Source organism: Kitasatospora sp. NPDC017646 (assembly GCF_044329365.1).
In the GTDB taxonomy this organism is placed as follows: Bacteria; Actinomycetota; Actinomycetes; order Streptomycetales; family Streptomycetaceae; genus Kitasatospora.
Genome location: NZ_JBIRJC010000032.1, coordinates 1 through 55,984, shown reverse-complemented (window position 1 = coordinate 55,984; position 55,984 = coordinate 1). Strand labels below are relative to the sequence as shown.

Sequence of the window (55,984 nt, the reverse complement as noted above, 5' to 3'; positions counted from 1 at the left end):
CACCACCCCATGCTATCGCGAAACTCTTGCGTTAGGCCGGCGGCAGGTCTACGTTAAACGCGAATCCTTCGCATCAGTGAAGCGAGGGACACCCGAAGACCGAAGCGGAACCGGAGGACCTCATGGCACACGTACTCGTCGTCGGCGGCGGCATCGCGGGCGACACCCTCGCGCTGCTCATGGAACGGGACGGCTGGACGGTCACCGTCGCGGAGATCGCGCCGGCCCTGCGCACCGGCGGCCAGACCGTCGACCTGCGCGGCGACAGCCGGGAGGTCCTGGAACGCGCCGGCCTGCTTCAGCAGGCCCTGGCCCGCCTGGTGCCCCAGCGCGGCGTGGCCTGGATCGATGCCCGGGAACGGCGCCTCGCCGAGATGCCGGTGGAGGCGTTCGACGGACGCGGCTTAGTCTCCCGCGAGGAACTGCTGCGCACCGACCTCGCCCGGATCATCCACGAGGCGACCGGACCTGGCGTGACGCACCGCTTCGGCGAGACGGTCGAAACGCTGGAGGACACCGGCACGGGCGTGCTCGCCCGCTTCCGCAGCGGCACGCAGGAGGAGTTCGACCTGGTGGTCGGCGCCGACGGCGCCCACTCACGGGTCCGCGCCCTGCGGTTCGGGCCGGAGGAGGCCTACCGCAAGCCCCTCGGCCTGGCGCACGCCTGGTTCACCCTCACCGAGCAGCCCACGACGCCGCCGCTGGACGGCTGGTTCCTCATCCACAACGCGCCCGGCCGCCGAGGCGTGGAAGCCCGCCCCGGCCACCCCGGCGAGCAGGAGATCGGCCTGACCTTCGCCGCCGACACCCTGCCCCCGCGGCGCGACCGCGACGCCCAGTTCGCCCTGCTGGAAAGGACGTTCGCCGACATCGGCTGGCGCGCCGCCGAGTTCCTGGCCGCCGCCCGGCAGGCCGACGACTTCGCCCTGGACACCTACGACCAGGTGCACGTGCCCCGTTGGCACACCGGCCGGACCGTCCTGCTCGGCGACAGCGCCTGGTGCGCCAGCCCGCTCAGCGGCCTGGGCACCGCCCTCGCCCTGCGCGGCGCCGCCGAGTTGGCGGCCGCGCTCCACGCCGCCGGCGCACCCGGCGACACCGCCCGGGTGCCCGCCGCACTGGCCGCCTTCGAACAGACGATGCGGCCCAGGACCGCCTCGGCGCAGCAACTCCCGCCCGGCCGGGTGGTGTCCGCGGCCCCGAAGTCCACCCTGGGAATCCGGGCCAACGCGCTGATGATGCGCGCACTCCAGTCGAAGGCCGCGCGCCCGCTGGTCAAGCGGGCCTTCGCCGCCTCCGAGCACGGCCGCACCGCCACCCCCACGGGAGCACCGCGGCCCACCCCCGGCCCCTGACCCGGCAGGGCCCCGCCGGACACTCCCGACCCTCTCCTTCGGATCTTGCCGGCGCACGACGCCGGGCGCACCCGCCAGCCGCGTCCCCAACCTCTCGGGTCGGAACATCTGGCAAACCCCTGTGCTGAAGCAGCCAACCCTGATGGACAACGCGACGTAATCTCGGGGGTGGTGTCGAGTACTGACACGCGATCTCTCGACCAATCGCTGCTGTCACCCGTGGCCTACTTGATCAAGTACTTCCGCGGGCGAGTGGGTGCAGAGAAGGCCGGTGTCCGGGCCGTACGGGTGGGTGCCGCAGGGCGTCGAGGAGAGCGTGGGCCACGACCGTTCATGATCGCGGTTCTGGTGACGCTCCCGTGGCTCTGGCACGGAAAGTGATCCAGAACCACGGTTCAGCCGGCGCCGGCAGAGGGGACGAGACCCTTTGAGTGAAGAACCGGGGCAAGGCCGCCTGATTGGCGGTTCGCTGGCTGCCGGGGAGTTTTCCAGACCATACGTTCAACTCCGGCGCTCACGGCGGCGGCACTCGTGCGCAGAGTCCGTCCGCACCTGCCACAGACCACGAAGCCAGGAGGAACAGTCATGCGCCTGACCCGCTGCGCTCTCGCCGCCGCATCGGTGGCGGCTTCCGTCTCGGCCTTCGGCCTGCCCCTCTTCCTCATGGACCGGACGTCCCACGGTTCCGATGCCACGCGGGTCCGCATGGTCGGAACCTCCGGCACGTCGCTGAGCGCGGCCGAATCGTCCGGGCCACTCTCCACGAATCCGGGCCCGCAGGAATCAGTGCGCCCCTGTCACAGCTACGGCGGCCCCTACTGCGGTTGGGTGGGAGCATACTGGGGTGGCTGTGACAGGGAGTGGGGCCTGAGCTACGGGATCAAGAACCCCAACTGGATCTGCCCCCACGACCCCCGTCCGAGCTCCTCGGCCACGTCGTCCCCCTCCGCAAGCAGCAGTTCCTCCTGACCGGTTCCGCCGGGAGGCCGGCCGTTCGCTATCGCTACGGCTGGGTCGGCGGCACATCGGGCTCCTGATCCGATGTGCCGCCAGGGGTCGAAGGTGCTTCCGTTCGCTGTTCCGGCCGAGTGGCACGCTGCCGACGGCGTCGGCGAAGCCAGGCCGCAGCCAGCGCTCCCAGAACCGTCAGCAAGCCGCCGGCCGCGATCCCGATGCGCTTCGCGCCCAGGCGGCCAACGCTCCCACCTACAGCCACGCCATCGGGCGGAGGAGCGAGGCTGGTGCCGCCGTTGGCGAGAGCCTCCGGCGCGGGCTGACCGTTCTGCGAGTGGTCCCCTCCCTGGGGCGACGGGGCGTCGGACGGGCCACCCCCGTCGGCAGCCGCACCATCGTGCGGACGGGCGTGGTCATCGCGGTCACCGTCGTCGTGGTGGCGGTGGTCGTCGTCGTAGTAGTCGTCGACGCAGCGGGCGGCTGCGAAGGGAAAGACTCGCTCGTGGCGATCGAAGGCCTTCACCACGAAGACCGGGTGTTCCCTGAAGAAGCCACGGATCTGAAACTCATACTGGTTGCTGGTCTGGGTGGGGTAATTCACGTTCAAATACGTTGAGACGGAAAAGCTGTCCCATGGTGCCTCCGGCGACGCGGACGAGGACGACGGAGTCCCCTGGAGAACGAGAGCCTCCGGCCCACGCCGACTGTTGGTCAGAATCGCCCTGAGGGTTCTGTCGATGAGCACGACGCGGCGGGGGCTGAAGCAGTGGCGCCAGGGACTGTACTGATGGCGGTACCCCTCCCCATCCCCTTCTCCTGCCCCTTCCCCGTCCTCTTCCTGGGGCCACGGGGAGCCGGGCGCGTGCAGTGTGGACACCTGCGCGGCGACGCCTGCAGGCACAGGAGCAAGAGCGATGGCCGCACCGGCCAGGGATGCTGCAACCCAGGGTCGAAGATTCATCAGATGACCTCCATAGGTGGCGGACGCGGGCAACCGCCTGCTGGGCGAAACAGTCGAGTGTCAGAAGAAGTTAAGAGGGCTCGACTCGTCACATCGTGAACATTTTCGGGGAGCCGCACCCTTGTCACTCAGCCGCAGCAGTTTCGCGCCCGCCCGGCCGGAGCTCTCCTCCAGACTGCGGAAAACCCCACTGCTTCTCATGCCATCCGCTGATTCTCGATCGACCACAAACACGCAGGCCACACAGTCCGTATACACCGTGCCACCGACACCGCCGGCACCGGCACCGGCGCCCACCCCACACACGAGCCCAACGTCGCTGCTCCCAGGCGTCCCTGCTCGTCGTCGGCCATCGCGGCCTCGGCGGCTTCGAAGGCGCCCTGCTGGGCTCCGTCGGGCAGTACTGCGTGCAGCACGGGCGGTGGGCACGATGGCGCATTCGTACATCGAGGCGTTCGGCGACGAAGCGACCGCGTTTCCGTGCGTTCGCGCGCGCCCATCCCGGCCCGGTGACCTTTCTGGTGGACACCTACGACACCGAGGTCGGCGTCGCGGTCGCGGCCCGGGTGTTGCGCGAACTGGGCCTGCACGAGGGCTGCGCGGTACGTCTCGACAGCGGGGACCTCGGCGCGCTCGCCGTCCTGGCCCGGCGGATCCTGGACGCCGCCGGGCTGCCCCGGCTGAGGATCACTGTGAGCGGTGGGCTGGACGAGTACGCGGTGGAGGAGCTCGTGTGCACGGGCGCGCCGATCGATCTGTTCGCCGTCGGCACGCTGGTCGGGGTCGCGGCGGACGCCCCGTACCCGGACTCGGCCTACAAGCTCGTCGCCTACGACGGCCGGCCGATGATGAAACTCTCCACCGGCAAAGTGACCGCGCCGGGGGCCAAGCAGATCCACCGAGCGCCCGGATTCGCCGACACCGTCGCACTGGCCGACGAGCCCGCACCGGCCGGCCCCGTCCGCAGGGGCACGGTGGAGCCGTGTCGGTTGGGCGCGACGAGCCCGACCTCGACGTCCACCACGCCGGGGACGGCACGCACCAGCGGTTCCATCACCGGCAGTGCCGAAGCGGCGGGCAGCGCCCCGCTCAGCGTGATCCGGCCCTCGCCGACGCCCGCGGCGACCGCCGACACCCAGCCGGTGATGGACCGTGCCGGGCGGCTGGTGCCGGTGACGGCTGCACCCGGGGGCCGCGAAAGGGGAGGGGAAGAGCCCGGCCGGGGCACCACCGGCACCGCTGCTTTCACAGAGATCTCACAAGAATGCCTCGTACCGTGCCCGGACCTGCTGGCGTGAGAGGGCGGCGCTCACGTCTCGACACGAGTGAGGACAGGTGCGATGGAACCAGGGCACGTCCTGGGCGGGCGGTACACGGTCTTGGCGCTCTTGGGGCGCGGGGGCATGGCAGAGGTGCACCTGGCTCGGGACCAGCGTCTTGACCGCCTGGTGGCGGTGAAGGCCCTCCGACCGGGCCTGGCCGCCGACCCCACCTCGCTGCTCCGGTTCCGGCGGGAGGCCCTCTCCACGGCTTCGCTCAACCACTCCTCGATCGTCGCGGTCTTCGACAGCGGTGAGGAGGCGCTGGGCGAGGGGGTGCTGCCATACCTGGTGATGGAGTACGTCCAGGGATGCGCCCTTGACGAGATGCTGCGCCAGGGCCCGTCCTTGTCGCCCGCGCGGGCCCTGGAACTGACGCTCGGCGTGCTGGAGGCCCTGGAACGCGCCCATGCCCAAGGCATCGTGCACCGTGACGTCAAACCCGCCAACGTGATGGTGACCCGGGACGGGCGGACCAAGGTCATGGACTTCGGCATCGCCCAAATCCTTGCGATGGACGCGACGGCCCTGACGCACGGCTCCGTGGTCATCGGAACGGCGGCGTACCTGTCGCCCGAGCAGGCGCGCGGCGAGTCGGTGGACGTGCGCTCGGACCTGTACTCAGCGGGCTGCCTCCTCTACGAGCTGCTGACCGGGAGGCCGCCGTTCACCGGCGAAACACCCATCGCGGTGGCATGGCAGCACGTCAACGAGGAGCCGCCACCGCCCTCGGCGTACGCGCCGGAGCTGCCGGAGGTGTGCGACGGTCTCGTGCTGTCGGCTCTGGCGAAGGACCGCCACCAGCGCTACCAGACGGCCGCCGAGATGCGCATCGCCGTGGCCCGCGCGCTGGCCGCCGTCGTCGCCCGTACGCACGCGAGCGACGTGCTCACGACCTGTCGCACTCCGCCTGCCTCGGACCATGTCTCGGCACCGGTCGGACCCGAGCCCGGCCGGGTCCAGCGCACCCGCGGTCCGCGGCGTGGCAGACGGGCGAGACGCGGCGTCCTTGCCGTGGTGCTGTGCGCAGCCGCGTGCGCGGCCGCCGCAGCGTACTCGGCGGACGGCTCGCCACCCGCGGGGCGAGCCATCCGAATGCCGGATCTGGCAGGCAAGAGTGTCGCCGACGCCAGACTGAGCGTGCAGAGCTCCGGACTGCGGGTGTCCAGGGTGGTGGAGGGCGCCTGCCCCACACCGGGACTGCCCGTTCATCGCGTGTGTGGCCAACTGCCCGCCTCCGGCGACGCGGTCACCCGGGGCAGCGCCGTCGTGATCGACGTTCCGGCGCCGTCGAGCCCCGCCGCGCAACGGTGAACCGGTCAGGGCGTCGCCCGGGTGGGCATTCGACGTAGGAGCGGCAGGCCGGGCGGCCGACACACGACATGGAACCCAACCACCGCGAAGGAAGAAGCACCCAACGATGCCGACGCACACCTTTCGGAGGCGGATCGCAGTCCGCGAGCGGGCTGTCCGGCGCTGGCTGCCGATGGCGTTCCGTACGGCGGGCTTCCTGCTGATGCCATGGATCGTCGTACTCGCGATGTCGGTGAAGGGGCGCTTCGGCGCACGAAACCTCTCCAACTCCTGGGTGTGGCTGGACGTCATGGAGGTGGCGGCGCTGTTCCTGCTGGCCCGACTGGTGCGTCGCCGCCACCCGGCCACCAGTCCGACGGCCTCGGCCACCGCCGTCCTGCTGGGCCTGGACGCGTTCTTCGACCTGTGGTCGGCACATCGAGGCTCCGACTACCAGCTCGCGCAACTGCTCGCCTACGTAGCCGAGTTGCCGAGTGCAGCCATTCTCGCCACGCTCTCCTGGTATGCGCTGCCGTGGGCCGCGTCCGCCGCGCCGACCGCAGGCCCCGAGGTTCCGGCGCCGCCGCCCCGGCGTGCTGTGGTGTGGTGACATGCACGGCGCCGAGGGTCGCGGTCGCAACCGGCAGCACCGCAGCCGGCGCCGCACTGCGATCGGCTGCGCCACCGCGTGGGACGTGGTGATGAGTCGGCCAGGCTGAAACGCCCCGCCGAAGGTCAGCGCCAGTGCTACACCGATCGCATCCGCGCGACCGCCCGGCGCCGTGCCGCCCGGTCCCCTGGCGCCACCCCGCGCACGGGTCCCGACTCCGATGAGAAAGCTCTCATCGGCCCGTGCCATCGTGGGGCCCGGCAAACGGCGGGGAGGCAGCGAGGAGAGAACCCATGGCGGTCGGTGACAGTACCGGGACGGTGCTGGTGGTGGACGACGACGACACGATCCGCCGGTCGCTGGAGCGCGGCCTGCGGCTGAGCGGGTTCACCGTGCGGACGGCGGACGGCGGGCTGCCGGCGCTGGAGCTGGTGACCACCGAGCCGCCGGACGTGCTGGTGCTCGACGTCTCGATGCCCGACCTGACCGGCACCGAGGTCTGCCGCCGGCTGCGCGACCAGGGCGTCGACACGCCCGTGCTGATGCTCTCCGCACTGGACGAGCTGGCCGACCGGGTGGCCGGCCTGCAGGCGGGCGCGGACGACTACCTGATCAAGCCGTTCGCACTGGAGGAGCTGGTGCTGCGGCTGCACGCCCTGCTGCGCCGCCGCCCGCCGGCCGGCGCGGGTGCGGGCGGCCGGCTCGACGGACCGGGCGGCGAACTGCTTCGGGTCGGACCGCTGGAGATCGAGCCCGCCACCCGCCAGGTGCGCCGGGACGGTCGGCCGGTGCGGCTGACCCGGCGCGAGTTCGAGCTGCTGGAGTACCTAGCCCGCAACGCCGGCCTGGTACTGACCCGCGACCAGTTGCTGGACCGGGTCTGGGGCTACGACTTCGAGGTCCGCACCGATGCCGTCGACACCTTCGTCAGCTACCTGCGCCGCAAGCTGGAGGAGGGCGGCCGCCCCCGACTGATCCACACCGTGCGCGGCGTCGGCTTCGTGCTGCGGATGCGGGAGGCGGACCAGTGACCGGCGCCACCCCCGCCCCGCGCTCGATGAGCCTTGCCACCCGGATCGCGATCGGCGCCGCGCTGCTCGTCCCGCTGCTGGTGCTGGGCACGGGCGCGCTGCTGCTCGGCCTGGTCACCCACGACCTGCGCGCCCAGCAGGACACCAAGCTGCGCGACCGCGCCGACGCCGTGCTGCCCGCCTCCCGGGCGCTGCTGAACGCGACGCAACAGGGCCGGCTCCGGGTCGAACAGAACCAGCGCCGCAACCTGCTGGACGACGCGCTGGACGTCGGCATCCGGGTGGCGGACGCGAACGGCGGCCAGGTCACCCAGGGCGGTCCGATGCCGGGCCCCGCCTCGGCGCTGCCGCAACCCGCCCACGGGAACACCGGCGGCCCGGTCACCGTGCACGTGCAGGGCCGCGCCTGGCGGGTGCTGGTCCGGCAGGTAACCGGCGCCGACCCCGGGACGCTCTGGGTCGCGGCGCCGGTGTCCGCGACGGACCCGCAAGTCGACGCGGTACGCGGACGGATCCTGTGGGCCGCCGTGCTGGCCGCACCGGTCTCCGGCCTGCTCGCCTACGCCCTGGCCCGGCGCGCCACCGCCCCGCTCAGCCGGCTCGGCCGCCGGGCAGCCGCCCTGGACCCACGCGCCGGCGCCGCCGACTTCGGGCACCGGCGCAGCGGAATCCGCGAGGTGGACGAGCTCGCGGTCGCGCTGGAGAGCGCACTGTCCCGCTACGACGAGCAGGTCGCCCGCACCCGACAGGCGCTGGAGACCGCCCGCTCGTTCTCCGCCGCCGCCTCGCACGAGCTGCGCACCCCGCTGATGGGCCTGCAGACCAACCTGGACGTGCTCAGCGCGCACCCCGACCTGCCGCCGGGTGACCGCACGGAGATCACCGCCGACCTGCGCAAGGACCACCGGCGGCTGCTCGACCTGCTGACCGCGCTGCGCACACTGGCCCGCGGCGACCTGGTCGAGGAGGAGGCGTTCGGACCGCTGGACCTGGCCGAGCCGGCCGCGGCTGCGGTCGCCGAGCTCCGCAGGCGGCGCCCGGAGCTGACGGTCACAGCCCTGACCGCTCCCGACGTCACCGAGCCGGACGGCGGCGGGCTGCGGGTGCACGGCTGGGAGGCCGGGCTGCGGATCGTCTGCGACAACCTGCTGGCCAACGCGGCCGTGCACGGCCACCGACCCGGGTTGCCGGCCCGGATCGTGCTCGGACTGCACCGGGAGGCCGGGCAGGCGGTCCTGACCGTGGACGACGACGGGCCGGGCATCCCGGTCGAGGACCGCGCGGCGGTCTTCGACCGGTTCCACCGCCGCCGGGACAGCCCCGGCTCGGGCCTGGGGCTGACCCTGGTCGCCCAGCAGGTGGCCCTGCACCGGGGCACGGTCACGGTCACCGAGCCACCGAGCGGTAGCGGCTGCCGCATCGAGATCCGCCTGCCCCTGGCCGCCCCGGACGCCCCGACCCTGCCCCTGCCGACCCGCCGCCACTGGATCAGTTCCACGGGGGCGAGCGGCTGAGCGGGCCGCGGAGGCTCGCGGCCCCGGCGACTCACGAGGAGTCCACGGCTCACAAGGAATCCACAAAGAGGCCCTCTACCGTCCTGCTCAGCCGGGCCGCCCGACGGTCCGGCCGGATCTGCCACCCCTGGCAACTGGAGGACTCACCATGCGCTCCTACCGCAAGGCCGCCGCCGCGGCCGGTGCTCTCGCCCTCGGCGGCACCCTGTTCGCGTTCGCCGGTCCCGCCCAGGCGGCGGTCACCGACGCCACCCCGGTGGCCACGGTGACCCCGAAGACCTTGCCCGCGCCCAAGGGCGACGGCGCGAAGGAGATCTGCAAGCGCCTGCCCAAGACCGAGCAGCGGATCCAGAACGCGCTGAACCGCCTGAACGGCCCGAACACCGAGGTCGGCTCGGTCGCCCGTCTGGAGCAGCGGGTGGACAACGCCAAGGCCGCCGGGCACACCGCCGTCTACAGCTACCTCAACGACCGCCTGACCTACCGCAAGAGCCTGGTGCCCACGCTCACGCAGCGGCAGAACGACCTGAAGGACGTGGCCACCTGGTGCTCCTCGCAGGGCCTCGGCACCTCGACCGCGCAGTGACCGCCCGCACCGTGACCGCCCGCACCGTGACCGCCCGCGCGGCGGCCGGACATCCGGCCGCCGCTCGCCCGCTGTGGCGGGCCGCCGGTCTCATCGCCGCGCTCCTGCTCGCCTCGCCGGCCCTGACGGCATGCGGCGGGGGCGGCAGCGGGAACACGGGAGGGACGGGCACCGCCTCCCGGCCGGCCGCCGCGCCCGCCACCACCGCACCCGCCCCCGGCGGAGCGGCCACAACGGCGGCTGCCGGCGGCGGTGACCAGCTCGACAAGATGAAGCAGAAGGTGGACGCCGCCGACAGTGCGGCCACTGCCGCCGAGTCGGACGCCGCCCAGGACCCCTCGGACACCCCCTCGCCCTGAACCTCGCAGGACCCGACCGAGTATCCGATCCCCCTCCGCCACGCGCCGCCGGGCGCACCCGGCCCGACACCGGACCTGGGGCGGAGGGGGATCGCTCGGGTCGGACCCCGGCCACCCCTTTCCGTCTCAGCCGGTGAATCCGGCCACGGTCTCCTTCGTGACCACCTTCACCGGTGGAGTTCCGCAGCTGGTCGGCCTGCTGCGAGGGCGTCCCGCTCGTACCCGTCGGCGGCCTGCGGCTGCGCGGCGGAGAGACTCGTGTCCGATGTCCGGCCGGGCCCCTGCGACGGCGCATCCGGGCGGGCCTGGCCGGCTCTGGATGATCGATTCCAAGGGGTCGGTCGCTTGAGTCCAGTGCCCTCATTGGGCTGTCTGGCCCACATTCCGTTTGGCAAGAGCACGGCGAACGCGGCACGTGGTCGGTCAGTGCGGTCGGAGTCCGTCGAAGACCACACTGAAGATTCGTTGCCGGGACGCCGGGTCTGCTCCGAGGTGGTCCATCGTCGTGCTGGTGCCGGCCAGCAGGGCGAACAGTTCCGGCAGGCCGAGGTCCGGGCGGACGGCTCCGGCCTGCTGTGCCGCGTCCAGAAGAGCGGCGAGCTGGGCCCGGATCACCTCGCTGGACTCCCGTAGGGCTGCATGCGCGTCCACGCCCGCTGCGGCGAGTGCCTGGGCGAATTCGTTCTTGCCCGCGGACTGTTCGACAACCAGGCGGAAGCAGGCGAAGAAGGCGTCGGCGGGCTGCATTTCGGCGGCCAAGCGCGCGGTCTGGTCTGCGATCGCCCCCAGCCTGCGCACCATCACGGCTTCCAGCAGCGCTTCCTTGGTCGGGAAGTGCCGGAAGAGAGTGCCGACTCCGACCCCGGCGGTCCGGGCGATCTCCTCGGTCGGCACGCCGACGCCACGGGTGGTGAACACCTCCGTGGCGACATCGAGCAGCCTGGCACGGTTACGGGCCGCGTCCGCCCGCAGCGGGCGCTCCTTGGCACCACTCATCCCCTACAACCTTCCTCGCCGGGCCGCTGAGCTTCTCGACAAACGGAGTATCTAGTCCGTATCGTCAAAGCGGACTCGCTAGTCCGATTCTAGCGACGGATTCCGACGGAGCTGACCATGCCCGAAACGCTGTCACCGCGCGAGGTCTTCACGAAGCTGCTCGATGGCATCGCCGCAGGCCATTACCGCGACCTGGCCGGGCTCTACGCCGAGGACGCTGTGGTGGAGACCGTCTTTGAGCCCGTCGGCCCGCGCCGCACCCAGGGGCGGGCCGCACTCGAGGAGCGGTTCGCGCAGGTCGCCGCATGCACTCCGGTGGAGCTGACGCCGGCGAACGTGGTGATCCGGGAGACCGATGATCCGGAGGTGATCGTCGCCGAGTGGGACTACCAGGTCCACCACCGGCCCACTGGGAAGACCTTCGAGTCCGCCAACATCCAGGTACTGAGGGTCCGCGACGGCGTGATCGTCCGTAGCAGGGACTTCCACGACCACTTGGCCCTCATCGCGGCCACCGGCGCCCTGCCGCAGCTGGTGGCGGCACTGGGCGGCAAGTAACGCAGTCAGTGATCGTAGGCGGTCAGTGAGCGCATGACGGGCCGTCCGGTGTGGTGGCAGTGCGTTGTGCCCAGGCCCGCTCGGCCTCGCCCTTGCGGGCCGGACGCAGTAGTTCGACGCCCAGCTCGGCCAGTTGCGTCTCGAACTCAGCGCCGAAGTAGTTCTTGTCACCGATCAGTGTCTGTCCGGGCCGTTCGGCCACGAGCGTCGGCTCAGTGGCGAGGATGTCGAGCAGGGTCTCGCGCTCGTCGGCTTCCGCCCCGGTCAGCGCGAAGACGATCGGCAGCCCGCCGAGGGTGCGTACCAGTTGCGGCCTCAGTCCCCGGAAGTAGCGCGAACGGCCGGCGCAGTAGCCGTACTGGGCCCAGCCCGCCAGGTCGGACCGTCTAGAGCCCCTGGGCGAGCAGGAGTTCGTGGGCGAGGCGGGCGGCGCGTGCCGGATGTTGAAGGTCGGGCTCCTGGTCGGGGAGCTCCTCGTTGCCCTGGATGAGGGCGCGCAGGGCCTGGCCGAGGGCCTGGACCTGGGCCTCCAGCATCTCCACGCGTTCGACGGTGCTTTCGAGGTCACGGCCGGGAGGGTGGAGGCCGGTGGTCGGGGGCTGAGGTGAGGAGTACTGGGCCATGATCGGGCTCCTGTGGGTGGGAATCATGCGGCGGGGAGGTGATCGGGCCGCAGTGGCCGTCGTAGCGGCGGTAGAGGATGTCGCCACGGCCCGTGGATGCGTCGGTGTAAGGACGAACAGCTGGTCGAAGGCGTCCATGCGCCGTCGCGCGACCGCAGGATCCAGCCGGGGCGCGGGGGGCGGGGCGGACGGGCAACGGCACCGTGACGGGGCCGAGTCGGTCGGGGTGCAGTTGGACCCGGGCGCGCCGGTAGCCGGTGGTCTCGTTGCGGTGGAGGGGACCGGACAGGACCGGCTCGCGGATCTTGTCGAGGAGGGTGGGCACCCGGTTGCGGGCGAGGTCCGCCGCACCTGGCGGCAGGTCGCCCTGGGCTTCGATCTCGACTTCGGGTGTCCGGCCGGCCACGGGTGGGGTTGCCCATCGGAGTTCCTCCGTCGGTGGCCTTGGACGTACGCGCGTCAGGCCCACCGCAGCGCCGGCCGGGAGACCGCCTGACCGTCCGCCCCACCACGGCGCGGCGCACCCTCCGGTTCTCACCGGCCGTGGTGAACCTCGTTCTCTTGCCACGACACCACCGTGCCCGGCCCGTCCGCCCGGTCCAAGGTCCGATCGTCTCGCAGGGGTGGGCCACCCGGCCCTGCCGCGCGGGAGGAGATCTCCAGAGGAACCCGACACACGACCGGTGCTCCGGCCAGTCGCGGTCGGCCATGCCGTTCCCCGAGTTCGCGGGCCGGTCGACCCGGTCCCACGCTCGGTTGGGAAGCCGCTCGGACCAACGCGACTCCAGCCGGGTGGCGACAGCGTTCGCACGGTCGGCGGCGAAGAGGTGCTCCAGGACGTTGGGGTCTTGGACGACCTGCTGCTCGTGGAACTGGTACGCCTGGGCGATCTGCCCGCCGTAGCGCCGCACGGCGGCGAGGACGGGCCGGGGACCCACGAGGGTGTCGTGGCGGCTGGCCGCGCGGACCCTGTGCACGGTCGTGCCGATGTGTCCACGGCGGTGCGCCTCCTTCGTCCGCCGGGTCTGGGGGGGTGTGCCGGTGACCGGAGGGTTACTCGTGGATCCAGCGCGGACTTCGAGGTTCTGGATGTCGGCGTCTCCGACGGCGCGGCCGGTCTCCAGCAGCCAGGCCCGCACCACCCCGGCGCGTCGCCGTGGTGGTCGGCGAAGCGCCGGGACCACTCGGCGGCGTCGAACCCGCCCGTGGGGTAGCTGCGGATCGCGCACACGGGTCCGGCTCCAGCAGGATGGAGAGGAGGGTTCGTTTCGAGTGAGGAGGACGACGATGTCCGGCGAAATGCTGCGCAGGCGTGCGCACTCGTGGCCCCCGTTCCCGGACCTGTTCGAGGATTTTCCCGTCGGTGTGCGCCCATCACCGGATGAGCACGTCATCCGCGTCGAGGAGAGCGTGGAGGGCGGCGCCTATGTCATCAGGGCCGAGCTTCCGGGCGTGGACCCCGACAAGGACGTCGAGGTCACGGTCGAAGGCGGTGTGCTCACCGTTCGGGCCGAGCGCAGGGAGGAGAAGAAGGACAAGCAGCGCTCCGAGTTCCGCTACGGCTCCTTCATCCGTCGTGTCCGGCTCCCGGAGGGGTGCGAGGAAGGGGACATCACCGCCGCATACGACAAGGGCGTGCTGACCGTGAAAGCCCCCTTGCCCACCACTGAGAAGAAAGAGCCGCACCGCGTCGAGATCACTCGCGGCAGCTGACGCCCACGCCGCCTGCGGGTGAGCGTGACGTACGAGCGGTGCTCACCCGCAGGACCGGCTCACCTGAAAGAGGTGATCCCGGGGCCCGGCCGCCGGGCGCCGACGAAGGGCCCGTCAGGGGAAGCGGTCGATGTTCTGCTCGACCCAGCTGCGCAGGTGCGCCAACGGGACGCACGCCTCCGTCCCCAGCGCGGTGAGGCTGTACTCGACGCGGGGCGGGACCTCGGCGTGGACCTCGCGGAGGACCAGGCCGTGTTCCTCCAGCCGCCGCAGGGTCTGGGTGAGCATCTTGGGGCTGATGCCCTGCAGGCGGGCGCGCAGTTCACCGAACCGCCGCGGCCCGCTCTCGAGCGCGCCCAGTGCCAGCGCGCTCCACTTGTTGGCGAGCAGGTCGAGCATGTCGCGGCAGGGGCAGGCGGCGGCGTACACGGACGCTGCGTCGACACAGTCTCCGGCGTGGCCGGCGGTCTTGGTCACCGGCCAATAGTACCCAATGGGTAGCAATGGTCCTTGCGGGTAACCACTACCTTTCCCATACCGTCCGTCGTGCCCAACACGCCGGAGCGGCCCAGGCCGGCCGGCCAGTCCGTGGAAGGAGCTCTCGCCATGTCCGGCCGAACCCGGCTGCATCCCTTGACCGTCGGCACGATCGCCCTGTCGTTCCACCGGGGCACCGCGGCAGTCGTCCGTCGGGTCCTGGAAGCGTGCGGACACCCGGTCTCCGTGGTGGAGGCCCCCCACGAGGAGCTCTTCCGCCGTCAGGCCACCGGGGAGATCGACCTGCTGGTGTCCGCCTGGCTGCCGTCGAGCCACGAGAAGTACCTCACGGGACACAGGGACGAGGTCACCGTGCTCGCCCCGCACTACGAGCCGTACTGCGTCTGGACGGTACCCCCCTACGTCCCCGCCACCGAGGTCGCAGCGGTCAGCGACCTCGCCCGCCCCGACGTGGCCGAGCGGATGACACACGTGATCGACGGCATCAACCCTGGAGCCGGCATCAGCCGCTTCTCGGCCCGCGTGGTGGCGGACTACGGCCTCGACCGGGTCGGTTACCGCTTCGCACCCGGTGACGAAGCCGGGTTCATCGCCCGGGTCGAACGCGGAGTCGCCCGGCGCGAATGGTTCGTCATCCCGCTCTGGCGGCCCCAGTACCTCAACCGCCGCCACGGGCTGCGGCCGCTGGCGGAGCCGAAGGGCCTGCTGGGCACCGTCGACGCGGCCGGTCCGGTGGTCCGCCGCGATGTGATCGAGCGGATCCACCCCGAGGCGCTCGCCCGGCTCGCGGCACTCAAGCCTGGCAACGAAGGCGTCGAAGACCTGGACGTCCTGATCAACGTCGACGGTCTCACACCGCTGCAAGCGGCCGACCGCTACCTCGCGGCCCGCCCGCACCTGCTTCCCCGTACCCACCCGAGCAACTGACCACCGAGGACGATCCCATGACACGCACCATGCCCGCCGTCGCCTACCGCGCGAGCCTGCCGATCGACGACCCGCAGAGCCTCGTCGACATCGAACTGCCGGTGCCGGAACCCGGTCCGCGCGACCTGCTGGTGCAGGTCGAGGCGGTGGCACTCAACCCGGTCGACTACAAGATCCGCCAGAACGCCGACCCGGCCGGCGAACCCAGAGTCCTCGGCTGGGACGCGGCCGGTACCGTGGTGGCGGTCGGATCCGAGGTGGAGCTGTTCACCGCGGGAGACGCGGTCTATTACGCCGGAGCGCTGGACCGGCCCGGGGCGAACTCCCGTTACCACGTCGTCGACGAGCGCCTGGCCGGCCGCAAGCCCGCCTCCCTCTCGTTCGCCGAGGCCGCCGCGCTGCCGTTGACCTCGCTCACTGCCTGGGAGGGCCTGTTCGAACGGCTCGGCCTGCGCAGCGGTGCCCCGGAGCAGACCGGTACGTTGCTGGTGACGGCGGCCGCCGGGGGCGTCGGCTCCATGGTGACGCAACTGGCCCGCGCGCTCACCGGTCTCACGGTCATCGGCACCGCCTCCCGCCCGGAGACGGCCGCCTTCGCCCGGACCATGGGCGCCGACCACGTCGTCGACCACTCGGAGCCGCTCGTCCCCCAACTGGCCGAGGTGGCACCGCACGGCGTGGACTTCGTGTTCGGCACCACCGCCACCGACCGCAACCTCCCCGTCTACGCCGAGGTGCTCAACCCCTTCGGTCGGATCGTGGCGATCGACGACTTCGACAGCGTGCCGATCGGGCTGCTCAAGGCGAAGAGCATCTCCTTCCACTGGGAGTTCATGTTCACCCGCTCCATGTTCCGCACCGCCGACCAGAATGTTCAGCACGGCATCCTCACCCAGGTGGCACGGCTGGTGGACGCCGGCACCATCACCACCACTGCCACCAAGGACCTCGGACCCATCAACGCCGCCAACCTCCGAGAGGCCCACCGCCTGCAGGAGTCCGGCACCGTCATCGGCAAAACCACGCTCGCCGGCTTCTGACGGGGCGCATCCCGCTCTCCGCGCCCCGTCCTGAGGGCGCCATGTCGGACACCCATCCTCGGGCCCGGGGGCAAATCCCGGTCCCGCAGCACACTTGGAGACACCCGTGACCCGGCGAACCAGGCAGATCGACGCTCTGATAGCGGCAGGAGCAGGAGCGCTGTCAGCCACCGTCGCCCGGACGTGCCTCAGCGGCGTCTACAGCGATCACGCGGACCAGTACTCGGTCCTGCAATGGCTCGACATCGCCGTACTCGCCGTCGGCGTCGCGACGGCCGTGCTGGTGTACCGGAACCTGCGGGACCGACAACAGCCCGGCGCCTGATCCTCACCGGCTTCGCACCTCGCCGACGAACGCCGCCAACCGCCACTGGGCGTTTCAGGACGGCCGCCAACAGCAGTTCCAGAACGACCTGGGCTCGGGCCAGCCCACGGGGCGCTCCTGGTCAGGGCAACTGGGTGGTGCCGTAAGTCTGGGCGACGAAGTTGAAGCGCAGCCTGAACTGGGTGCCCCAGTTCTCGCCCCACTGGGCGGACAGCGGCTGCCGCCACCACTTCATCCGCGTCTGGGGGAAGCGCTCCCGTTCGGTCGGCTGCGGATCGCCGAGGTAGAGCGCGTGGGCGTTCCAGCCGAGCCCGCGCGCTCCCTCCACCCGCTCGTTCACATCGTTGGAGGACATCATGGTCAGGGCGGTCACCACGTGGTTGAAGGGCATTCCCCGCCCCTGCAACGACGGGATGATCCCAGCCGCGTGAGCCAAGCTCTCGATGAGCTCGATGTGCGCCTGCCCGTCCTCGGCCATCCGGATCACCAGGGTGAAGCCGTGGCCCGCGTACTCGATGCGGAACACCGACTGCAGACCTTGCGTCCAGGCCTCGGTGATCGAGTCTGTCAGTGTGCGCACCGCCGCCTGGAACTCGTGGATGTCGGCGGCCTTTTCGGGGTTGGGGCCCTGGGCAGGCGGGTTCGTGGCGGGATCGGACAGCACCGGGAACAGGGCGTGCGCGGTGGGGAAGCACGCCGCGTACTCGATCGGGTCCTTGAGGTTGCTGTCCAGGATCTGCGGCGCGATCTCGTGCGCCCCCATCGGGTCGTAGGCGGGGTCGAGCAGGGCGTTGAGAACGTTTTCGGGCGTGGTGCCGACGGCGGCGGCCAGCTCCGTGATCTGTGGTTCGAACTGCTGGATCGACTGCGAGATGGTGCTGCCCAGGGTCTGCTCAGGCGCCCGCTGCACGGTCCCGGCGCCCGTCGAGGGAGAGTACTCGCGTGCCGCTTGCTCCCGTTCGCCCTCCTCTGCCGTCTGCCGCGGCGCCGGAGCCCGCATGACGCGCTGGGCGTTGGCTTCGGCAGCCCGCTCGAAGCGGTCACCCGGATCGGAGACCCTCAGCCCGGATCCGTTGGCGGTGCCGGCCACGGGACCCTGGCGTTGCTGGATGACATGCGTGAGTTCGTGGGCAAGGGTGTGCTTGTCCGCTCCGCCGTCGCCGATGACGACGTGGCTGCCGCTGGTGTAGGCGCGGGCGCCGACTTCGGCGGCCGACGCCTTGGCGGCGGCGTCGTTGTGGATCCGGACGTCGGAGAAGTCCGCGCCGAGCCGTGCCTCCATGTCAGCCCGGGTTGCGTCGTCCAGAGGGCGGCCCGGGCTGCGGAGTACGGCGTGGACGGCGGACCGCTGCAGCGCGGGTGCGGCCTGCTCGTTCTGCTGATGCCCGCAGTCGGCCGAGTGCCGGTGCCGGTCCTCATGCCGGCCCTGGGTCCGGGGATGGCGGGCCTGACGAAGCATCTGCACGACTGCCGCGTTGCCCACGGCGGCCTGGAGCGCGAGCAGGCTGGGCGCTGTGCTCGCTGGGCCTGGTGCCCGGGTCGGGACGCGCCCCGGCTCCCGCTGACGTCCTCGGTCGGCTGAGGTGCGATCTGGTTCGTGGGCGCGCATCGTGGCCTTCCGGGACGGGACTTGGAGGTCATCACCTTGATACGCCAAGGCCGCCCGAAGGATCCAGGTCGCTGAGGGCACGATTTCCTGCCCTGTCGGACACTTACCGGGCCGCATGGCGGCGAAATGGAGCAGCCCGGGCACGGACATCCACGTGGGCGTCCGGCCCGCTCCTCCTACCGCCAGTTGACCCACGAGCGCCCCAGGGTGATCTTGGAGGAGCGTTCCTCGCTCAGCAGGTCGAAGAAGGAGCGCAGCGTCTCTTCGTCCCGCCCGGCGGCAGCCCACACCAGGCCGCCGCTGTCGTGGTCCACGAAGTTCCCCTGCACCAGGCACCGCCACCAGGTCTGCCGACCCATCAGCCTCACCGGAGACTGGGCACCGCACTTCGTCCCCGGCCCACGTCGGTTTCCGGCCGGGAGCCGCCGCCTTGATCGCCGAGCCGGTCTGACGCGACCGGTCGGCGCTCACCGGCGGCGGCCCGCTGGGCCGTCCGCCCGCTGCCGCGGCCGGTGACGTCAGGGCTTCCCCTTGGAGACGAAGAGAGTGACGGCGGTGCCCGGGGGGACGACGGTGCCGGGCCTGGGGTCGCTGCTGATCACCGCGCCAGCGGGGGTCTTCCAGTCGGTGAAGTCCTGGATGTGGTCGATCTTCAGTCCGACTTCCGTGAGGAGCTTCTCGGCCTGGCCCTGGGGCATGCCGAGGACCGCGGGGACGGTGACGGAGAGGTCGCCGGGCGCCGGCTCGGTGCGGGTGCCGGGAGAAGGCATGGCGCTTCCCGTCGGAGACTCGGGGGAAACGGTGTCGGGGGCGGGGGAAGCGGTGGAGGTCGGCTCCGGCGGCGCGGGAGAGGGTGTCCCGGAGGCTACGGGCGGGGCGGAGGCAGGTCGGACCGGGGACTGGTCGGAGCCGTGCAGGGCGAAGGCGGTGCCCGCGGTCAGGACGATGGCGGCCGCCGAGGCCGTGACCGCGAGCAGTGCGCGCCGACGGCGGGTGCGGCGCAGGATGGCGGTGCCGTCGAACGTGGGGGGATGTGTGTCGTTCGCGAAGTTGTCCATGGCCTGGATCAGTGCCTCTCTCAGGTCGGGGTCCGGGGTGGAGCCGAAGTGGCCGTCGGGCGGGAAGGAGGTCATCACGCACCTTCGAACTGGGGCAGAGAAGTGGGCCGGTCGTCGTCCGGTACGGGCGCGGGCGGTGCGGACCGCGGTGCCGCGGCGCGCAGTTTGGCCAGACCGCGGGCGAGTTGCGAGCGCACGGCGGAGGGTGAGATCCGGAGTGTCTCGGCGATCTCCTGGTCGCCCATGTCATGCAGGTAGTGCAGCACCACGACGGTGCGCATCCCGATCGGCAGGGCGTGGAGCGCCTGTACGAGTTCATCGCGAAGGTCCACGAGCCGGTACGGGTCGTGGGGGTCTGCATGGTCCGCGCGGTCCGGTCGCTCACCGGCCCGTCGGAGTCTGCGCCACCGGTCGTTGGCCAGGTTGACCACGATCCGGCGTACGTAGGCCTCCGGCGAATCCGCGACGGTCACCCGGTTCCAGTGCCGGCATGCCTTCTCCAGCGCCTCCTGCAGCAGGTCCTCCGCACTGTCCTGACTTCCGGTCAGGATGTAGGCGGTCCGGAACAGTGCCGCGGAGCGCTGCTGGACGAACTCGACGAAGTCGATCCACCGGGTGTCCCTGCCGCGCCTGCCCAGCCTCACCAGCTACCCGCCGATGCACTCATGTTCTCCTCCTTCAGCGTTCCCGCACCCATGACGGCCCTTCACCGCGCCCTGCTGCACCGAACCTCCCGGAGTGACACACATCACCTCGGCCAGCGGCCCGGAACGCCCGACGCCCCCACCGGCAGCCGGTCAGGACCGATGGGGGGCATCGAGTTGCCACAGTGTGGACGCCCGGCGGACCGGGCTCTAGGCCCGACCGCCCGTGGCTGCCCGTGCACCCGCCGCGGCCCGGCCAGGCCCGGGGCTACCAGTGCGCTGTCCGCTCCCGGCCGGGCCAGGGCGGGTGACGGGTGCAGCCGGGCGTGCCGGTGCGGGTTGGGCCCGTGCCGAAAGCATCGCCCGAGGTCGGGGACTGTACCGGGCGACGTCGACGACGAACTCGATGAGCGGTGCGGGATGGCCCAGCCCGGTCTGTGCGAAGCAGACGGGGTGGTGGGGGGTGGAGCACCACGGTGGCGCGGCGCCGGTCGAGCTCCGCCAGGATCGGTTCGAGAGCGGGCTCGCCGGGATGGCCGCCGTCGTTGGTCGCCAGGATGACACCGTCGAGTGCCAGCACGTCCAGGGCGTGGGTGATCTCTGTCAGGGCCGCGTCCACGTCGAGCAGCGGCAGGTGCGCCAGGGCTCCGAAGCGGCTCGGGTGCCGCTCGATGATCTGGGCGGCCGCGTCGTTGAGACGACGGGCCAGAGCCGGTGCTCCGGTGGTTCCGGCGATGCGGCGGCGGTGGGTGAAGCGACCGAGAGCACCTGCGCGGTGATGTCCTGACGGCCCATGAACTCCATTGCCGCGTCCGGGCTCCAGGTGGGAATGCCGCCGTCGAAGCTGGCCATCTGCACGCCCGACTGGCCGAGTCACCCACAGTCGCTGCCTGTCTTCACCTTGGCGCACCTGCTGGGCTTCGACCTGATGCCCAGGATCAGGAACTGGAAGGGCCCGGTCTTCTACCGGCCGTCCGCCGACTCCGTCCGCAAGGGCGTCATCTCCTCGTCCACGCTGCTCAAGCGCCTGCGCTCCGGCTCCCACAAGACCGCCACCTACGCCGCGTTCCGCGAGGTCGGCCGTGTGATCCGTACCGTGCAGCTACTTCGGTACCTGACGGACGAGACCACGTGGGCCACGGCCCCGAGCCGGACCGTGATCAACGCTCGGCCCGGCGTGGGTCCGTCCTCGCCATGGAATGAACCGTCAGGATCATCAGTTACACGAGGAACAACCGACAGCATGTCGTTCCTCTCGGCTTGGAGGAGCTTTCCATGACTGCAGAACTGGACGGATCCACCGCTCTTGTCACCGGCGCCACCGCTGGCATCGGCCGGGCCGTTGCCCTTCGCCTGGCAGCTTTGGGGGCCTCGGTCATCGTCCACGGGCGGGACGAGCAGCGAGGTGCCGAGACCGTCAAGGAGATCGCTGCCGCAGGCGGGAAGGCCCGGTTCGTTGCTGCCGATCTGAGCAGCTCCGAAGATGTCCTGCGTCTTGCCGCCGAAGCGGGTGAGGTGGACATTTTGATCAACAACGCCGGCATCTACCGGTTCGCCAGTACGCCGGACACCACCGCCGAGATGTTCGACGCTCAGATGGCCGTCAACTCACGCGCGCCGATGCTCCTGGTCGGTGCCCTCGCCCCGGGAATGGCTGCGCGGGGGCGTGGCGCCATCGTGAGTGTGAGCACGGCGGCGGCTACCACGCCGGTGCGGGGCACGGGCGCTTACGGGGCCTCCAAAGCTGCACTCGAACTGCTCACACGAGTATGGGCTGACGAGTTCGGCGGCCAGGGCGTCCGCGTGAACGCCGTGGCCCCGGGCCCTGTCCATACCCCCGGGACGGAGGAGATGGGAGGTGAAGCCCTCCAGGTGATCGGGCGAACCACCGTACTGGGGCGGGTCGCAGGCCCTGAAGAAATCGCGGAAGCGGTTGTGTTCCTCGCCTCCCCCCGCGCCAGCTACATCACCGGCGCGGTTCTCGAGGCGCGCGGCGGACAGCTCGCGATTGGCTGACTCCGGGCTGGGCCGCGATGGGCATGCCCTCGTCGGAACGTGGACCGGCGTCGGCGGCAGGGTGCTGGAGCTGCAACCGGACGGCCGATACCGCACCAACTTCATCGGCGAGGACCCTTACCGGATCTGGGAGACACGGCCGCCCGTCTACCTGTCGGGACACTGGACGCGCACCGGGACGTCCGGCCACGGCCAGGGGCAGAGCATCGTCCTGAACGACTCCGAGACCATGGACGTGTACGGGGCCTCGTCCCCGAGCATGCTGTGCGAGCCCGAAGAACAGGACCCTTGCTACTTCTCCATCCAACGGAAGTAACGCGCCTGGACGAGAATTGACAGTTTGTCACCCGCGACCACTGGGTTCTCTGGTACGTCTGGCCGAAACGGTCGAATCCTGACAGGGCACACATGCCCCACGCCGCCGAATTCCGGATCGAGACGTATTGCGTTAGAGCGCACTCCAACTCCTAGTGTCGGAAGCATGCGATACATCAAACTCGGAACGACCGGACTGGAAGTCTCCGCCATCACCCTCGGCTGCATGAGCTTCGGCGAGCCGGACCGGGGCGGCGAGCCCTGGTCGCTGGGCGCGGACGCCAGCCGGGACATCATAAGGCAGGCCCTCGAGGCCGGCGTCAACTTCCTCGACACGGCCAACGGGTACAGCGCCGGAAGCAGCGAGGAGATCGTCGGCCAGGCGGTCAAGGACTTCACCCGGCGCGAGGAGGTCGTTCTCTCCACCAAGGTCTGGATGCGGATGCGCCCCGGCCCGAACGGCGCCGGGCTGTCCCGCAAGGCGATCTTCGCCGAGCTCGACGCCTCCCTGAAGCGACTGGGGACCGACTACATCGACCTGTACCAGATCCACCGCTGGGACTACGACACCCCGATCGAGGAAACCCTCGAGGCGCTGCACGACGCGGTCAAGTCCGGGAAGGTCCGCTACATCGGAGCCTCCTCCATGTACGCCTGGCAGTTCACCAAGGCCCTGTACCTGGCTGACCTGAACGGCTGGACCCGGTTCGTGTCGATGCAGGACCACTACAACCTCATCCACCGGGAAGCAGAGCGGGAGATGCTCCCGCTCTGCGCCGACCAGGGCATCGGCGTGATCCCGTGGAGCCCGCTGGCCCGGGGCAGGCTGACGCGGGCCCGGGACACCGCCACGGCGCGTGCCGAGACCGACGAGGGCGGCAAGATCCTCTACCGCGACGGGGACCAGGCAGTGGTCGAACGCGTCCACGAGATCGCGGGCAAGCGGGGTCTGTCCCCGGCCCAGGTCGCCCTGGCCTGGGTCATGCGCAACCCGGCGGTGACCTCGCCCATCGTCGGGGTCACCAAGCCCGCCCAGCTGGCCGACGCGGTCGCCGCGGTGGACGTCGAACTCGACGAGGACGAGGCCGCCTACCTGGAGGAGCCCTACCAGCCGCACGGGGCCGCCTACTTGGAGGAGTCCTTCTACAAGTCGCGCCCTGTGGCGGGCTCCCGGTAGTCCGGGTTACCGCCGGGCCTTCGACGAGTCCTTGGCATCGGCCTTCACAGCCCTGTGGTCGGCCCGGCGGTGCTTGCGGGCGGTCGCGCGCAACCGCATGATCCGCGCGCTGCCCGCCGGCGCGGTGAGCAGGATGCCCACCACCGCGGCCAGCAGCAGGGTGACCTCGACGCGCTCGGCGGCATCATGACCTTCCCGGTCCCTCGCCAGCTCTGCTACGTTGCCGAGGCCACCGTGCAGTACTTGCGGTTTCTTTGTCGAGTGTGGACGGTGTGAACGGCTTTCGCAGGGTGATCAGACACACCACCAAGGGGTTGGGCCTACCCGCCCCGAATCCCGATCAGGCCCGACACCGCGCAGGTTGAGAACGACGCAGCCCTCCAGCAGGTCCCGCAGCCGGTCCCGGGCCAACGCCCGGGACCGGCCCTCAATGGTGGCGGGCAGCTGAAGCTCCTCACGCCCGGCCCGCACCGCGGGCGATACGTATCGCCCAGACGAGGCAGATCAGCGATGCGGTGGTCACCAGGGTGCGCACAGTGTTCCAGTGCACCCACGTCGCCTCGAACCGTGCACGAACGGCGGCGAGATCGTGGATCCTGTCCGGGGAGCCGGCCGCCGCCAACTGATTGTTGAGCGGCACACCAAGGCCCATCGTGATCAGCAGAGAGATCACATAGAGCACGACTCCGGCGACGATCCACGGAAGGGCGGGGCGGCCCTCACCGTGCCGATGCTGGAAGGCGGCGACCAGGCCGAGCACCAGCGCACCTCCGAAGGCCAGGCCGAACCAGCCGTTCTGGATCGCCACGTTGATGCGCTGCATCGCCTCGACGAACGTACGGTCGTCCGACTGCCCGAGCCCTGGCATCACCGCGACGGAGAAGGCGAAGTAGATCCCGGCCATCAAACCGGTGAGTACCGTCGCGGCGAGCAGAACGATGCCGCGGATGTCACCGTTCACGGATACTCCCCAGGCGTTTCGCGGTTGGGCTGTCGGGTTCCGGGCGGCGGGAGTGCCCCACTGCGGTGGACACCCCTGAAGCCCCTGGGACAGGAGTCCAGGCGCCGGGTGCTGCGGGTGGTCCTCTGTTCGCGCCGTGGCGATCGTGTCCGTGTTCTCCGTGTGTGGGCCTTCCCGATGGCGCGGGTGCGGGTGAAGGGGGACGGTGGCTCGCGGATCCGGTGTCATGCCTGTCAGTACAGCCGCACGGCCCGGTGCCGGACCATCGGCGAAAAACTCATCGCCATACGCGATCGTCCACTCCTAGGCTCAGCGCATGGATCCACTGGCGACCCTGCTGGACGGCCCTCGCGCCCGCGGCGCCTTCCTGCTGCGCTCGATCCTCAGCCCGCCCTGGTCGCTGCGGATCGCCGACCGCGCGCCGGTGACGCTGATGTACCTGGTCAGCGGCGGGGCATGGGTGGTGCCCGACGCCGAACCGGCCGTGCGCCTGCGGCCCGGCGACATCGCGGTGGTACGCGGCCCGGAGCCGTACACCGTCGCCGACGACCCCGCCACCGCGCCCCGCATCGTCATCCAGCCCGGCCAGGTCTCCACCGGTCCGAACGGTGAACTGTGCGACGAGCTGGCGGCTGGCCCTGGCGGCCGACCTTCTGCGCGAACCGGACGCCACCGTCGCGGCGGTGGCCCGCAAGGTCGGCTACAGCACCCCCTTCGCCTTCAGTACGGCGTTCAAGCGCGTACGGGGAGTCAGCCCGCAGCGGCACCGGGAGGGTGCGGGGGCGGCGGATGCGAAGCGGGATCCGACGGATGGATCATCGCGCAGGCCTGGCGGCCGGCGTCAGCGGTAGGCGGCCAGGAATGTGGGCTCCTCGCGCATCCGTCGACACGGCGCGTATTCACCTGACCGGGTGATGCCGGATCGTCGTGTCCGGGGCGTCCTGCTGTGATGGGCTCGGGCGCCCGACGAGGCGCCCGCCAAGGAGGTTGAGATGACCGCCTACCCGATACGCCTTCTGGTCACCGGCACGTTGGCCGCGAGCGTCGCGCTGTGCGCCGGCGCCACCGCCGCACCGGCTGCCGCAAGTCCGGCCGCCCCCGGGACCGCGATCCCGACCCTGCAGCAACAGACACGCACCAACCTCACCCAGGCCGTGCGGGGCGAGGCGTTCGCCAACGCCTCCTACACCCTCTTCGCGGCCCAGGCGCAACGCGAGGGCCGGCCGGCCGTTGCCGACCTCTTCCGGAAGGCGGCCGCCGTGGAGCTGGGTGAGCACTTCACCCAGGAAGCCGCGCTGAGCGGCCTCGTGGGCGGCAACGAGGCCAACCTCACCGACGCCATCACCGGCGAGGGGTACGAGTCCACCACCATGTACCCGACCTTCGCCCGCCAGGCCAAGGCAGCCGGCGACACCGCCGCCGCCGACCTCTTCACCGAGATCGCCAAGGACGAGGCAACCCACCAGGCCGCGTACAAGGCCGCACTCACCGCGCTCCGCAGCGGCAAGGGGGCCATCCCGGCGCCCCCGGCCGTCAGCCCCGTCACGGTGACGGCCGGGCAGCCCAAGGTCACCTCGGCGCAGACCAGGGCCAACCTCGACACCGCCATGCACGGCGAGGCCCTGGCACACGCCAAGTACGCCCTCTACGCCCAGCACGCCCAGCAGAGCGGCAACCCTGCCCTGGCGCGCCTGTTCACCGCCGTCTCCAACGTGGAGCTGCAGGAACACTTCTCCGGCGAGGCCGCGCTGGCCGGAACGGTCCGCACCACGAGCCGGAACCTGGCCACGGCGATTGCCGGCGAGACCTACGAGTCCAAGACCATGTACCCGACGTTCGCCCGACAGGCCAAGGCGGCCGGCGACACCGCCGCGGCCACCCTCTTCCAGCACAACGCCACCGACGAGGCCGACCACGCCCGGTCATTCCAGACCGCCCGCAAGGGCCTCGGCTGACAGTGATGAACGCCCCTTTCCGGGGTGACACCCCTCCGGGAGCACACCGGACAGTGCCGGACAAGTCGGTGGTGGTCGACCCGAGCACCACCGACTTCTCCGTTCGGTCAGCGCGCGAGGGGGAATCACGTGGGGTGAGAACTGGTCGATGGAGGCGGCAAGAGCTCAGCCAGGTCTCACCGAACGCCACGTCCCGTTCGTCCGGGTCGTCCGCGGCCTGCGCCGTTCCTCCGTCTCGGCGAGCGGTCCCAGCTGCGGGTGGCCTCCCTGGAAAGGCTCACCCGCCGGAATGTGAGCCGGAGCCGCTGACCGGACACGCCCGGCCTCGTAGGGAAGTGGCGATGTCGGCGGTGAGCCGGGCGCTGAGGGCTTCGACGTTGTCGAGGGGGTAGGTGTGATTCCCGGGAAAGAGGCGCGGAGTGGCCGGTTGGCTGCTGATGTCGTTCCAGCCTGCCAAGGCCTCCGGCGAGATGACGGGGTCGTCCTCGCCTCCGTAGAGGGCGAGTTGGGTGTCCAGCGGTGGTCCCTGGTGGGGCGGGAACTGCAGGGCGAGCAGAAGGTCGGCGAGCATCGGGATCCACGTGTTGATCAGTGCCCTGGGGTCCTGGCCGGCGTGGTCGGGCAGGCGGCCGAAGAGCTTCTCGATTCCCTCCCGCCCGCCGAGCAGGACATCCGGAGCCCTGGTGGTGAAGTCGGGGTGGTGGGGGGCGGCCATCGCGGACAGGGCGAGCAGCGTGGGCGGGCGGTGCCCCTGGCGGGTGAGGCACTTGACGGTCTCGTAGGCGAGGAGCGCTCCCACGCTGTGACCGAAGACGGCGTACGGGTGGCCGTTGTCGTCCTGGCGGATGCGCTCCGCGAGTAGCCGTCCGAGGTGGTGCGGGTCGGTGTGCACCGCCGTGCCGATGGCCCGTCCGCGCCCGGGCAGTTGCAGGGCGTGCACGCTGACGGTGGCCGGCAGGTAGGAGGTGAAGGCCTGGAAGTAGGGGGCGCTCATCCCTGCGGGCGGCATGCAGTAGAGCCGCAGGAGGTGTTCGTCACCGGTAGCCGGGCTCAGGGCGACGAAGTCGGGTTGGTCGACGGCGGTGGCGCGGCGGGCGGAACCGCCCGTCGGGTCATGGGCGTTCATGCCTGTTCACTCCGCTCCGGGACGGCGACCGTCCTGGTGGGGTCGGGGGAACCCGGCTGCTGGATGCGGTGCAGGGCTCGCTTGGCGATGTCGGGGAGGTGGGCGGCACCCATCAGCTCCAGGGTGGGGATCTCGCAGCCGAGGTGTCGGCGCAGTGCCGTGGAGAGTTCGAGGAACATCAGGGAGTCGATGCCGAGCAGGTCGAGGCGGATGGTGCGGTCGAGGCGGTCCGCGGTGGTGTGCAGGACGGCGGCGGCGAGCTCGGCGACCTTGTCCTCGATCAGAACGACGGCCTCGTCGTTGCTCATCGTGGCCAGTTCGCTGTGCAAGGCGGTGAGGCCGTCGGTGCTCACGTGGTGCCGTTGGAGCAGGGCGCCGGTCCTGGGGGCCTTGAGACCGGGCAGGACGCGGCTGATGCTGTCCCAGTCGAAGCGGCCCAGCGCGACGACGGGTCCCGTTCGGGCGTCGAGGAGCCGGTCGAGGGCGGTGAGCGCGTCGGTCGCGGTGACGGGGGCCATGCCCCAGGAGGCCATCTCGCCGATGCGTCCGGTGCGGTGGACGTATCCGGCGTCCGCGATGACACCCCACTGCACGGCGAGGGCGGGGCTGCCGCATCCGTGCCGGGCCCGGATCAGCGCTTCCATCGCGGCGTTGGCGGCGACGTAGGGGGCTTGCTGGATGTTGCCGTCGAGGGCGGCTACTGAACTGTAGGCGAGAAAGAAGTCGGGACTGTGCCCTTCGGCGAGGGCGTCGAGTGCGTGGAGTCCGGCGATCTTGGGGGCGAGGACGGTTTCCAAATGGGCGTCGGTGCAGTCGGTCAGGGGAGCGTCCGCGAGGACCATGGCGGCGTGCACGACACCGCCCAAGCGCCGTTCCCGCAGGGCGGAGCGGACCGGATCGAGGGCACCGGGCCGCGTGAGGTCGGCGCGGTGCACGGTGACCTCGACGTTCGCGGCGCGGAGCTCGTCGAGCAGGTCCGCCGCACCGGGAGTCCGGGTGCCCCGGCGTCCGATGAGGTGGAGGTGGCGGGCGCCGCGTGCGGCGAGGTGGCGGGCCGTGGCGGCGCCGAATCCTGCGAGGCCACCGGTGATGACGTAGGCGGCGTCGGCGTCGAGTACGCGCGCGGGCCCGGAGACGACGACCGGTGGTGGGGAGTCGAAGCTGATGACGATCTTCCCGGTCTGCCGGGCGTGGTCCAGGAGGCCGAATGCCTCCGCGAAACGGTGTGCGGGGAAGGTGTGATGGGGCAACGGCCGCACGCGGCCGGTAATAACGGCTTCGGCCAGCTCCGTGAAGTGGCGCCGGACCACGGGCGTTCGTCGCGCCTGCAGGTCCAGTGTGTCCACTTCGAAGAACGACACGTTGCGGGCCGGCGGGGAAACGGGCAGCGGCTCCTCCCGCTCCGCGCCGCGTCGGCCGAGTTCGATGAAGCGTCCCTGCGGGGCGAGCAGCTGCAGGCTGCGCACGCGGGCCTCGCCGGGCAGGGAGTTGAGGACCACATCCACGCCGCGGCCTTCGGTCAGGTCGGCGACCTGCTCGGCGAAGTCCAGGGTGCGCGAGTCCAGCACGTGCTCGATGCCCAGCAGGCGCAGCAGGCTCCGTTTGGCGGGGGTGCCGGCCGTGGCGATGACCCGCGCGCCGGCTCGCCGGGCGAGTTGCACGGCGGCCAACCCGACGCCCCCGGCGGCGGCGTGGACCAGGACGGTGTCGTCCTCGGTCAGGGCCGCGCACTGCTGGAGGGCGTGGTGTGCGGTGAGGAACGCGGTGGGCAGGGTGGCCGCCGCGGTGAAGTCCATGGTGTCGGGCAGCGGTATGACGTGATCGCTGGAAGCCAGGACATGGGAGGCCAGGGTGGTGCGGGCCATGGCCGCGACGCGGTCGCCCGGTGCGAGACCGGTGACCCCGGGGCCGACCGCGGTGACGGTGCCCGCGCAGTCCAGGCCGAGGCCCGGGAATCCGTGGCGCCGGGTCGTGGGCAGGGACCTGCTGCCGGTTGCGGTGAGCAGGTCGTGGTGGTTCAGCGCCGCGGCCGCGGTGCGGATGAGGACCTCTCCTTCGGCCGGGTGGAGCGCGGTGGTCGCGCGCCAGGTGAGGACGGGATGGCGTCCGTAGGCGTCGACGTGCAGTGCGTAGTGGGGTCCGGGTTCGGACGTGGCCCCGGTGGCGGGCAGTGTGGTGACCCGGGTGGCGAAGCGCCCGTGCGGCGTGAGGAGCACCTCGTCGTCGACGAGCTCTTCAGGGCTGCCCGCCGCGGCTGTGCCACCGCGGAGACGGTGCGGTCCGTGGTGCAGTTCGTGCAGGAGGCGCTTGAACGTGTCGTCGTTGCCGGGCTCGGTCAGGGCGATGCGACGTACGCTCAGCGAGGGTTGTTCGTTCGCCAGGCTCCGCGCCGCGCCCCACAGGGGGGCGCCGTGGGGGGAGGGCGGCGGGGTGGGTGGCTGCGGGCTGTCGGCGTCGATTATCCAGACCCGCAGGTTCGCTTCGCCTTCGCGCGCCTGCGGGCTCCTGCTCCAGGCACGGGTGAGGTCACGCAGCGCGGCGAGCTGCCGTACACCGCGGTCGGTGTGTTGCCGCGGCCCCGTTTCACCGCCCGGTTCGGCGAGGAGGACCACGTCGCTCACCGGCCGGCGGGCCTCGGGTCCGTCTGCCGCCGCGGTCAGTTCGCGGGTCCAGGCGTCCGTGCCGCTCGTCTCCGTGACGTGGTGGACGCGGTCGTGGGGGCATGCGGCGAGCAGCGCTCGGGTCAGTCGGTGCACCAGCTCGGTGGGGGCGTCGGCGGTAGGCGTGCTCAGCAGCCAGGAGCGCTGCGTCGCGTCGTCGAGCGCCCTCGGGGCGGCGGAGGACCCCCGCACGTCCGGTGCGCCGGGAGGAGTGCGGTCCGTTGCCCGGTCGGGGACGGCGTGGGCGCCGCGCTCGGCGACGATGAGGGACACGTAGGGGCGGTCGGCGGCGGTGTCGTCGTACTGTCCGGTGGCCGTGAAGCCGCAGTCGGTGAGGAGGCCGGGCCAGCGGTCGTAGGGCACCAGTGGACCGTCGGGGCGGACGTCCTGGTCGGTCGGGAGCCAGAAGGAGTCCAGCAGGCCGAACACCGGAGCCAGGAGTTCCACGCTGTGGGTTTCCAGGGCGACCAGGTGGCCGCCGTCGGCGAGCAAGGTGGCCATGCCGCGCAGGGCGCGGGAGATGTCCCTCGTGGCGTGCAGGACGTTCGCGGCGATGACGAGGTCGTAGGCGCCTGGCTCGAAGCCTTGGGCCACGGGGTCGCTGCCTGCGTCCAGGACCCGGTGGGTGACGAAGTCGAAGGCGTGGAAGCGCTTCTCGGCGGCGGGGAAGAACGCCGGTGACACGTCGGTGAAGGTGTAGTGGACACGCTCGGACGGCAGGTGCGGCAGCAGGGCCGCGGTCGTGGCGCCGGTGCCGGCGCCGACCTCGAGGATGCGCAGCGGCCGGTCGGCGGGCCAGCCGTCGACGACGTTGCGGATCCAGCCGACGAGCGCCTGGGTGTGCGGGACGAAGAAGGTGCTGGCCTCGTAGAACCGTTGGACGAGGTTGTCGGAGTCGGAGAAGAGGATCTCCAGGGGGTCGGCCTCACCGGTGAGGACATCGGCGAGGCGGCCCCCGCACACGCCGTAGGTGAGGACGGTGACGGACTGATCGGGATGGTCCTCGAGCAGCCGGCGGAACAGTTCCCCGGCGCGCGGTGCGGCCGTGATGCCCCAGGTGTCGGGCCCGGTGGCGGTGAGCACGCCGTCGCTGACGGCCTGGGCCAGCAGGACGTCGAGAAGCCGCGCGTGCTTGGCCTCGACTCCCGCGTCGACGAGGTCGGCCAGGCCGAACGAGGAGTGCTTCGCGGCTGGGAGCAGGTGGCGCACGGCCTCGGCCGTGAAGTGGGCGCAGACTTCGAGCAGACGCGGCCGGAGCACGTCGCTGATCCGGTGCAGCCGGCCCAGCCGTCCGTCGTTCTGCCTCCTGACGAGTTCCGGCAGTGACCGAGCGGCGGGCAGCGGGCTCCGGCCGGGCTCGGGTTGGCCGGGTACGGGCGCCGCGCGCAGGACTTCGGTGAGGCGGTCCGGCTCGTCGGCGGTCGCGGTTTCGAAGCGCCGCAGCTCGCAGCCGAGCAGTTCCACGCACACATCACCCTCGTCGTCGCACACGGCGATGTCCCACAGGGCGTCAGGGCCGGGGGCGCGGGTGACGTGGCAGAAGCCGGAGGAGGGCAGGGCACGCCAGCTGCGGATGGTGGAGATGCGGGCGGGCAGGAACGGGGCGGGTCGGTCCGCGGTGAACATCAGCGGCAGACAGGTCTGCAGGGCGCCGTCCACCAGCGTGGGGTGGGCGATGACCGCGGGCTCGGGCTGGATCGGCGCGGTGAACTCGTAGCGTCCCACGGCTTCTTCCGCCCCGGTGTACAGCTGTGTGACGGTCCGGAACGCCGGCCCGTAGTCGAGACCGGCCCGATGGGCGGCCGCGTAGTGCTCGGGGGCGGGATGCTGCTCCGGCAGGCGGCGTTTCAGGGCGGCGATGTCCAGACGGGGGTGCTGTGGGCGCAGCAGACTCCGCACGCCGGCGCGGACGTGCTCGGTCCAGTCCTGTTCGCCCGTGCGGCTTCGGATGGTGAGCCTGCCGTCCTGGGCGAGGTGGGTGGCGAGGTGGACGTCGTCGCCGTCCACGGGGCTTGCCGGGTCGGCGCTCCAGTCGAGGGTCAGGGCTCGGTCGATGGACAGGCCGGTGATTTCGAGCGGCCCGTCATGTCGGCTCCGTGCGGCGGCCAGAGCCATTTCCACGAAGCCTGCGGCGGGCCAGACGACGGCGTCCGCGACCCGGTGGTCCTCGATCCAGGACAGCAGGTCGGCGTCCAGACGGTTCAGCCACGCTGCTTCCGGCCCGGCTTGGCGGGATCCGAGCAGGGGGTGGATGTCGGCGGTGTCCGCACCGGAGGCGTCCTCCTGCCACCAGGACGCGTCGCCGTTCCAGTGCCGCTCGCGCTGCCACTCCACCGTCGGCAGGTCGGCGACCGCGCCGGGACGGGGGAAGAAACGCTCCCACTCCACCTCTGCCCCGGCTGCGAGTACGCGCAGGACGGTCTGTTGCAGCGCGTCCACGGTGGCGAATGTCCGGGACAACGTGGGAACGATCACGCCGGCGGCGGGAGCGTCGGCGGTGGCACGTCGCAGGTAGGCGGTCAGCACGGGGTGGGGACCGATCTCGACCAGGACGTCGCAGGCGGCGTCCCCGGCGGTCAGTTCGGTGGCGGCCTGGTGGAAGCGGACGGGGTGGCGGATGTTGGCCCACCAGTACCCGGCGTCCAGGGCCTCCCCCGGCTCGGCGCGGCCGGTCACCGTGGAGACCATCGGAATGCGGAAGGGTTCCGTCACCAGGGATTTCAGTGCACGGGTCAACTGGTCGCGCACGGGCTCCATGGCTGCCGTGTGGAAGGCGTAGTCGAGGCGCAGGTCCCGGAAGAAGACACCGTCGGAGTCCAGTGCGGCGCCAAGGGCCGCAAGGTCCTCGCGCGAGCCCGCGAGCGTGACGTCCTGGTCGGAGTTGATCGCGGCGATCTCCACGCGGCCGTTCAGCTGAGCCTGCTCGAGCCGTTCCCTGGCGGCGCGTTCGCCCAGGCCCACTGCGGCCATGCCGCCCGAACCCGCGGTGGCGGCCTGCGCGAGGCTGCGGGCGGCGATGACGCGGCAGGCCTGGGCCCGGGTGAGGCCACCGGCACAGTAGGCGGCGGCCACCTCCCCGACGCTGTGTCCCATGACGGCGTGCGGATCGACGCCCCTGGCGGACAGGGCGGCGACCAGGCCCGCCTGGACGGCGAACAGCATCGGCTGGGCGACTTCCGTGCGGTCCCAACGGGAGGCATCGGCGCAGGCCAGCTCCTCCCGCACCTTCCAGCCGAGCAGGGGCTCGAGCTCTTCGCTGACGGCCTCGACTTCGCTGGTGAACGCATGGTCCTGGCCGAGGAGTTCGGCCCCCATGCCCGCCCACTGGGACCCGTTCCCGCAGAAGACGAAGCCGATCCGGCCTCCGCTCACCAGGCGTTCGGTAGCGGCGGCGGCTTCCTGCCCCCGTGCCGCCCGGGCCAGCACTGCGGCGGCTTGGGCGGGGCCGGTCGCGAGGAAGGCCGTACCGTGGCGGCGCCGGGTCCGTCGTCGGCACGAGGTGAAGGCCGCGTCGTACAGGGCCTCGGGCCCCTGCGAGGGGTCCGCGGCCATGGCGGCGAAGTGCTCCGCCCAGGACTCGAGGGCGGCAGTCAGCGCCTGCGGCGTATGGGCGGAGACGATGACCGGAACCGGCCGCGCCGCGGTGCCGGCGACCGGCCCGGCGGCGGCCTCGCTCAGCGCGGCGCTGTCGGCGGCGTCAGCCCGGGCTGGTACCGCCGACCGCACGGGCGGTGCGGCCAGGATGGCGTGCGCGTTGGCACCGCCGATCCCGAAGGAGTTGATGCCGACCACCACACGGCCGTTGCCGGGAACGGGGCGAGCGGTGAGGACCGGCTGCAGGCCGAGGCTGTCGAAGTCGATCTTCGGATTGGGTGGATCGGCGTGCAAAGTCCTCGGAATGGAACGGGATTTGATCACGACCAGCGACTTCAGGACTCCCGCCATCCCGGCCGCCGCTTCGAGGTGCCCGAGATTGGACTTGACCGAACCGATCGGAAGCGGTGCGTCGGCACGGTGGCTGCCGAGCACCTCCCCCAGCGCCGCGCACTCGACGGGGTCGCCTGCCAGAGTGCCGGTGCCGTGCGCCTCCACGTAGGACACGTCGCGCGGGTCGACGCCGGCGGCGGCGTACACACGGCGCAGCAGAGCGGCCTGGGTGCGTGAACTCGGCGCGGACAGCCCCATGGTGCGGCCGTCGGAGTTGAGCGCGGTGGCCAGGACCACGGCATGCACGCGGTCGCCGTCGGCGAGCGCGGCGGCCAGGGGTTTCAGGACGAGCATCACGGCGCCCTCGGAGCGTACGAAGCCGTCGGCCGCGGCTCCGAAGGGGTGGCAACGCCCCGTCGGCGACATCACTCCGGCCTGCGCATAGCCGACGAAGGGGCCCGGCGACAGCATCAGGTTCACCGCGCCCGCCAGGGCGAGCGGGCTGCGGCCCGTACGCAGGTGCTCGCACGCCTGGTGCAGCGCGGTCAGACCGGAGGAGCAGGCGGTGTCCACGGCGCTGGACGGGCCGGTCAGATCCAGTTCGTACGAGACGCGGTTGGCCGTGATCGACAGGAGTCCGCCGGTCGTGGTGTAGGGATTGCTCGAACGCAGGCGGCGCGCCTGGAGGTCGGCGTAGTCGTGGGCGGAGACACCGGTGACGACGGCGGTTTCGCTGCCGGCGAGGGCATCGATGTCGAGGGCGGCGTCGTCGAGGGCCTCGACCGCGCATTCGAGCAGCAGACGCTGCTGCGGATCGATGCGGGAGGCTTCCTTGGGAGTGATGCCGAAGTACGAGGTGTCGAATCCGGTGACTTCCGGTTCGGGCAGGAAACCGCCCGCGAGGGAGTGGAACTTGCCCGGTCGTCCCGGACGACGGGCTCGAAGGGCACTCGTATCGAAGCGGTCCGGGGGCATGGTGCCGACCAGGTCGCGTCCTTCGTGCAAGGCCTGCCCGAGCTGGTCCAGGCGGTGGATGCCGCCCGGCAGCCGCAGGCCCACCCCGATCACGGCCACCGCGTCAGCCGGCGCAGAGGCGGGGCCGGAGGCGGGAGAGCTGGACGGAGAGGATGGACGGGGTTCAGCCATGGAGTCCCTCCACGTGAGCGGCAAGGGTTCGGATCTCGGGGATGGTGGGGCGACAACGGGGCGTGCCGGATCAGCGCTCAAGCGCTGGAGGAAGTGCACCGACCGGGGCGGGAGCGTCCACTCCGGAGCTGTCGAGCTGAGGGGCTACCCGATCGGTTGCACGGGCTTGCGACCCCAGACGGAGACGGCGTGCATGCCGAGGTCCGTGAAGTCCGGTTGGTCGATCAAGGACAGTGCCGCTGCCAGCTCCTCGGCCAGGGGGGAGTCGTTCCGGGCCTGGAAGTCGCGGAGCTGGGCGAACGACAGGTGCCAGAACTCATCGGCGGGGCCGCCGTCACCGATCATCACCGGCTGCACCCCCATGCCGCCCGAGGCGAAGCCGCCACCGGTCACCAGGGCCTGCAACCGTCGGCCCAGGCGGAGATCGCTGCCCTGCGAGACCGCGAGGGTCCGCTCGGCGGCCAGCAGGCCCTGACGCATCACCGGGTGGGGTGAGGCATCGGCGGGCCCCAGGTCGAGATCCTCGACCAGGAGGAGACCGCCGGGACGCAGCCACTCGGCCATGGTGGCCAACGCCTTTGCGGGGTCGGCCAGATGGCACAGGACCATCCGGGCGTGGACCACGTCGAAGCTGCCGGCGGGAAAGCCGTCCTGGGTCACGTCGTGGCACAGGACGGTGATGCGTTCCTCGGTCGCGAGTTCCTCGAAGAAGCGGGTGTCGATATCCGTCGCGGTGACGTCACCGCTCGGGCAGAGCCGGGCCAGCATCCGGGCCACCGACCCGGCGCCTGCCCCGACTTCCAGGCAGCGGGCCGTGGCGGGCACGCCTGCCTGCGTCAAGTAGTGCTCGGTGATCGGGTCCCACAGGTCCTCCAGCGCCCGCAGCCGACGCTGCTCACCGGTCATCTGATGGCCGAAAGCCCCCGCCTCGTAGCCGGACGCGGCCTCGGATCCGGGCGGGCGCCCGGTCCTGGAAGTGAATCGGTTCAAAACGACGAGCCTTTCTGGGCTGACTGTCGAATGTCGTGGCCTCAGCCACTCGTTCCCGGCCACCACGAGGGCGGTCGCCTCCTGGCGGGCCGCGAGCTTGCCGTGTCCCGTGGTCACGGCACGGTGACTCCTGAGGTGACGGATGCCGCACTCGACCGGCTGACGAGGCCTGCGGTCCCCTCGGTGACCGTGGCGCCGCCCTTGCGCAGGAACACCGTCACCGCCCCGCATCCGGCGGAGACTGTCCGGCTCCGACTTCCGGAGGAAGACGATCGTTGTTGGCTACAACGACTTTGACACACACGATCGCTCATGTGAGCGACCGTCACAGCCTCATGACACAACGTCCAAGATCCGGCGACAATCAACACCGGGGCGTCGCGCGAGCCGAGGGCCTCGCCCGTCGCGGCACAGGTCTTCTCTTCCCGCTCGACGTGGCACCGGCTGGGACCTGCACGAGTACCGGCACTCCTCCATGACCCACCTCGGCGAGCGGGGCGCCTCCGAGCCGATGCCGCCGATCCGCTCAACACAGCGCCAGGCGGGGCGCGGTGCCGGGCCGCCTGGTGCTGTGCGTGCGGCTGCGGATCACGCGTCCCCCGGCTACGGGGCCGTCTACCACCACGTCGCGGACAAGGAGGATCTGCTCGCCACAGCCGCCGACCAGGTCATCAACGGCGTGACGGTCGGCGCCGCGGTCGCCGACGCGGGCGCGCGCTTCGACGCGGCCGGCGCGCTCGTGAACTACGTCCTCGGCGTCGCAGCGCAGAACGCCGCGAACGCACGGCTCCTCGCGGGCAGCGCCTCGGACCGGGAGGCCTTCATGGGACGAGCACGTCGTAGCCGCCGGACGGGCCCGTCATGCACTCCCCCCCGCCGCCTGCGCGTCCAGTTCGGCGACGCGGGCGAGGAGTTCGTCCCGGCTGATGGACTCGGTGCCGGTCGCCGGCACGGTGCAGGCGAAGGCCCCGGCGATCGCGCCGTAACGGGCGCACCGCGCGACCGGATCGCCGGCCAGCCAGCCGAACAGGAAGCCCGACGCGAAGGCGTCACCGGCACCGTTGGAGTCGACCACCGGGGCGAGCGGCGGGACGACGGGGACGTGGGTGATCTCCCCGTCGGACAGCAGGTACGCGCCTTCGGCGCCGGCCGTGGCGACGACCACCCGGGCGCGACCCCGTTCGACGATCCGCCGCATGGTCCGCTCCGGCTGCGCGAGGGCGGTGGTGGAGAGGAAGACGATGTCGGCCTCGTACGCGAACGGCTCGTGGTAGGCGTTGGTGCCGTCCCAGTTGTGCAGGTCGGTGGAGACGGTCACGCCGGCCTCGCGCAGCTGCGGCAGCGCGAACGCGCAGGGGTAGGTGATCGACACGTGGGCGTGGCGGCTCACCGACGCCAGCGCCCGGACGGTCTCCTCGGGCAGCCGGTCCGCCTCGTCCGAGCGGGTGTCGTCGTAGAGCGACAGGCGTCGCCCGTCGGGGCCGACCAGGTTGACGGCGCGCTTGGTGCCGCCGGGCAGCGGGACCTCGGTCAGCGCGACGCCCCGGTCGCGGTGCAGGGCCCGGACCAGGTCACCGGGGTGGTCGGCGCCGAGCATGTCCAGGTGGTGGACGCGCAGGCCCAGCGCACTCAGCCCGAGCGCGACGAAGTCGCCGGTCTGACCCGCCCGCATCTCCACCCTCGGCACCATGTAGCTGTCGGCGAAGGGCAGCGGAAGCTCGGGCACGTACACGATCGTGTCGACCCCGGCGCCTCCCAGGACGAGGACGTCTGTCTCAGTGTTCATCGGTGTTCCTCTCAGGCCCGGGACCTGGTGGCGGCAACCACGGCCCCGGCGGCTCGGCCCACTCATGCGACCCGTCGTCAACTGGCAGTTTCGAAGCGGGAGTCAATCAGGCGCGGCGAGTCATGGCAAGATTTGCAGAACCTTTCAGAAATATTTTGCAGACGCTGTGGCCCGCCGCCTTCCTGCGGTACCACGTCGCTGGCTCCCGGTCGGGAAGGTCCCGGTAGAGCTCGGCGACAACACGGGGACCCGGCCGCACGGCCAGCCAAGCGGCTGAGCCGCTCCCGGTCCGGGAGCGGCTCAGCCGGAGCGGAGGGAACGGTCAGCCGTGCGCGAGGCAGCGCTTGAGCTCGTTGAGGACATCGGGGACGCGGTCGGCGTCGGCGTGGCGCTGGTGCCTCCGTAGAGGGCCACGGCGCCCTTCGCGGCGACCGAGACGGTGGCGTTGCCACCGGCGTCCAAACCCACACGAGAGCAACCCCGTGGTCCGCGAGCGCGTCGATCGACGTGGGGAAGACCTCTGCCGACGTCGGCTTCAGCGTGACCGACACCATCTCGAGCACCGAGTCCGGCGCGTCCCGGGTTCCGGACGGGAAGTCCGGGAACCTACAGGCCTACCAGCTCTTCGACTACTGGACCTTCAGCATCTACGAGGCCGGCTCGTACATCGGCACCGGGGAAGTGAAGAAACCGGTAGGCTACTGCTACAACGCCACGCTGAACTAGGAGAGTTGAGCATATGCGGCGAACCAGTCGGCTCTTGGGGACGGTGACTCTCGTCGCTACAGCCGTCCTTGCGGCCGCGTGCACCGACGACGGGACAACTTCTCAGCAACAAAGCGGTCCCTGGTCTCTGGACGCGACGGCAGCCGCACCGGTGGACTCCGTCGTCCAGCGCAGCATCGACGCCCCGCCCGCCAAGGGCACCGCCAAGATCCTCGGCATCGCCGATGTCTCGGGCACCGGCGTCGTCCTCGCCGTCAGGAATGGCACCTGCCAGGTGGCACTCCTGCCGGACGAGCTGACCGAGCCAACCGCCCTCAGCTCCTTCGGATCTTCGCGTCCCACCGCGAGCTCCTTCGCGGACACACACGTGAACTTCCCCGGGAATGTTCTTGCCGGAACATATACCCAGGCGTCCGCCCAGCTGAGCCCCTTCCAATTCATGACCCTCGGCTGCGGCGAGAAAGCCTTGACGGTCAAGATAGAAGGGAATGGAAGTTCCGTCCAGGTGCAGAAGAAAACCGGAGACTCGCTACGTTCGTGGAAAAACGGGACAGACGTCCTTCTGGCGGTCGGAACTCCTGAAGCAATCCGCCAGGCCCCAACGCCCGGATGACCTCGGCCGGGCACAGAGGGCGCACTCCTGCGGGAGTGCGCCCTCTCGCCGTAAGAAGCAGAAACTCAGCTGCGGACGCCGGCAGACGAGGCCCCTCGCGAGTCGCTTACGAGGGCCCCTGGGCCGCCTTCCCGATTTCCCGGGGAGCGCGCTCCCGGTCCAATCGCCGGCGTCGCCTACCACAGCGGCCGAGACGCGGAAAGGGGTCCTGTTCCACACGTCAGTGCGGAACAGGACCCCTTCATCGACTCCGGTGAGCCGTCAGCCCGTCTCCAGGACGCGGTGTGCGCCGGGTCGAGCCGCCCGGCGGCGGCCGCGGCGAGCACCACCACCGGCCCGGAGAAGGACACCGCGACGCAGACCAGCCCCGCCAGCAGCGCCGGCGTCGAACGTCCCGCCGCCGCGACCGGCGTTCCCCGTCCTCGACCGCCGCCTTCTCCTGTCGGAGCATCAGCTCATCCGTCGCTCCGGCAGTCCCGAAGCCCGGCCGAAGACTCCCGAAAAAATCCTTCAACCCACCTGCAACCCCCGGCCGGGATGGGCGTCTATACGGATGAAGGCACGGAGAGCGAGACCGGCGGAGCCAGGGGCGCTTCCGCTCACGAGGAGCGGAGCCGGTCGCCTTCGTCCAACACACCGTCAGACACATGTCCCTGGGGGGTCACATCATGCGCACGTCCGTTATCAACCGTTTTGCGAAGAACGACCGCGCCTTCCCCGTCCGCCGCCGCGTCGCCGCCCTCGCCGCCACGGCTGTCCTCGCGGGCGGCGTCCAGGTCCTCGCGATGAGCGACACCGCCTGGGCCTGCGGCGCCCCGCTCAAGTCCACCGATCCGTCCGCGACCGCACCCGCCGTCCAGCACAAGGGCACGGCCGAGGTCGGGTTCTTCATGACGCCGTCGCTGGCCATCACGGCCGGCGGCCCGAAGGTAGAGATCCCGGTCGAGGCCGCCAACTTCACCGGCGCACCGTACCGTTCGGTCACGCCCGCGCTCTCCCTCTACAACGAGAAGGGCGCCCCGCTACGCAGCGACTACCTGACCGTGGAGGAGGGCGGCCCCAAGGGCTGGGAGAAGGTGCCGCTCGTCCGCGGCTGCGACCCGAACCTGTTCGCGATCGGCAAGCACGGCGAGCCCGTAGCCAACGGGCGGGCCACCCACTTCACCTTCCGGGTCGGCCTCTCCGCCGAAGCTCCGGCCGACCTCCACGAAATCCGGGTCGGCATCACGGCGAACACCGAGGACGGCGAGCACGCGCCCTGGGTCTTCAAGACCATGTCCGTGTCGTTCCCCACGCCGAAGCCCCAGCGGTCCACCGCCACCGCGAAGCCGACCACCCCGGCCAAGCCCAAGCCCGCTCCCACGAAGGCCGTCGAGCCGGCCGCCGACCGTACCCCGGCCGAGACCGCCGCCATCCCGCCCGCCACCCCGCCCGCCGCGCCGGCCACCACCGCGCCGGCCGGTAACCCCGAGCTCGCGCACACCGGTGCCGCCGAGACCAACACGTTCCTCGCCACCTCCTCCGCCGTACTGCTCGCCCTGGGCGCCGGCGTCCTGCTCGCCGTCCGCCGCCTCCGCCGTCAGCGGTAGTCGGAGGACGGGTACGACCTTCCTGTTCACCGTCTGCGCAACACCGAGTGCCTGGCCGCACAAGCCCACGGCCTTCGACTTCCACGCCGCCGAGGGCCGCTCCTGGCGCCTCACGGTCGACGGCGACGGCGCACGCGTCACCCGCATCCCCGCGCCCACGGCCGCGACCGGTGAGGACTCGGACGCCGCCGGCGCCTCCGTTTATGGCACGGCCAGTGAGTTGGTCCTCTACCCGTACGACCGTATCCAGGCTGACTCCTTGCACGTTGACGAAGACGCAGGGCCGCTCGACCTGCTCCGCGCCTGGGAGCCGGAGGAGAAGCAGGACGAAGCGGGGCGGTTGGCCGCGCCTCGAGCCGGTAGGACACGACTCTTCGCCAGGCCCGTCAGTCGCGGCACCGGGCTCGAACCCGCGAGTCGGCCTCGGGGCGTCACCAAGCCGCCGCCACCGGGCTGCGGCACGCCCTCGCCGCCGTCCGGCCGACCACCACGCCATGGCACCCGCGGGACTGCCTACGGCGGCACCTACGGTGCTACCCACGTGCGGCCAGCGCCCCCGCTCCCGGCCGGGTTCGGGCGGCCTGGACCGGGGGCGAGGGGGATGTGGTCCACCCGCAACGGCTCCGGATGGCGGATCGGACGGCCGAGGCCACGCGCTCCTCGTCGGTGAGGCCGGCGGTGATGAACTGGTCCGGGCGGTCACCGGACGGGGCGAGGACGCCGCGCACCGTAGCGGGCGCCGGCCAGGTCCAGAGCGGTGGTGACGATCCGGTGCAGCACCCTCGGAAGAGCGAGACCGGCAAGCTCAGCGGAAGTCGCCGACGTGGTCGACGGCCCACTGGGCGTACGTGTGCGTCGGCGTGCCGGTGATCTTTCCGGCGATGACGGAGGTCAGGGCCGGGACGCCGTCGGCAGCGGCCCACTGACTCACGATCGCCTCGGCCACGACCGGATGCATCGTTCTACCCACGTCCGCGCGAGCCTGCTCGTCGGAGACGTGTTCGATCCGAATGCGGCGGTCGAGGGCCTCGCCTATGTGCTCGACCTGCCGTTGGAGAGTCAGGGACTCGGCCCCGTAGACGGTGTATGCCTGGTGCGAGTGACCCGGTTCGGTCAGGGCGGTCACCGCAAGCGCCGCGATGTCCTTCTCGTGCACCGGTGCCGACTGTGCGAGCGGATAGGGAAGACGGACGACGTTGTCCGTGCGGATCGATTCGGCCCACCAGGTGCGGGTGTTGATCGCGAACGTCCCTGGCCTGACGAACGTCCAGTCCATGCCGGACCGTTGGATGGCCTGCTCGATCGTGCGGTTCAGGCGCGGGACCGGATGGTCGGCGTCGTGGTTCACGACCGACACCGACGAGAGCAGGACCACCTGCCGGATCCCCGCGGCTGTGGCCGCCGCAGCGACCTTCTCGATGTCGTAGGGCTTCTGGGGGTCGAGCATTCCGTACAGGAACATCTTGTCGGCGCCGTCGAGCGCTGCGGGCAGCGTCTCGGGACGGTCCAGGTCGGCGGCGACGGCCTCCCACCCGGACGTCGAGCCCGAGGCCGGGGTCCTGCTGACCGCTCTGACCTGCTCACCGGCGGCCAGCAGGCCATCCGCCACGTGACGAGCGACGTTACCGCGAGCGCCGAAGACAACTGCCACCATGTCGGGGGCCTCCTATTGGGTGTGGACCTGTTGGTTGTGGACGTGAATGGCCGCGCAGCGGTGATGCCGAGCGGGTGGGGTGTGAGGGTCTGTCGACCTCGGCGCGAGTGCCGTGAGCGGGGCCTCCGGTCGCCGCTCAGGGCTGGATGTTCTCCAGGTCCTCCAGGAGGCTGAGGTGCTTCGGCTCCCAGCCGAGGATCTGCCGGGTGCGGGCGCTGGACGAGGGCTGGTCGTTCGTGAGGATCGGGCCGAGAGGGCCGTACGTCTGTGGTGACACCGACTCGACCGGCAGGCCCAGCCGTCGGCCGATGACCGCGGCGATGTCACGCACCCGGTCTCCCTCGTCGGCCACGGCGTGCCAGGAGGTGCCGGCTTCCGCATGTTCCAGCGCGAGCCGGAAGAGGACTGCCGCGTCGAGGGCGTGCACGGCCGGCCAGCGCTGTGTGCCGTCGCCCGGGTAGCCGGACACTCCGGTCCGGCGTGCGATGCCGGTCAGCAAGCCGGCGAACCCGCCCGTGCCCTGGTTGTGGACCGTACGCGGCAGGCGCACGGCCGTGCTCCGGACCCCGCGCGAGGCCAGGTCCAGGACCGCCGCGACGGCGCGACCACGACCACCGACCGGCCCGTCGGTCGGCAACGGGTCGGCCTCGGTGGAGGCACGGCCCGGCACATGGGGCGTACCCGAGCAGGTGACCAAGGGCCGGTCGCTGCCGATGAGTTCCTCGGCGAGGGTCGCGAGGGCGGCACTCTCCTCGGCGACCGCCTCGGCGACGGCGTCGGGACTGCTGAAGTCGTTGGCGAATGCCAGGTGGATCACCCCGTCGGCCCGAGCGGCGCCGGAGCGAAGGACGCCCAGATCGGCGAGAGCTCCCCGGAGAGGCTTCGCGCCGGCCGCCTCGGCGGCCAGCGCGGAGGCGTCGGAACGGGCGAGCGCGAGGACGCTGTGACCATTGCCGAGCAGTTCGGCGACGACGGCGGAACCGATCAGACCAGTGCCACCGGTGACAAAGACGCGCATGGAGCTCTCCCCCAAAGTGATGGGACTCTTGTCCCGTCACTCTAACAGGGTGATGGGACAAGAGTCCCATCACATAGGACCGCGCCCGTGGTCGCTCCCCGGGCCGAGAGCGGGCGGCAGCGCGGCCCGGACGCAGCAGGCGGCGCGGTGGGCGACAACCCGTACACGGCGGCGACGCAGGAGCCGATGGGCGAGCCCGCCGCCGAAGGCCGGATCGTCGAACGCGGCCCCGGGCACCGGCCCGACGCTGCCGGGCATGGTCATCCGGGCTGCGTGCTGGTCCGGGAGGGGCAGGCGGTTGAGCTGGTCGTTGCCGGGCGGGAGGGTACCGGGGTCAGGGGTGTGCAGACAGGTGTGGCGACTCCGATGAGTTCGACCAGGCCCTTACCGCCGGTGGGTGGGGCGATTTCGGACCAGTTGTTGGCAAGCCAGACGTTGCCGGACTGGTCGAGTTGGATGGCCGTGAGGTGCTGGATGGAGCTGCTGCGATAGCCGTGGGGCGGCGTCAGCAGCGAGCCGGTGGAGGAGCCGGGTGGACAGGCGCTGGTGTTCACGCCGCACAGGACGGAGACGGAGGGGGCGCCGAAGCCGGCGACCCATACGCGGTCGGAACCGTCGATGGCCACGGACCAGGGAGCGATGGCGGTCGGCAGTCCGTACACGCCTGTGATCTTGCCGCTCGGCCCGATTTCGGTGACCGAGTTGCTGACGAAGTCGGGCACCCAGACGTTGTTCTTGGAGTCGACGGCCAGGCCGAGGGGCCAGTCGAGCGAGCTGCCCTTGATCGGCGAGAACGAGGTCGGCTTGAAGTCGGGCCCGATCACGGTGACGCTCCCGCCCGCGTGGCCCTGGGGCACGCGTGTGTCCAGGAGCCTTGCCCCGTTGAGGCGGGCGTTGGCGACCCAGGCCCGGCCGTAGCCGTCGATCTGGACGGAGAACGGGTGGTCGAGGCCGCCGCCCTTGATGGTGATCGCCTTCGAGGGGTCCCCGTGCGGGTAGACGATGACGCTCCCCTGGCCGGGGTTGCCTTTCAGACCGTAGAAGTTGGCGATCCAGATGTTGCCCTTCTGGTCGACTGCGGTGCCCTGGGGGTGGTTCAGGTCGCCGTTCTCGAATCCTGTGTCGGGTGACAGCGGCTTTCCGGTCGACGAGTACTTCGACATGGCATCGCCGCCGTAGCTGGGCACCCATACGGAGCCGTCGTGGTCGATGGCGATGCCCCAGGCGCCCGCCTTCATGCCGCCGCCGCTGATGGGGCTGTTCAGGGTGGGGTTACCCACCGGGTCCTGCACGGTGACGTAGGGACTGGGGTTTCGCGTTCCGGGCAGCCAGTTGTTGGAGGCCCAGACATTGCCCTTGGCGTCGATGGCCATCCGGCCGGGGGCGTAGACATCGGGTGGGGCGTAGTGCAGGGCCAGGACCCAGGCTTCCGGTGCCGCGGTGAGCGCAGGGGTGTAGGTGTGCGCTCGGCCGGCCAGGGCGTACAGCTCTCCGGTGGCCAGTCCCGGGTTGTGGGCGAGGTTGAGCACGGCTTGTGCCGTGTCGGCGGGAGTGGTCCCGTGCTGCGGTGTCGCCAGCCGCAGCATGTCCTGGCACCGCCCGGTGTCCGCTTCCGGCGCGCAGAGGGAGACGAGGTTGCCCAGGGTGCCCAGGGTGGCCTGGGTCTCGTTCCTGGTGCCGTTGTTCTGGTCGGTGACGACCTTGCCGGGTTTTCCCGAGGCCGGGTCGGCGAGGTTGTAGGACGTCGCCGCAGCGTTCTCCAGACCGGGGCTGGGCCCGGTGATGCCGTGCTGGTCGGTGAACTGGGCCAGTGCGTAGGTAGTGGCGACCGTGGTGAATTCGTTGACCGTGACAACGGATTCCCGGCGTTGTGGCACGCCGCCGCCGGGGCCGATCCCCACGACGGAACGCAGACGCAACGACCGGTCGCCGTGGGGCGCGGCGTCGACGTACAGCACCGGGCCCGTGGGATGGGTGGACCGGATCTGGAAGGCTCCCCCGGCGTCGGTCGTGGCGTGGCCCAGATTCCGGACGCCCAGGCGGTCTCCGGTGAAGAGGGTGACGTCGGCGTGGGGCAGAGGTTTTCCCGCGCTGGTGACTGTGCCGTGCAGCGTTGGCGGCGTGCTGGGGGGCGTGGCAGCGGGTAGTGCCGTCAGAGCCAGTGCCGCGGTGGCCGATGCCGCCACGACAGCGACCGGCCGGTGCCGGGAGAGCTTGGCCGGTGCCATGACGCGCGGCGTGCGGGGCGCGGTTCTGCGGGGGCAGTTCATAGCGGGAGGCACGGTCAGGTCCTCTCATGATGTCGGCGTGGTGCTGAGCCTTCGCCCGCGGACCGACTACCCGGCGCGACGCGCTGAAGGAGGGTCTCGCCGCGTGTTCGCGGAGAGCACGCCCTGTCGAGGCGGGCGCTCGGAACGACGGTGATCAGGGGCACCAGGAGCCCGGCTCGGTCGGTCCTACGCGTCGCTGTTCTCCGCGTTGTCCGGGTCGCGCAGCGTGAACCATCCGATCTTGCGGCCGGCCAACCAGATCAGGCCCAGGTACAGGCCCGGGCCGACCTGACGGAGCTCGTCGCGCACGCCTCCGAACACCAATGACGTGTGGGAGTAGTCGATGACGATGCACTCCTGGTCGTCCAGACGGCTCGGGCCCGGTCCGACCATGGCGACGATGGACAGGATGTCCATGGCGGTGAGCCGGTTGCTGAGGTAACCGTCCGGGCTGAAGACCTTGCCCCGCCACGCGGTCAGGTTCACCACACTGGCGAGCAGCCGTGCTCCCGCCCGACCTGCCACGGGGAAGACCGCCAGGCCCTCCATCGGACCTCTGGGGATCTCACCGGCCGGACTCTTGCGAAACAGCTCATCGAGCCGCTGATCGTCGGATTTGAGCAGTTCAGCCTCTGTAGTCATCGCAGCCTTCCTCGCTCCCGCGCCCGTGCGGTCCATGGACTGGTCTGCGAGCAACTGGCACGCCATGCGCGCTCAGCGGTGATCCGCTCGACCCGCGACCCACGCTCTCGACGAAGCCACAGGCGCAAGCGGCGGAAGACACGACGAATCATGAGACGGACGCATGATCACCGTTTTGGCGTGCCATCCGCCGCTGTATCCATCCTGGACCCCCGCGGCGGGACTCACCACCGCTGCCGACGGCTGAGGCCCGCGCAATGGTGCGTCGTCGAACGAAGACAGCGCCCACTCACCGCGTCACGGGCGAGGACCGCGGCGGCGTCCGGCGTACTCCTGCCGCTGCGGCCTGACGGGGGCACCGTGCCCCTCGGCTTCACAGGTGGATGGGCAGGTGGCGGGGTCCGCGAAGCATGGCGTTCTGCCGGTAGGGGGGCGGGTCCTGGACCAGGCTCGCCGTGGCGAGGTAGGGAAGCAGTGCGCCAAGCGCGGCGTAGGCCTCGACACGGGCCATGGGGCCGCCGTAGCAGGCGTGGATGCCACTGCCGAAGCCGAGGTGCTGGTTGTCGGGGCGGGCGGGGTCGAACCGGTCGGGGTCGGGGAACCGCTGGGGGTCGCGGTTGCCGGAGGCGAGGGCCAGGATCACGGAGACGCCTTGGGGGATGGAGGTACCGGCGATGTCCACGTCGGCGTGCGGGATGCGCTCGCGCATGTGGACCGGGGGCTCGTAGCGCAACAGTTCCTCCACCGCACGCGGCAGCAACTCCGGTTCCCGGCGCAGCCGGTCCAACTGCTCGGGCTGGCGCAGGAAGGTCAGGGCGCCGTTGGCGATCAGGTTGACCGTGGTCTCGTGTCCGGCGATGAGGAGCAGTACGGCGGTTTCCGCGAGTTCCTCCTGGGTGAGCCGCAGGGCCGGGTCCGGCTCGTTGACGAAGGCGGAGAGCATGTCGTCGCCCGGCTTGCCACGGCGCTGCTCGGCCAGGTTCAACAGGTAGCCGCCCATCTCCATCCGTGCCTGGTCGCCGGCCTTGTCGGGCTCGGCGGAGTCGTCGTCGGGCTTGACGTCGGCGGCTGCGACGATCACGTCTGACCAGGCCCGGAAGAGCGGCTCGTCCTCGTGCGGCACGCCGAGCAGGCGGCAGATCACGGTGACGGGCAGCGGGTAGGCGAAGTCGTCGACGATGTCGACCTGGTGCCTCGCCTCGAACGGCTCCACCAGTTCCCTGGCGATCCGGTCGATCTCGTCGCGCATGCCGTCGACCCGGCCAGGGCTGTGCGGAGGCCCGAAGGGCCGCATGGCCAGGGTGCGCAGCCTGTGGTGCTCGGGGTCGTCGAGCCGCAGGAACGGCGGCTTGCGGGTCACCTCGCCGCGGGTGCGGGGATCGGCGCTCATCCGTGGGTCGTGGAGCAGAGCGGCGATGTGGTGGTAGGTGCCGATCAGGTAGCTGCCGTCGGCCTGCGGCACCACAGGACCGGCCTCGCGGAGTTCCGCGTACAGCGGATAGGGGTCGGGACGGCTGGCGTAGTCGGTGATCCGTGCGAGCAAGGTCGCGGAGTCCATGGTGGCTCCTCATCGGGGGCGGGACGTGGGCTACACCACCGTCAGCCGGCGGTCGGGGAGGTGACCGGTGAGTGCGACGGTCGGGCCGTGGGACAGCACGGAGGGGTCCGGTACGGCGGAGGGGATCGCGATGTCGGCCGCGATCGCACGGTCCTGTGCGCCGGGCGGGGGCGGGAAGGGAGCGGCGGTCTCGATCAGGTGTCGGTAGTAGTCGAGCACCTTGGCCATGTCGACGGTGACGGCGGCGGTGACCCGGCCCCGGTAGCCGTAGACCATCGCCAGACGGCGTGCCTCCAGGGAGCCCTGGGCGATGACCACGTGGTCGGAGTAGGTGGGGACGCCAACCGACTTGATGTTGAGGCCGAACTGGGTCGACCAGAAGACCGGTAGGGCCAGGTGCGGGCGCTGCAGCAGCCCGGGGTTGACCATGTTGTGGGCCGCGACCGCGGCCTGCTCGACCGCGTTGCCCCAGTGCTCCAGGGAGAGCATCTGGTAGCCGAACAGCGGGTGGGGGAAGCGGGAGACGTCGCCGGCCACGAAGACGTCGTCGGTGACGATCCCGTACATGGTGAAGGCCCGGCAGCCTGCGTCGCAGGCGATGCCGCGTGGGCCCGCCGCCAGCCCGGACTCCGCCAGCCACTCCACGTTGCGGATGGCGCCCAGCGCCACGACGCACACGTCCGCCTCGACGCGGCTGCCGTCGGACAGCTGGGCGCCGGTGAAAGCACCGTTGCCGTTCAGGGCGGTGACCGTCACCCCGGTCCGCAGGTCGACGCCGTGGTTGCGCTGCATCACGGCGGCGAGCTTGGACAGGGTGCCGCCGAGCGCACCCACCAGGGGTGCGGGGCCGCGTTCGGCGACGGTCACCTCAAGGCCGAGTTCCCGGCAGGCGGAGGCGATCTCGGAGCCGGTGAAACCGCCGCCGATCACCAGTACCCGCTCTGGTCTCGCGGCCAGCCGCTCGGCCAGTCCCGCGCCGTCCTCGCGCGTGCGCAGGGTGAACACCCCGTCCAGGGCGCCTTCCTCCGGGTTGGGCCAGGGCCGCGCACGGGTTCCGGTGGCGATCAGCAGCCGGTCGTAGGGCAGCGACTCGCCGTCGGCCAGCAGCACCCGTTTCGCCAGCAGGTCCACACCGGTGGCGCGCACGCCGAGGCGCCACTCGGCGTCCGGGTCCCGGCGCATCGGCAGCTCCAGGGTGTCCGCCGTCGCCTGGCCCAGCAGCACCTGCTTGGACAGCGGCGGCCGGTCGTAGGGCGGATGGGGCTCGTCCCCGACCACGGTCAGAGACCCTGTGAAGCCCTCCTCGCGCAGCGCCTCCGCGGCTCTCAGCCCGGCCAGCGACGCGCCGACGATGACGATGAGGCCGTCTTTCAGGTCACCGGCCACCGGTGCTCACCTCTTCCCCGAGGAGGATCGCCTGCACCGGGCACGCCGCCGCGGCCTGGCGCACCCGCTCCACCTGGTCGTCTGGGACGGCCGTGGCGTACAGCAGCCCCTCCTCCCCGTGCAGCTCGAACACCTCCGGGGCGAGGAACACGCACTGTGCATAGCCCTGGCAGCGTGTGAGGTCGACAACGGTCCGCATCTCCACCACTTCTTCCTCCGTTGTCACACCCCCCTCATCTCCAGCATGGGGCCGGAGCCGGGTCCCTGCATGCCTGGTGACGCGAGCCGTGATTCGGGCCAGCACGATGAGAGAAATGGATGAACTCCCGAGAACGGCATCCCAGTTGCTCATCAGCGTTCAGCGGTGACACCTCACCGAAGCAGTGGCGTCCAGCAGAGCCGCCGCTTCTGCTGCTGCGCCGGACGCCGCTCGGTCCGCGCGAGCCGCGGCTTCGCGCAGCCGCACCGCGGTGGTCTGTTGCTTCTCGGGCGTGGTCACGTCGAGGCCCCCGGCCCGCCGGCGGCACGCGATGTAGCCGGGACTCCAGCTTGACGTCAGACCTCAGCCAGAGATCGACCGACCCCGCTGAGGCAGACCTGGAACCCACAAGCCGCCCGGAATCCGAATTTGTGATCAGCGGCCGGTGCCGTAGAGTCGAACCCATCGACGCGGGGTGGAGCAGCTCGGTAGCTCGCTGGGCTCATAACCCAGAGGTCGCAGGTTCAAATCCTGTCCCCGCTACCACGAACGCCGAGGGCGGATGCGCAGTACGGCATCCGCCCTCGGTGTTTCTTCGCACCGGCCGGTCCGCGGGCAGCTCGACTCAGGAACCGCAGCCGGGCACCGATCCGATCGGCGGCAGTTGTTCGGAGTGCTCCGGACCACCGAGCTTCTGACAAGGGTTGCTGTGTTCACCGGACGGATCGCCGCACCGGCCGCCTGTGGTTATCAGCCACCCTTTCGGTTCGTCGGCGTTGCCACAGCCCGGGCGGAGGGCGGAATTCCGCCGCACCTCGGACCCGGCCGAATGATCGGTAAAGACTTCGGATGAGACCACCCTCGCGGCGCACCAGGCGACGCGTCGGGCGTGGCCGCGCTCGCTCTACGTCAACCGGTACCCTCAGACGGTCAAACGTTCTGCCAGTCAATCGTCAAAAGAAGAAGCATGCGCTTCGACCCCCGCGTCGAGCTCGTCCTCCTGTCCGCCGGCTGGGTCCCCGATCGCTGGTCCGGCCTGGCACTGGCCAAGGCGGCCGCGGAATTCGAATCCTCTGGTGACGCACTCCCCGGATACGCACTGAAGTTCTTCGCCGAGTTCGCCGGTCTCTCGCCCCGGTTCCCGAACCCGCGTGATCCGAATCGCCTCACCGGTGTGAACTTCGGGTGCGGCACCAGTGGCCTGCACCCCTTCTCCCTCTCCAGGTTCTGCCGGGAAGCCGGTGAGGACCTCTGCGTCGTCGGGCTGGGCCGGCCGGGCAGCACCGGCTTCTACCTGCTCGGCGCATCCGGTGCGTTCTACTCCGCGTGGGAGGACATCCACTTCCTCGGCCGGGACTTCGCCGAGGGGGCACTCCGCATGGTGACGGTCAGACATCCCGGCCGTCCCCTGTCAGGGTCCGCCGCCCGGCCCCGACTCCCGGTCACCCCGCCGCGACCGTCGAGACTCCACCGCCTACCGGCCCGTCGCCGATGGAGTGCTCGTCCTCAACTACCTTCGGACGCAACAACTCTGGGCGAACCCGTTCACGTGCGGATATCCGTGACCGGAGACGAGGCCCCCTCGGAGGCCCAGTCACTCGCCGATGAGCTTCGGGCCCATCCGGCGATGCTCGACGTGCGCCTCATCAGCCGGGCCCCGGGCCCCGAGGAACAGATACCGGTACAGAACACCATCTCCGTGGTGTTCGGCGAAGTCGGCGGTGTCTCAGCCCTGGCCCGGGCCTTGAGCTTCTGGCTCCGCGGACCACGCCCCCGTGCCGTCCGCCTGACGGTCCACCGTGCCGGGACGAGGCCGGTGGAGATCAACCCCCGCAAGGCCTGGGAGGAGGACATCGAGCTGTTACTGTGCGACCGAACTGGCAGCGCGAAGCCCGACTGAACCGAAGAATCCCGACCATGGGCTGCCGGAGCTGTCAGAACGACCTACGCCGCCGAGGTGGCCTGCGGATCACGACGCCGCCTTGCTCCGGACAGTCAGGACGCGAGCCGGGCCAGTTCCTCGCTGATCGCCTCTCGCAGGATGTCGTGCTGCGCGCCGAGCACATATTGTTCGTCGGTCCACCGCTCGCGCGGATACAGCCACACGGGCTTGCCCACGAGCTCAGGTGGCTCCCACTCGAACCGCGGCCACACGTGCGCATGCAGGAACGGGTCGGTGTTCCCGAGGATCTCCAGGTTGACCCGTCGGAAGGCGGGATCCGACCGCTTGCAGGCAAGCTCGACGGCTTCACCCAACTTGTCCATGTCGGACAGGAACTCCAGCCGCTTGGCCCGGGGAAGCTGCGACAACCTCTGCACCGCAGGATCGTCCGCCAACAGCACGGAGTATCCCGGCAAGAACTGAATGTCGCCGATCACCGCGAAACCGGCCTCCAGCCTCCGAAGCACCATCGGATTCGTGCCCCGAAGCGCGCTGCCGATCCGGTTCCTCCGCCAGTCATCAGTCATGACCAGCGACTCTACACACGGCTGATCCGCCGGGAGTTGTTCCGCACCCGCGGATATCCGAACCTGCCGAGACACCGCCCACGCCGAGATGCATGCCTCCGGCGACAAGAGCACGATCAACACCAACCCCGGCATCTACTGCGTCAAGCTCTCCGACCCCAAGATCAATGGCGCGCCCACCGCTGCGATTGTCGGCACGCCCCGGCTGCGAGACTGGACCGAGGCCGGCGTCCGGCCCCGCCTGCACACCGCGCTGCTGACCGAACTGCGCCGCGCGGACCTGTTGGACCTGCACGACTGCGCCGTGGACGGCTCGCATGTCCGCGCCCTCAAAGGGGAGATGATGTCGGACCCTCACCCGTCGACCGCGCCTGCCCCGGCTCCAAGCACCATGTAATCGTGGACCGTTGTGGTACCCCGCATGCCGTGACGCGCACCAAAGGCAATCGCCACGGCGTCACCCGGCTGCTGCCCCTGCCAGACGCTATACCGCTGATCCGAGGACCACGAGGACACCCTCGCCGCAGGCCTCGACGGCTGTTCGCCGACCGGGGCTACGACTTCGACAAGTAGCACCGCCTGCTGGGGAAGCGCGGCATCAAGCCGATGATCGCCCGACGCGGCGACGCCCACGGTTCCGGCCGTGGCAAGCTGCGCTGGGTCGTAGAGCGCGCCTTCGCCTGGCTCCACCAGTTCAAGCGGCTCCGTCCCTGTCCGGGGCCGCTCCCGCCGCCGGATCTCGGGTGGTCGCGCTGTGCTGCTACAAGCCCGGAGAGAAGGGCCGGATGATCTACCGGCCCCGCTTGCCTCGTCGCCGACCGCGGCCACCGCCTCGAAGAGCGCGGTGCGCGCGGCACCGGCTGAGGGTTGGGGGAACGCCGTGGTGGTGGAGACTGGTCCACCCTCACACCGCTGTCCAGAACCGCGGCCCGCACCGTACCGGGGGATGCCCCGGGGTGCGCCGGGGCCCGCGCCGCTGGTGCGCGGCGCGGGCCGTGGGCGGCTCAGGACTGGCGGCGCAGGCGGCGGGCGAGCAGGAGCGCGCCGGTGCCGAGGGCGGCGATTGCGGCGGCGGCGGTGCCGACCGTGACGGTGTCGGATTCGGTGCCGGTGGCGGCGAGTTCGGTGCCGGTGGCGACGGGGGTGGCGACAGGGGCAGCCGCGGCGGCGGGGACGGCGACAGGGACAGCCGCGGCGGGGGCCGCCGGCTTGGTGTCGGCGGCGGGCTGCACCTGCGTGGCCCTGGTGTCGGCGGCGGGCTTGACGTTCCCGCCGGCGGTGGTCCCGGGGGTCTGGGCGGGGGCCTGGGTGGGGGTCTCGGCGGGGGTCTGGGCGGGGTCGGCGACGACCTTGACGGTACTGCCCTGGCTGCAGGAGGTGGTGCCGCGGAACGGAGTGGCGCCCTCGTTGACGAACAGGCACGGGTCGATCGAGGTCGCGCCCAGGGGCGTGGTCGCGTCGTAGGACACCCGCACCCGGGTCACCGTGGTCTTCCCGGCACCGATGGAGGAGTCGCGGCCCTGCAGGTAGACGCCGGGCTTGTCGTCCGGGATCCCGGCGGAGACCTTCTCCAGCGTGGTCCAGCTGCCGTCCGCCTGGCGGACCTCGACGGTGGCGTGGGGGTCGACGAACAGGACGTCGCCGAGGTTGGTGTAGGCGGACGGGGTGGGGTTGGCCAGCACCGCGTCGAACTCGATCGGCGCCCCGCCGGCGATCGCCGTGGCGGGCACGTGGGCCAGCGAGCTGCCGATGGAGTCGACCGTGATCGTGCTGACCTGCTCGCCCAGGTTGTCCCCCGTTCCCGGCACGGTCAGGCGCGAGGCCAGGGTGATGGAGTGAAAGCCCCCGTTGCTCGCGCCGTCGTGCGGCAGGCCCATCGGGGCGCCGATGCGCATGTCCAGCTTCACGCTCTTGCCGGCCGCGACCACGATGGCGCCGGTCATGCCGTTGTAGGTGGCCTCCTCACTGCCGGGGTAGAAGTCCAGCGGGACCGACTTCCAGATACCGTCCGCCGGGTCCTTGTAGTCGATCGTGATCGCGTGCGGCGGCGTGCCCGCCTCGGTGGTGGTCTGCAGCAGGAGCGCGTACGAGGTGTCCTCGGTGCCGGTGTTGGCGATGGTCTCGGTGAACGCGACCGGCTGCCCGGCGAAGCCGACCGCCGCCGGCGCCTGGACGCTCAGCGCCCCCTGGTACGCGTCGTGCAGGGCCCCGGCGAAGGCCGTCTGCGCCGGAAGGGCGAGCGAGCCGCCGAGCGCGAGGACGCCGAGCGTGGCAGCGGCGACGACGGCACGACGGGAACGGCGGATACGGGTGGTGCTGGACATGCTTCCCCCCTGGAAACATTGGATGGATGCGTGAGCGAGTCGGCGAGCGGCCGGGACGCGCGCCGTGAACCCTGCGGTCCACAGGCGGAACATCACCCTTCCGTCGGAAGGTGGCCCCCCTTCCGCGCCTCTCACTTAACTAGACGCGCAGCCCCCGCCGCGGTTGCAGACGGACCCGAGAAATCTTTTCGGACCCTCGAACGCGGCGCGGCGCCGCTTCGTTCAACGGTGGTCGGTGACCAGAGCGGTGGCAGCCGCGGTGAAGACGCGCACGCGGGCGGCCCGGTCGCCGCCCCGGCGGATCAGGGCCCCATCTCCGAGCGACGGCCACCAGGGTCAGCGCTCGGCGACGGTCCCGGCCGACGGGCCGGCGGGAGCCGCGACCTCATTGCGCGAATGCGGGTTCCCCTTGCTCGCGATTGACGGGCCGTCAGCACCAAACCGGAGTCGTTTCCTGGGCTATCTGGTGATCCAGCGCGGCCCACGTCTTCGGGCCGACGATGCCGTCGACCTGGAGACCCTCGCACGTCTGGAACTTCTTCACCGCGGCGAGGGTCTGGTTGCCGAACTGCCCGTCGATGGCCGGGCCGTTGTGGGCGAGAGAGCCCCAGAGCTCGCACTGCAACGCCTTGACCTCGTCACCGGAATCGCCGTAGCTCAGCTCCGGTTCGTTGGCGCTCCAGCCGCCGCAGCCCGCGATGGGGGACGTCGCGGCCGATGCGCTGCCGGTGGTGGCCACACCGAACCCGGCGGCCAGAACGGTGGCGACCACGATGGCTGCGAGCTTGTTGCTCATGGTCCTTCCTTCGGTAAAGCTGATAGGGAGTACTTGGTGGGGCAGGATCAGCAGATGTAGTTCGCCGCGGTGTCCATGGGGCTCTGGAAATCCAGTGCGGCCCAGGTCTTCGGGCCGACGATGCCGTCGACCTGGAGACCCTCGCACCCCTGGAACTTCTTCACCACGGCGAGGGTCAGGTCGCCGAACTGCCCGTCCACCTGCAGACCGGCGCCGCGCACGCTGGAGTTGAGCTCGCACTGCAGTGCCTTGATCTCCGGGCCGCTGTCGCCGTAGCTCACCTCCGGCTCGTTGTCGCTGTAGAAACCGGTGTAGGTGCACTGGGCGGGGGTGCTGGCGGAAGCGGTGGTGGCGGTGCCGACTCCGAGGCCGGTGAACACGACGGCTCCCGCGGCGATGGCAGCGAGCTTGGTGCGCATGGGCGTTCTCCTTCACATGGGACAGGTGGACGGGCCCGGGGCGGACGGTGAGGCCGTCGATGACGTGCCTGAGCGGACAGCCGCCCCGGGCGGGTGGTGTCAGGTGTTGCGCGGGTGGTCAGGCCGTGACGTGGTACCAGTAGCCGCCGGTGCGCAGGGTGACGTAGTGGACGTTGGAGTTTGTTTCCTTCGCCTCGTACATCATGTCGGCGCCGGTGGTGGGGTCGGTGCCGGCGTAGAGGACGACGTGCACGGTGTTGTGCGCGTCGGTGCCGAAGTACTCGACGTC

46 protein-coding genes, 1 tRNA gene and 6 pseudogenes (1 of these 53 cut by a window edge) are annotated in these 55,984 nt (G+C 71.0%); 27 read left to right on the top strand and 26 right to left on the bottom strand.

Annotated features, from left to right (window positions below):
- On the bottom strand, positions 1-3 hold the beginning of the coding sequence (locus ACH4J0_RS32935; RefSeq protein ID WP_396244617.1) for a TetR/AcrR family transcriptional regulator. Its footprint begins 717 nt before the window's first position; the window shows 3 of its 720 coding nt (coding positions 1-3); it begins with the start codon at positions 1-3; the stop codon falls past the left edge of the window.
- 119 nt (positions 4-122) lie between these two features.
- On the opposite strand from ACH4J0_RS32935, the gene ACH4J0_RS32930 reads away from it, so the two are divergent.
- The 10 genes and pseudogenes from ACH4J0_RS32930 (at position 123) to ACH4J0_RS32885 (ending at position 9,982) form a co-directional block, all read left to right on the top strand.
- Positions 123-1,355 carry an FAD-dependent monooxygenase gene (locus ACH4J0_RS32930; RefSeq protein ID WP_396244616.1) on the top strand — a complete coding sequence of 411 codons (1,233 nt, stop codon included), beginning with the start codon at positions 123-125 and terminating at the stop codon, positions 1,353-1,355.
- A 1,363-nt stretch (positions 1,356-2,718) separates the two neighbouring features.
- A complete protein-coding gene (locus ACH4J0_RS32925) occupies positions 2,719-2,925 on the top strand; it encodes a hypothetical protein (protein WP_396244615.1) in 207 nt (68 codons plus the stop codon).
- A gap of 440 nt (positions 2,926-3,365) precedes the next feature.
- Positions 3,366-3,647 (top strand): annotated as a pseudogene (locus tag ACH4J0_RS32920) (hypothetical protein); the annotation flags it as partial.
- Between the two features lie 41 nt (positions 3,648-3,688).
- A pseudogene (locus tag ACH4J0_RS32915) lies at positions 3,689-4,568 on the top strand (hypothetical protein); the annotation flags it as partial.
- Positions 4,569-4,610: 42 nt separating this feature from the next.
- Positions 4,611-5,903, top strand: coding sequence for a protein kinase (locus ACH4J0_RS32910; RefSeq protein ID WP_396244614.1), 1,293 nt, complete (start codon positions 4,611-4,613; stop codon positions 5,901-5,903).
- A 106-nt stretch (positions 5,904-6,009) separates the two neighbouring features.
- Positions 6,010-6,492, top strand: coding sequence for a hypothetical protein (locus ACH4J0_RS32905; RefSeq protein WP_396244613.1), 483 nt, complete (start codon positions 6,010-6,012; stop codon positions 6,490-6,492).
- Between the two features lie 293 nt (positions 6,493-6,785).
- Positions 6,786-7,523, top strand: a complete 738-nt coding sequence (locus ACH4J0_RS32900) for a response regulator transcription factor (RefSeq protein WP_396244612.1) — start codon at positions 6,786-6,788, stop codon at positions 7,521-7,523.
- Positions 7,520-9,037 (top strand): sensor histidine kinase, encoded by a 1,518-nt coding sequence (locus ACH4J0_RS32895; RefSeq protein WP_396244610.1) that lies wholly within the window; start codon positions 7,520-7,522, stop codon positions 9,035-9,037. Before ACH4J0_RS32900 ends, ACH4J0_RS32895 begins: the two co-directional genes overlap by 4 nt.
- A gap of 148 nt (positions 9,038-9,185) precedes the next feature.
- Positions 9,186-9,623, top strand: a complete 438-nt coding sequence (locus ACH4J0_RS32890; protein WP_396244609.1) for a hypothetical protein — start codon at positions 9,186-9,188, stop codon at positions 9,621-9,623.
- The gene (locus tag ACH4J0_RS32885) at positions 9,620-9,982 is read left to right on the top strand and encodes a hypothetical protein (protein WP_396244607.1); all 363 of its coding nucleotides are present in this window, start codon (positions 9,620-9,622) and stop codon (positions 9,980-9,982) included. Before ACH4J0_RS32890 ends, ACH4J0_RS32885 begins: the two co-directional genes overlap by 4 nt.
- Positions 9,983-10,405: 423 nt before the next feature.
- On the opposite strand, the gene ACH4J0_RS32880 is transcribed toward ACH4J0_RS32885, so the two are convergent.
- Positions 10,406-10,978 (bottom strand): TetR/AcrR family transcriptional regulator, encoded by a 573-nt coding sequence (locus tag ACH4J0_RS32880; RefSeq protein ID WP_396244606.1) that lies wholly within the window; start codon positions 10,976-10,978, stop codon positions 10,406-10,408.
- Between the two features lie 117 nt (positions 10,979-11,095).
- Between ACH4J0_RS32880 and ACH4J0_RS32875 the strand changes: the two genes are divergently transcribed.
- Positions 11,096-11,536: a nuclear transport factor 2 family protein gene (locus ACH4J0_RS32875; protein ID WP_396244604.1), complete on the top strand. Its 441-nt coding sequence runs from the start codon at positions 11,096-11,098 to the stop codon at positions 11,534-11,536.
- Between the two features lie 79 nt (positions 11,537-11,615).
- Here ACH4J0_RS32875 and ACH4J0_RS32870 read toward each other — a convergent pair.
- Together ACH4J0_RS32870 and ACH4J0_RS32865 are read right to left on the bottom strand one after the other, a co-directional pair.
- Positions 11,616-11,924 (bottom strand): annotated as a pseudogene (locus tag ACH4J0_RS32870) (transposase); the annotation flags it as partial.
- Positions 11,923-12,159, bottom strand: coding sequence for a hypothetical protein (locus tag ACH4J0_RS32865; RefSeq protein WP_396244642.1), 237 nt, complete (start codon positions 12,157-12,159; stop codon positions 11,923-11,925). The gene ACH4J0_RS32865 and the pseudogene ACH4J0_RS32870, both read right to left, overlap by 2 nt.
- A 1,287-nt stretch (positions 12,160-13,446) precedes the next feature.
- Between ACH4J0_RS32865 and ACH4J0_RS32860 the strand changes: the two genes are divergently transcribed.
- Positions 13,447-13,872, top strand: coding sequence for an Hsp20/alpha crystallin family protein (locus ACH4J0_RS32860; RefSeq protein ID WP_396244603.1), 426 nt, complete (start codon positions 13,447-13,449; stop codon positions 13,870-13,872).
- Between the two features lie 114 nt (positions 13,873-13,986).
- On the opposite strand, the gene ACH4J0_RS32855 is transcribed toward ACH4J0_RS32860, so the two are convergent.
- A complete protein-coding gene (locus ACH4J0_RS32855) occupies positions 13,987-14,349 on the bottom strand; it encodes a winged helix-turn-helix transcriptional regulator (RefSeq protein WP_396244602.1) in 363 nt (120 codons plus the stop codon).
- Positions 14,350-14,478: 129 nt separating this feature from the next.
- Between ACH4J0_RS32855 and ACH4J0_RS32850 the strand changes: the two genes are divergently transcribed.
- From ACH4J0_RS32850 to ACH4J0_RS32840, 3 genes are all read left to right on the top strand, one after another.
- Positions 14,479-15,297, top strand: a complete 819-nt coding sequence (locus ACH4J0_RS32850) for a glycine betaine ABC transporter substrate-binding protein (protein WP_396244600.1) — start codon at positions 14,479-14,481, stop codon at positions 15,295-15,297.
- 17 nt (positions 15,298-15,314) lie between these two features.
- Complete coding sequence (locus tag ACH4J0_RS32845) at positions 15,315-16,337, top strand: zinc-binding alcohol dehydrogenase family protein (RefSeq protein ID WP_396244598.1); 1,023 nt, start codon at positions 15,315-15,317, stop codon at positions 16,335-16,337.
- 106 nt (positions 16,338-16,443) lie between these two features.
- Positions 16,444-16,662, top strand: coding sequence for a hypothetical protein (locus ACH4J0_RS32840; RefSeq protein WP_396244597.1), 219 nt, complete (start codon positions 16,444-16,446; stop codon positions 16,660-16,662).
- Positions 16,663-16,783: 121 nt separating this feature from the next.
- Here the strand turns inward: ACH4J0_RS32840 and ACH4J0_RS32835 are convergent, their stop codons facing one another.
- From ACH4J0_RS32835 to ACH4J0_RS32815, 5 genes and pseudogenes are all read right to left on the bottom strand, one after another.
- A complete protein-coding gene (locus ACH4J0_RS32835; protein WP_396244640.1) occupies positions 16,784-18,121 on the bottom strand; it encodes a DUF4157 domain-containing protein in 1,338 nt (445 codons plus the stop codon).
- Positions 18,122-18,453: 332 nt separating this feature from the next.
- Positions 18,454-18,585, bottom strand: a pseudogene (locus ACH4J0_RS32830) (ISL3 family transposase); the annotation flags it as partial.
- A gap of 204 nt (positions 18,586-18,789) precedes the next feature.
- Positions 18,790-19,404, bottom strand: a complete 615-nt coding sequence (locus ACH4J0_RS32825; RefSeq protein WP_396244595.1) for a PASTA domain-containing protein — start codon at positions 19,402-19,404, stop codon at positions 18,790-18,792.
- Positions 19,404-19,937 carry a SigE family RNA polymerase sigma factor gene (locus ACH4J0_RS32820; protein ID WP_396244638.1) on the bottom strand — a complete coding sequence of 178 codons (534 nt, stop codon included), beginning with the start codon at positions 19,935-19,937 and terminating at the stop codon, positions 19,404-19,406. The genes ACH4J0_RS32825 and ACH4J0_RS32820 overlap by 1 nt, the downstream gene beginning before the upstream one ends.
- 304 nt (positions 19,938-20,241) lie before the next feature.
- Positions 20,242-20,850: an amidohydrolase family protein gene (locus ACH4J0_RS32815; protein ID WP_396244593.1), complete on the bottom strand. Its 609-nt coding sequence runs from the start codon at positions 20,848-20,850 to the stop codon at positions 20,242-20,244.
- On the opposite strand from ACH4J0_RS32815, the gene ACH4J0_RS32810 reads away from it, so the two are divergent.
- From ACH4J0_RS32810 to ACH4J0_RS32795, 4 genes are all read left to right on the top strand, one after another.
- Positions 20,767-21,252 (top strand): Tn3 family transposase, encoded by a 486-nt coding sequence (locus ACH4J0_RS32810; RefSeq protein ID WP_396244591.1) that lies wholly within the window; start codon positions 20,767-20,769, stop codon positions 21,250-21,252. The genes ACH4J0_RS32815 and ACH4J0_RS32810 overlap by 84 nt on opposite strands.
- A complete protein-coding gene (locus tag ACH4J0_RS32805; protein WP_396244590.1) occupies positions 21,249-21,989 on the top strand; it encodes an SDR family NAD(P)-dependent oxidoreductase in 741 nt (246 codons plus the stop codon). The genes ACH4J0_RS32810 and ACH4J0_RS32805 overlap by 4 nt, the downstream gene beginning before the upstream one ends.
- Positions 21,982-22,305, top strand: a complete 324-nt coding sequence (locus ACH4J0_RS32800) for a hypothetical protein (protein ID WP_396244589.1) — start codon at positions 21,982-21,984, stop codon at positions 22,303-22,305. The genes ACH4J0_RS32805 and ACH4J0_RS32800 overlap by 8 nt, the downstream gene beginning before the upstream one ends.
- 165 nt (positions 22,306-22,470) lie before the next feature.
- Complete coding sequence (locus tag ACH4J0_RS32795; protein ID WP_396244587.1) at positions 22,471-23,481, top strand: aldo/keto reductase; 1,011 nt, start codon at positions 22,471-22,473, stop codon at positions 23,479-23,481.
- A gap of 454 nt (positions 23,482-23,935) precedes the next feature.
- Here ACH4J0_RS32795 and ACH4J0_RS32790 read toward each other — a convergent pair whose 3' ends face one another.
- Positions 23,936-24,442: a DUF1772 domain-containing protein gene (locus tag ACH4J0_RS32790; protein WP_396244586.1), complete on the bottom strand. Its 507-nt coding sequence runs from the start codon at positions 24,440-24,442 to the stop codon at positions 23,936-23,938.
- A gap of 316 nt (positions 24,443-24,758) precedes the next feature.
- Here ACH4J0_RS32790 and ACH4J0_RS32785 point away from each other — a divergent pair.
- A pseudogene (locus tag ACH4J0_RS32785) lies at positions 24,759-25,293 on the top strand (cupin domain-containing protein).
- Between the two features lie 141 nt (positions 25,294-25,434).
- On the top strand, positions 25,435-26,397 hold the full coding sequence (locus ACH4J0_RS32780; RefSeq protein WP_396244585.1) for a ferritin family protein: 963 nt from the start codon (positions 25,435-25,437) through the stop codon (positions 26,395-26,397).
- A gap of 277 nt (positions 26,398-26,674) precedes the next feature.
- Here ACH4J0_RS32780 and ACH4J0_RS32775 read toward each other — a convergent pair whose 3' ends face one another.
- The 4 genes from ACH4J0_RS32775 to ACH4J0_RS32760 form a co-directional block, all read right to left on the bottom strand.
- Positions 26,675-27,523, bottom strand: coding sequence for a thioesterase II family protein (locus ACH4J0_RS32775; RefSeq protein WP_396244583.1), 849 nt, complete (start codon positions 27,521-27,523; stop codon positions 26,675-26,677).
- Positions 27,520-35,256, bottom strand: a complete 7,737-nt coding sequence (locus ACH4J0_RS32770; protein WP_396244581.1) for an SDR family NAD(P)-dependent oxidoreductase — start codon at positions 35,254-35,256, stop codon at positions 27,520-27,522. The genes ACH4J0_RS32775 and ACH4J0_RS32770 overlap by 4 nt, the downstream gene beginning before the upstream one ends.
- A gap of 144 nt (positions 35,257-35,400) precedes the next feature.
- Positions 35,401-36,162 carry a class I SAM-dependent methyltransferase gene (locus ACH4J0_RS32765; RefSeq protein WP_396244580.1) on the bottom strand — a complete coding sequence of 254 codons (762 nt, stop codon included), beginning with the start codon at positions 36,160-36,162 and terminating at the stop codon, positions 35,401-35,403.
- Positions 36,163-37,105: 943 nt separating this feature from the next.
- Entirely contained in the window at positions 37,106-38,032 is a 927-nt protein-coding gene (locus ACH4J0_RS32760; RefSeq protein ID WP_396244578.1) for an adenosine kinase, read from the bottom strand.
- Between the two features lie 540 nt (positions 38,033-38,572).
- On the opposite strand from ACH4J0_RS32760, the gene ACH4J0_RS32755 reads away from it, so the two are divergent.
- From ACH4J0_RS32755 to ACH4J0_RS32745, 3 genes are all read left to right on the top strand, one after another.
- Positions 38,573-38,758 carry a hypothetical protein gene (locus ACH4J0_RS32755; protein WP_396244577.1) on the top strand — a complete coding sequence of 62 codons (186 nt, stop codon included), beginning with the start codon at positions 38,573-38,575 and terminating at the stop codon, positions 38,756-38,758.
- 43 nt (positions 38,759-38,801) lie between these two features.
- Positions 38,802-39,371 carry a hypothetical protein gene (locus tag ACH4J0_RS32750; protein ID WP_396244576.1) on the top strand — a complete coding sequence of 190 codons (570 nt, stop codon included), beginning with the start codon at positions 38,802-38,804 and terminating at the stop codon, positions 39,369-39,371.
- Positions 39,372-40,039: 668 nt separating this feature from the next.
- The gene (locus ACH4J0_RS32745) at positions 40,040-40,960 is read left to right on the top strand and encodes a hypothetical protein (RefSeq protein ID WP_396244574.1); all 921 of its coding nucleotides are present in this window, start codon (positions 40,040-40,042) and stop codon (positions 40,958-40,960) included.
- 805 nt (positions 40,961-41,765) lie between these two features.
- Here the strand turns inward: ACH4J0_RS32745 and ACH4J0_RS32740 are convergent.
- From ACH4J0_RS32740 to ACH4J0_RS32710, 7 genes are all read right to left on the bottom strand, one after another.
- Positions 41,766-42,614, bottom strand: a complete 849-nt coding sequence (locus ACH4J0_RS32740; RefSeq protein ID WP_396244573.1) for an NAD(P)H-binding protein — start codon at positions 42,612-42,614, stop codon at positions 41,766-41,768.
- Between the two features lie 136 nt (positions 42,615-42,750).
- On the bottom strand, positions 42,751-43,632 hold the full coding sequence (locus ACH4J0_RS32735; RefSeq protein ID WP_396244572.1) for an SDR family oxidoreductase: 882 nt from the start codon (positions 43,630-43,632) through the stop codon (positions 42,751-42,753).
- 260 nt (positions 43,633-43,892) lie between these two features.
- On the bottom strand, positions 43,893-45,860 hold the full coding sequence (locus tag ACH4J0_RS32730; protein WP_396244570.1) for a hypothetical protein: 1,968 nt from the start codon (positions 45,858-45,860) through the stop codon (positions 43,893-43,895).
- A gap of 228 nt (positions 45,861-46,088) precedes the next feature.
- Positions 46,089-46,544, bottom strand: coding sequence for a hypothetical protein (locus tag ACH4J0_RS32725; RefSeq protein ID WP_396244569.1), 456 nt, complete (start codon positions 46,542-46,544; stop codon positions 46,089-46,091).
- 373 nt (positions 46,545-46,917) lie between these two features.
- A complete protein-coding gene (locus ACH4J0_RS32720) occupies positions 46,918-48,102 on the bottom strand; it encodes a cytochrome P450 (protein WP_396244568.1) in 1,185 nt (394 codons plus the stop codon).
- A 30-nt stretch (positions 48,103-48,132) separates the two neighbouring features.
- Entirely contained in the window at positions 48,133-49,488 is a 1,356-nt protein-coding gene (locus ACH4J0_RS32715; RefSeq protein WP_396244566.1) for an NAD(P)/FAD-dependent oxidoreductase, read from the bottom strand.
- A complete protein-coding gene (locus ACH4J0_RS32710) occupies positions 49,478-49,687 on the bottom strand; it encodes a ferredoxin (protein ID WP_030556618.1) in 210 nt (69 codons plus the stop codon). Before ACH4J0_RS32710 ends, ACH4J0_RS32715 begins: the two co-directional genes overlap by 11 nt.
- A gap of 469 nt (positions 49,688-50,156) precedes the next feature.
- On the opposite strand from ACH4J0_RS32710, the gene ACH4J0_RS32705 reads away from it, so the two are divergent.
- Together ACH4J0_RS32705 and ACH4J0_RS32700 are read left to right on the top strand one after the other, a co-directional pair.
- A tRNA-Met gene (locus tag ACH4J0_RS32705) sits at positions 50,157-50,233 on the top strand.
- Positions 50,234-50,654: 421 nt separating this feature from the next.
- Positions 50,655-51,587 (top strand): SUKH-3 domain-containing protein, encoded by a 933-nt coding sequence (locus ACH4J0_RS32700; protein WP_396244564.1) that lies wholly within the window; start codon positions 50,655-50,657, stop codon positions 51,585-51,587.
- 95 nt (positions 51,588-51,682) lie between these two features.
- On the opposite strand, the gene ACH4J0_RS32695 is transcribed toward ACH4J0_RS32700, so the two are convergent.
- Entirely contained in the window at positions 51,683-52,156 is a 474-nt protein-coding gene (locus ACH4J0_RS32695; RefSeq protein WP_396244562.1) for a diadenosine tetraphosphate hydrolase, read from the bottom strand.
- Positions 52,157-52,358: 202 nt separating this feature from the next.
- Between ACH4J0_RS32695 and ACH4J0_RS32690 the strand changes: the two are divergent.
- A pseudogene (locus tag ACH4J0_RS32690) lies at positions 52,359-52,864 on the top strand (transposase); the annotation flags it as partial.
- Between the two features lie 296 nt (positions 52,865-53,160).
- Here ACH4J0_RS32690 and ACH4J0_RS32685 read toward each other — a convergent pair.
- The 3 genes from ACH4J0_RS32685 to ACH4J0_RS32675 all read right to left on the bottom strand — a co-directional run bounded on the left by ACH4J0_RS32685 (position 53,161) and on the right by ACH4J0_RS32675 (position 55,695).
- Complete coding sequence (locus ACH4J0_RS32685) at positions 53,161-54,480, bottom strand: hypothetical protein (protein ID WP_396244560.1); 1,320 nt, start codon at positions 54,478-54,480, stop codon at positions 53,161-53,163.
- A 430-nt stretch (positions 54,481-54,910) separates the two neighbouring features.
- Entirely contained in the window at positions 54,911-55,276 is a 366-nt protein-coding gene (locus tag ACH4J0_RS32680; protein ID WP_396244558.1) for a peptidoglycan-binding protein, read from the bottom strand.
- 47 nt (positions 55,277-55,323) lie between these two features.
- Complete coding sequence (locus tag ACH4J0_RS32675; protein ID WP_396244556.1) at positions 55,324-55,695, bottom strand: peptidoglycan-binding protein; 372 nt, start codon at positions 55,693-55,695, stop codon at positions 55,324-55,326.
- Positions 55,696-55,984: the final 289 nt, after the last annotated feature.

Excerpts from the sequence above, each read along its gene's own strand:
- ACH4J0_RS32810 (WP_396244591.1), top strand. The coding sequence starts at position 20,767 with ATGAACTCCATTGCCGCGTCCGGGCTCCAGGTGGGAATGCCGCCGTCG.
- ACH4J0_RS32770 (WP_396244581.1), bottom strand. The coding sequence starts at position 35,256 with ATGGCTGAACCCCGTCCATCCTCTCCGTCCAGCTCTCCCGCCTCCGGC.
- ACH4J0_RS32875 (WP_396244604.1), top strand. The coding sequence starts at position 11,096 with ATGCCCGAAACGCTGTCACCGCGCGAGGTCTTCACGAAGCTGCTCGAT.
- ACH4J0_RS32910 (WP_396244614.1), top strand. The coding sequence starts at position 4,611 with ATGGAACCAGGGCACGTCCTGGGCGGGCGGTACACGGTCTTGGCGCTC.
- ACH4J0_RS32905 (WP_396244613.1), top strand. The coding sequence starts at position 6,010 with ATGCCGACGCACACCTTTCGGAGGCGGATCGCAGTCCGCGAGCGGGCT.
- ACH4J0_RS32730 (WP_396244570.1), bottom strand. The coding sequence starts at position 45,860 with ATGGCACCGGCCAAGCTCTCCCGGCACCGGCCGGTCGCTGTCGTGGCG.
- ACH4J0_RS32740 (WP_396244573.1), bottom strand. The coding sequence starts at position 42,614 with ATGGTGGCAGTTGTCTTCGGCGCTCGCGGTAACGTCGCTCGTCACGTG.
- ACH4J0_RS32860 (WP_396244603.1), top strand. The coding sequence starts at position 13,447 with ATGTCCGGCGAAATGCTGCGCAGGCGTGCGCACTCGTGGCCCCCGTTC.
- ACH4J0_RS32805 (WP_396244590.1), top strand. The coding sequence starts at position 21,249 with ATGACTGCAGAACTGGACGGATCCACCGCTCTTGTCACCGGCGCCACC.
- ACH4J0_RS32760 (WP_396244578.1), bottom strand. The coding sequence starts at position 38,032 with ATGAACACTGAGACAGACGTCCTCGTCCTGGGAGGCGCCGGGGTCGAC.
- ACH4J0_RS32680 (WP_396244558.1), bottom strand. The coding sequence starts at position 55,276 with ATGAGCAACAAGCTCGCAGCCATCGTGGTCGCCACCGTTCTGGCCGCC.
- ACH4J0_RS32775 (WP_396244583.1), bottom strand. The coding sequence starts at position 27,523 with ATGAACGCCCATGACCCGACGGGCGGTTCCGCCCGCCGCGCCACCGCC.
- ACH4J0_RS32835 (WP_396244640.1), bottom strand. The coding sequence starts at position 18,121 with ATGCTTCGTCAGGCCCGCCATCCCCGGACCCAGGGCCGGCATGAGGAC.
- ACH4J0_RS32695 (WP_396244562.1), bottom strand. The coding sequence starts at position 52,156 with ATGACTGATGACTGGCGGAGGAACCGGATCGGCAGCGCGCTTCGGGGC.
- ACH4J0_RS32880 (WP_396244606.1), bottom strand. The coding sequence starts at position 10,978 with ATGAGTGGTGCCAAGGAGCGCCCGCTGCGGGCGGACGCGGCCCGTAAC.
- ACH4J0_RS32735 (WP_396244572.1), bottom strand. The coding sequence starts at position 43,632 with ATGCGCGTCTTTGTCACCGGTGGCACTGGTCTGATCGGTTCCGCCGTC.
- ACH4J0_RS32685 (WP_396244560.1), bottom strand. The coding sequence starts at position 54,480 with ATGTCCAGCACCACCCGTATCCGCCGTTCCCGTCGTGCCGTCGTCGCC.
- ACH4J0_RS32725 (WP_396244569.1), bottom strand. The coding sequence starts at position 46,544 with ATGACTACAGAGGCTGAACTGCTCAAATCCGACGATCAGCGGCTCGAT.
- ACH4J0_RS32900 (WP_396244612.1), top strand. The coding sequence starts at position 6,786 with ATGGCGGTCGGTGACAGTACCGGGACGGTGCTGGTGGTGGACGACGAC.
- ACH4J0_RS32745 (WP_396244574.1), top strand. The coding sequence starts at position 40,040 with ATGCGCACGTCCGTTATCAACCGTTTTGCGAAGAACGACCGCGCCTTC.
- ACH4J0_RS32710 (WP_030556618.1), bottom strand. The coding sequence starts at position 49,687 with ATGCGGACCGTTGTCGACCTCACACGCTGCCAGGGCTATGCACAGTGC.
- ACH4J0_RS32795 (WP_396244587.1), top strand. The coding sequence starts at position 22,471 with ATGCGATACATCAAACTCGGAACGACCGGACTGGAAGTCTCCGCCATC.
- ACH4J0_RS32720 (WP_396244568.1), bottom strand. The coding sequence starts at position 48,102 with ATGGACTCCGCGACCTTGCTCGCACGGATCACCGACTACGCCAGCCGT.
- ACH4J0_RS32675 (WP_396244556.1), bottom strand. The coding sequence starts at position 55,695 with ATGCGCACCAAGCTCGCTGCCATCGCCGCGGGAGCCGTCGTGTTCACC.
- ACH4J0_RS32765 (WP_396244580.1), bottom strand. The coding sequence starts at position 36,162 with ATGACCGGTGAGCAGCGTCGGCTGCGGGCGCTGGAGGACCTGTGGGAC.
- ACH4J0_RS32845 (WP_396244598.1), top strand. The coding sequence starts at position 15,315 with ATGACACGCACCATGCCCGCCGTCGCCTACCGCGCGAGCCTGCCGATC.
- ACH4J0_RS32700 (WP_396244564.1), top strand. The coding sequence starts at position 50,655 with ATGCGCTTCGACCCCCGCGTCGAGCTCGTCCTCCTGTCCGCCGGCTGG.
- ACH4J0_RS32890 (WP_396244609.1), top strand. The coding sequence starts at position 9,186 with ATGCGCTCCTACCGCAAGGCCGCCGCCGCGGCCGGTGCTCTCGCCCTC.
- ACH4J0_RS32865 (WP_396244642.1), bottom strand. The coding sequence starts at position 12,159 with ATGGCCCAGTACTCCTCACCTCAGCCCCCGACCACCGGCCTCCACCCT.
- ACH4J0_RS32850 (WP_396244600.1), top strand. The coding sequence starts at position 14,479 with ATGTCCGGCCGAACCCGGCTGCATCCCTTGACCGTCGGCACGATCGCC.
- ACH4J0_RS32825 (WP_396244595.1), bottom strand. The coding sequence starts at position 19,404 with ATGACCTCCTTCCCGCCCGACGGCCACTTCGGCTCCACCCCGGACCCC.
- ACH4J0_RS32780 (WP_396244585.1), top strand. The coding sequence starts at position 25,435 with ATGACCGCCTACCCGATACGCCTTCTGGTCACCGGCACGTTGGCCGCG.
- ACH4J0_RS32930 (WP_396244616.1), top strand. The coding sequence starts at position 123 with ATGGCACACGTACTCGTCGTCGGCGGCGGCATCGCGGGCGACACCCTC.